We start from the raw sequence: 57,223 nt of genomic DNA, 5'->3' as shown, positions 1-57,223 counted from the left end.
GTAGGATGGGTGGAACGCGACCGGACCCGAACTGCGAATGCCGGCATCGATGGCGAACCGGCCATCGGCGTTGACACCGGACTTGCCGCTCAGCACCAGCTTGCCGCCCTTTGCCGTGTAGGCGTTGAGCTGGGCCGCCAGAGCGGAGTCGACCGGGATGTCGTCGGGCAGGATGAGCAGCCGGTAGTTCTCGAACGGGGTCGATGGATCGATCACGTCAAAGGGGAGCTTCAGCTCCTGCAGCATCTGGGCCGCACCGTCGTCGGCCGAACTGTTGCGAGCGCCGCCGGGGTGAAAATACTCGGACGTGAGGATGGCGACATCCGACACCTGGCGCGCGCCTTCAAGGTAAGGCTCAAGCCTTTCGATACGGGCATAGGCCGGGGCGATGGAGGCGTACGTGTCGGGATTGATCGAACCATCCGGGTGCAACTGGTCGCCGACGAGGCACTTGGCGCCGAGCGCCACCATCTGGGCGGCTTCGAACTCCAGCGCATCTGAATGCTTGAAGCCACCAAATTCGCCCCAGCTGGTGTGGAACTTGCCGGTTTGGGCGACGAAATCGAGCCCCAGCGTCGCGGCATAGCGGGCGCTCGAGGGAAAGTGGTCGTAGCCCCAGCCGCCGGTGGGCAGGCTTTCGAGCTCGAGATGGCTATAGGTCGAGAAGCGCTTCGGGCCCTGCTTATGGATGTGGCCGCAGTTATAGAAGATGCGCAGCCCAGGAAATTCGGCGCGAAGCGCGGCGCTGGTTTCAGCCCGGAAGCGCTCGTTCACCCATTCGTCGTTCTCTAAGCGATCGGCCGGGTTGGTCGGGTCGAGCCCGCGCTCGGCCATCGTGGCAAGGCACTCGGCGCAGACGCAATCCGGCGTCAGGATGATGTCGAAGAAGATGCCCTGCGTCTCGTAGTTGCGGGCGACCTCGCGGGCGTGCTCGAGCAGTTCGTCCCGATACGCCTTGTGGTTGAGGCAGAGCGTGTGCCAGCCGGCGGTCAGTTGGTCGGGATCGAAGCGGTTCTCGGTGGCGCTGCGCACCCGCCATTCGGGGTGGATGCGAGCGTTGCGTTCATCCCACTGCACCGAAATGTAGATGGGGCACTCGATGTCGGCGGCGGTCAGTGCAGTGACCATGTCGCCCATCAGGTCCGGCCGCGCTAGGTTGGGATGCGGGGCGCCGACCTTGGTGGGATAGTACGACCAGCCGTGGTGGCACTTGGCGAAGATGGTGATCGAGTTGACGTGCGCGGCCTTGAGCGTGGCAACGAAGTCATCGGGATCGAACGCCGACCCAACGCCCGGAATGTGCTCCGAAGTGTGGAAATCGAGATGAATCTGGCGATAGCGGAGCGGCTTGTTGGTCGAGGGCATGACTATTCCTTGGCGCCGGACCGGGTTTCGGCCCCGGCGGCGAATTGGCGTTGGAAGATGAGGAAGACGATCAGCGGAACGATGGTGGTGACGATAGCTGCCACCGAGCGCAGGTCCCAGTTGACTTCATAGGTGCCGGAAACGCGGGTCAGCATCACCGGCAGCGGAATGTTGGTCCTGAGGTAGAGCATCGGCAGCAGCAGCGCGTTCCAGGTCCAGAGGAACTGCAGGATGCCGACCGCGAAGACCGACGACAGCGAATTGGGCAGCACGATGTGCCAGAAGATCTGGATCGGGCCGCAGCCGTCGATCTTGGCCGCCTCGACCAGTTCTCGCGGGAAATCTTCGAGGAAGTTCTTCACGAGGAAGATCGACCACGCAAAGCTCAAGCCGACATAGGGGATGAGCACCGAGGCGATGTTGTCGATCAGCCCCAGTTCCCGCCACAGCTGGAACAGCGGGATGATCACCACCTGCTGGGGCAGGACGAACGCGTTGATGATGACGATCAGCAACAGCCGCCGGAACGGGAACTTCAGGAAGTGGAAGGCGTAGGCGGCGGCTGGAGTCAGCAGCATCGTTGCCACGGTGGCAATGGCGGCGAGCTGCATCGTGGTCCAGAAGGCCTTGGCGAGCGGATACTCGTCCCAGACCTTGAACCAGGCGTCGAGCGTGAAGCTCAACTGGTCCAGCCGCCACCATCCGAGCGCCACCTCGCTGGGCGGGCGAATGGAGGTAACGACGATGCCGATGATGGGGATCACCCAGATACAGGCGATGACGCCGACGACCCAGACTGTCCATTGGGGAACGCGGCCGATCATCTTGCACCAGCCGTACGTTGGACGATGGCAGGGATCGAGATGATGAGCACCGCGACGAGCAACACCACGGTCGCGGCGGCGCCGTAGCCCAGTTTGAACTGGGTCATCGACTCCCGGTACATGAAGTATCCAACCGTCTCGGTAGCGCGCACCGGTCCGCCGCCGGTGATGATGTAGATGATGTCGAAGGCACGCAGCGCTCCGAGCAGGTTGATGAAGATCGCGACCCGCACGCCGGGCAGCGAAAGCGGCATCATGATCGAGCGCATGATCTGGCCGGGTGTCGCACCATCGAGATAGGCGGCTTCGAGCACAGTACGCGGGATCGCCTGCACCGAGGCGAAGCAGAGCATGAGCGGCAGCCCTACCCCGCCCCACGAGGCGGCGACGATCAGCGACCAGAGCGCCGTGTTGGGATCGCCCAGCCACGGATGGGAGAAGCCGGGCGAGAAGAGGCCGATGACGGTGTTGAGTAGCCCGCCTGCATCGGGACGAAAGATGCCGATCCACATATAGCCGGCGACAGCTTCGGAAATGCCGAAGGCGGCAAAGATCATGACCCGGAAAGGCAGCGTCTGGCGCGGCGCGAAGGAGCACAGCATGGCCAGAAGCCAGCCCATCGATACCGAAACAGCGGTGGTCGCGAGCGTGAAGATAAGCGTCGTCGAAAGCGTGTTGCGGAAGGCCGGATCGGCAAACAGCTTCACATAGTTGCCCACGGCGACGTATTTGGGTTTGCCGAGCCCCTTGATGTCGAAGAAGCTCAGCCGGATCGTTTCGAACAGCGGGAAGATGACCGCGATACCGAACAGCACGATCACGGGAGCGATCAACAGCCAGGCTGCTGGCCAGTCGCCGATCCGCCACCCGCGGGTGGCAAGCAGCTTGCGCCGCTCACCACTCGCCGGGGAGGAGACCTGCGTGGCCGTTGCGCCCGAGGCGCTATCGGCGACGGTCTGCTGCATCAGTAGGATTCCGCCGCCTTGGCTTCGATCGCCGCGGTGACCGCGTCGATATTGGCGTCAGACGGATCCTGCAGGAACTTCTGCAGCTGTACGCGATATTCGTCGACCAGATCGCCCGGCAGCAGATCGCCGAGGACGAACTGCACCTTGGATGCCGCGACTGCCGCCGTCGCCGTCTTCTGGACCGGGCCGAGCAACGAGGTGTCGGCGGCGGTGGAGGGCGAGGCATAGCCGTAGTCGGCGAGGATCTTGGCGGCGTCGGCACTGACGATGTAGTCCATGAACGCATCGGCCGCGGCGGGGTTAGTGCCGTTGGCGGTGACATTCAATTCCTTGGTGTCGACGCTCGAGGTGTCGTCATGCCCAGCGCCGAGGGACGGGAACTGGAACAGGCCGTAGTCGACGCCTTCCTCAAGCGCGTAGTCGTTCTTGGCACGTGCGTTGTTCCACATGCCGATCATCGTGTAGGCCGAGGTCTTGGCCTTGAAGACAGAGTCCGAAGCGGCATCCCACTCGTTGGCGAGCATCGTCGCCGGATCGCCGCAGCAACCGGCAGCCAGCAGTTCGGCATACTTCTTGAGCGCGCCCTTTACCGCCGGATCGGTCCAGGGGATCTCGTGCTTGGCGAGCTTGGCAGCGGTTTCGACGCCGGCCGTGCGGAGCAGCAGCGTCTCGAACCACTCAGCATGTGCCCAATACTTGGCACCGACGGCGATCGGCGTGGCGAAACCGGCAGCCTTCAGCTTGTCGAAGCTGGCGGTGAACTCGTCCCAGGTCTTGGGCGGTTCGATGCCGGCCTTCTTCAGCGCGTCGGCAGCGTACCAGATGCCTGAGCGATCGCCGTAGGTGTACGTGACGGCGTAGGGGACGCCGTCGATCGAACCGAGGTCCTTCCAGGACTGGTTGAGCTTGCTGTCCCAGTCATATTTGCCCCACTGCTCGTCGATGGGGCGCAGGATGCCGGCGTCGGCCAGTTCCTTACGGAAGGCGGGCCAGGTGTTGATGATCACGTCCACCACTTCCCCGCCGAGCAAAGCGGTGCGGATGCCGCCGCGGGCGTCCCCCTGCGCGGTGATGCTGAGCTCGCGGATGGTGACGCCGGGGTTCTTGGCAACGAAGGCGTCCTCGAGCTTCTTCCACATCTCGGCGTCTGTGCCGCCCTGCCACTGCAAGATGGCGAGCTCGCCGCTCAAATCCTGAGCGAGGGCGGGCGCGGCTGCGAGCAGCGCGACGATGCCGACGCCAGCCAGGACGGCGCGCCGGCGGAATCCGGGCGTGAGTGCACTCATGGTCATTGGTCTCCTCCTCCTTGATCGCCGGCCGTTCGGGCCGTTCCTCCGTATCAAGTAAGTTGAAACGTTATCATCTAAGATGGTTGCGGCAAGCCGCATCTGTGGATCGACGCGGAAAATCATTCTAACATGCTAGCATGAATGACGGTAACCAGCTGACAGCGAGGGATTATTTTAGTTCATACGCCAAGTGGTGACAGGACGCAGTCGTCGAGCTAGCCTTCGCAAATGGTCAGCGGTTCGGGGATGACATCAGGCAGGGTTTGGCAACGCCAGGTGCCTGCGCCACCTGTGCGATGCCGAAGGCACCGCTTTGCTTGATCACCGCCTGACCCTCGCTCGTGACGGCACCGCCGCCCGGTCACTGGAGGGTATCGTTCCGGCCGAGCGCTACATCGATACGACAGTGCGCCAGGCAGTCGTCCCCTCGGCCGCCTTGCGCCGCGCGCCCTCACCCGGCGCCGAGCAGCTCGACCAGTTGCTGTTCGGCGAGCCGTTCGAGGTGCTGGACGAGGCGGATGGATGGGCGTTCGGGCAGGCGAAGCGAGATGGCTACGTCGGCTATGTCGCAGCTGCCGCCCTCGGCGCGCCGGCTGCGGCGCCGACGCATACGGTGCGGGCGCTGAGGACATACGGTTTCAGTGCCCCCAGCATCAAGGCGGCGCCGGTCGGGCTCTATTCGATGAACGCGCTGCTGACGGCCGAGCATCGTGAGGGACGGTTCGTGAAAACGGCGGGCGGCTGGTTTGTCGAGGAACATCTTGTTCCGGTCGGCCAGGATGCGCCTGACTACGTAGCGGTGGCCGAGCGGTTCGTGGGCGCGCCCTACCAGTGGGGTGGGCGAGAGAGCCTGGGGCTCGACTGCTCCGGGCTGGTGCAACAGTCGCTCTACGCCGGCGGTCGGATCTGCCCGCGCGACAGCGACCAGCAGGCGGCAATGGGCGAGCCGGTCGAGGCGCTGCAGCGCGGCGACCTGGTATTCTGGCGCGGCCACGTGGCCATGATGACCAGCGCAACCGACATCATCCATGCCAATGCCTTCCACATGGCGGTGGTGATCGAACCGCTGGCCGAGGCGGTGGCGCGGATCAGCAGCCGCGGTGGCGGCGAGCCGACGGGTTATCGGCGGATCTGATCGCGGCTCACGCCGGCATCGGGCGGATGAAGTGGTTGGCCGCGATCTCGCGCACTTCGGGCTGGGCGATGGCCGACTGGCGGCGGATCACGTCGATGCGGCCGAGTTCGTCGCCGAAGCGGGTGTCGCCGAAGCGGCGGTCGGGGTCCGGAACGGCCGACAGCAACAGCCGGGTATAGGGGTGCTGTGGGTTGCCGAGTACGCTCTCGGTATCGCCCCACTCGACGATCTGGCCGGCGTACATGACCATGATGTCCTCGGCGACGTAGCGGGCGGTGGCGATGTCGTGGGTGATGTAGAGCACCGCGAGACCGAGCTGACGCTTCATGTCGTTGAGCAGGTTCAGGATGCCCAGCCGCACCGAGACGTCGAGCATCGAAGTGGGCTCGTCGGCGATGATCACCTCGGGGTTCACGGCGAGGGCGCGGGCGATACTGATGCGCTGGCGCTGGCCCCCGGACAGCTCATGCGGGTATTTCGGCAGGATCAGCGCCGGGTCGAGTTTTACCCGGGTGAGAACCTCGGCGACAGCGGCATCGCGGGCGGCGCCCTTGAGGTTGGGCTGGTGCAGGCGCATCGGCCGCTCGAGGTGATAGCGGATGGTGTGCACCGGGTTCAGTGACGAGAACGGGTCCTGGAACACCATCTGCACGGCGCTGCGATAGGCCTTCATGTCACGGACGGCGCTGCCCTCGATGGGCTCGCCCCGGAACAGCAGGCGCCCGTCGTCGGGCCGGTACTCGCGCATGATCAGACGGGCGGCGGTGGTCTTGCCGGAGCCGGATTCGCCGACAAGCGCGAGGGTGCGGCCCGGATGCAGCGCGAACGACACGGCGCGCGCGGCGTGGACGGTGCTGCCGCCGCGGTGGAAGACCTTCGACACATTGTCGAGAGCGAGAATGGGGGCGCTGTCGGTCATGGCGTGGTGGCCTCGGCGATGCGGGCACCAGTGAGGCGCGGGATCGAAGCCCAGAGTTTTCGCGTATAGTCGTGCTGTGGCGACCGATAGATCGCCTGCGCGTCGTTGACCTCGACCAGTTCGCCTTCGAGCATGATGCCAATGCGGTCGGAAACCTGCACCATCAGGGCGAGGTCGTGGGTGATGAACAGCACCGAGAAGCCGAGCTCCTGGCGCAGCTTGTGGATGCGCTCGAGGATTTCGCGCTGCACCACCACGTCGAGCGCCGTGGTCGGCTCATCCATGATCAAGAGCTTGGGGTTGAGCGCGAGGCAGATGGCGATGACGACGCGCTGGCGCATGCCGCCTGAGAGCTGGTGGGGATAGGCGGAAAGCCGGTCGGCCGGGATATCGACCAGCGCCAGCAGCTCGGCGGCGCGGGCGCGGGCAGCGGGGCGCGACATGCCGGTATGGGTCTTCAGCACGTCGTAGAACTGGTGCTCGATTGATAGCACCGGGTTCAGCGAGTTCATGGCACTCTGGAACACCATCGCCACCTCGCGCCAGCGCATCTCCTTGAGCGCCGCATCGTCGAGGGCGAGGACATCGCGCCCGTTGAGGAGGATCTGGCTGCCGGAGCGGATCAGCGCCGGCGGGCGGTGCAGCCGGCTGATGGCGAAGGCGATAGTGCTCTTGCCGCAGCCGGACTCGCCGGCGAGGCCGAAGAACTCGCCCTTGGCGATGTCGAAGCTGACGTTCTTGACCGCGTGGAAATCGGTGGTCGCGCCGATGTAGTCGATGGTGAGGTTGCGGATCGAGAGGACGGGATCGCTCACAGCTTGCCCTCCCCGCGGCGGATCAGGCCGGTCCAGCGGGCCAGCATGCCGCCGGTCCTGAGCCGCGGGTTGGCGATTTCGTCGATGGCGAAGTTGATCAGCGCGAGGCCGAGGCCGAGCACGGCGAGCGCGACGCAGGGGGTGAGAATGTCCCACCAGGCGCCGACCGAGAGGGCCGAGGCGTTCTGGGCGTTGTAGAGCATGATGCCCCAGGAGACGGTGTTGGGATCCCCCAGCCCGAGGAACTCGAGCGTCGCTTCGGTGATGACGGCGAACAGCACGCTGCCGATGAAGTTGATGCCGACGATCGAGATCAGGTTGGGGAAGATCTCGAACGCCATGATGCGCCAGCCGGGTTCACCCAGCATCTCGGCGGATTTGACGAAGTCGCGCTGGCGGATCGACAGCGTCTCCGAGCGGGTGACGCGGACGCCCCAGGCCCATGAGGTGAAGCCGAGGATAATGGCGATCACCAGCGGGCTCGCCTGGCCGATGAACGCCGCCAGCACCAGCAGCAGCGGCAGGTTGGGGATGACCAGCACCATGTTGGTCAGGAAGGTGATGACCTCGTCGACCACGCCACCCTTGTAGCCGGCGATGATGCCGAGGACGGTGCCGATGATGGTGATCAGCAGCCCGGCGCCGAAGCCGACAGCGAGCGAGATGCGGGCGCCGTGGAGCAGCCGGGTGAAGACGTCGTAGCCGAGGCGGGTGGTGCCGAGCAGGTGGTCGGCGGACGGCGGCTGGTGCGGCCGGCCGACGCGCTGGGTCGGGCTATACTCGGTGAGCAGCGGGGCGAAGATGGCGACGAGGATGACGATCGCGAGGATGGTCACGCCGACGAGGGCTTTGCGGTTGCGCAGCAGCTGGGTGAGGACGCTCATCGGTCAGGCCCGCTTCAGGCGTGGGTCGAGCAGCACGTAGCTCAAATCGACGACGAAATTGGCGACCAGCATGGCGGCCGTCATGATCAGCAGCGCGCCCTGGATCACCGGATAGTCGCGCGCGAGGATGGCCTGGTAGAGCGTGTTGCCCATGCCGGGGTAGTTGAACACCACCTCGGTCACCAGCGAGCCGCCGAGTACGGCGCCCAGTGAAATGGCGAGGGCGGAGACGGTGGGGAGCAGGGCGTTGCGGGCGGCGTACCAGAGCATGACGCCCTGGTCGGAAAGCCCCTTGGCGCGACCCATGACGATGTAGTCCTCGCCCAGCAGGTTGATCATGTTGTTGCGCATGGTGACGGCGAAGCCGCCGGTGAGTACGATGACCATGGTCAGCATCGGCAGGGTGCCGTGGTAGAGGACGCTGAGGATGTAGTCCCAGCCCCAGGACGGATCGAGCATCGGGTCGGCGGCATAGCCGTTGGGGAACCAGCCGAGCGTGTATCCGAAGGCGAAGAGGGTGATCAGCGAGACCACCACGGCCGGCACCGAGCTCGAAAAGATCGCGGTCAGCGAGATGATGGTGTCGAAGCGGGTGCCGCGGCGCCAGGCGGCCATGACGCCGAGCAGCGTGCCGATGGTGAAGCTGATGATGGTGGCAGTGCCGACGAGGCCGACGGTCCAGATCAGGGCGCGACCGAGCAGGTCAGTGACCGGTAGCGGGTAGAAGCGGATCGAGCGGCCGAGGTCGCCGGTGAAGACGCTCTTCAAGTACGCGAGATACTGCTCGCCGATCGGCGCGTCGATGAAGCCGAAGGTGAGCTTCAGCGCGTTGAGGTTCTCGAGCGACAGGTCGGAGCCGGCGCCGGCGAACATCTTCTGGATCGGGTCGCCCGGCATCAGGCGCGGCAGGAAGAAGTTGATGGTTGCCGCAGCGATGAAGGCCGCCAGATAGAACACCACTCGGCGGAGCAGGAAGGCCATTGGTTCTCGTGCTTATCGGTGGCGGGAGCGAGGGCGCGGCKGGCGCGCCCTCGCTGGTCAGGGGTTACTGCGCGACCGGACGCAGCGCCAGGAGCTGGAGCAAGCGGCCCGGGTTGGCGTTGGAGACCACCGGCGAGGTGATCGGGTTTTCCGCGTTGGCCCAGCCGCTGAAGCGCTTGGTGCTGTACTGGTAGAACGACGGGCTGTTGTAGACCGGGATCACCGGCATGGCCTCGGCCACCTTGAGCTGGATGGCGTCCATGATCGACTTTTGCTCGGCCGGGTCCTTCACCTGGGTGTACTTGTTCAGCATCTCGACGACAGTCGGGTCGGTCCAGCGCTGCGCCGAGGTGCGGCTCTTGCCGAAATCGGCCGGGTTGAACGAGCGGATGTAGGGGAAGTAGGGGTTGGCTGCCGAGGCGATGGCGTTGAGCGACATCGAGTATTTGGCGTCGATCAGGTCGGAGGCCCAGACCGATTCCTCGGGGGTCGACATCTTCACGTTGAGGCCGGCCGCCTTCAGCGACTCGAGGGCGATCTGCACGGCGTCGATCCAGTCGGTCCAGCCGTTGGGAATCTCGATGTCGATGGCGATCGGGGTGCCGTCGGCGTTGTCACGGAAGCCGTCGCCGTCCTTGTCGACATAGCCCGACTTGTCGAGCAGCGCCTTGCCCGCCTCGAGGTCGAACTTGCCGTACTGGCCGAACTGGGTGACCACCTCGGGGTTGCCGAAGGCCTTGTAGAACGAGCCCAGCATCGCCGGGTCTTCGTTGATCACAGGATAGCCGTAGCCGGCGATGTCGATGATCGACTGGCGGTCGATCAGCATGGAAACGGCGCGGCGGAAGTTGACGTCGGTGAACGCCTTCTTGTTGTTGGCGTCAGGCGTTTCGAGGTTCAGCGTGAAGGCCACGAGGCTCGAGGGCAGGAACCAGTAGTGGTTGTTCACCGGGTCCTTGGCGACGAAGGTGTTGTCGATGTCGGGCACGAAGCTGGTTGCCCAGTCGAGCGTGCCGTCCACCAGCGCCGCCAGCACCTGCGGGTTGTCGGCGAGCTGCGGCATGCGGATGCAATCGACGTGCAGGCTCGCGGCATCCCAGTAGTTGGGATTGCGGCACTGCTCGTAGACCTGCGGGGTGAAGCGGCTGATCTCGGTCATCGGACCGGAGCCGACCGGGTTCTCGTTGGCGAAGGTCGCCGGATCGGCGACATCCTTCCAAATGTGCTCTGGCACGATCGGCATGGCGACGATGGTGGTGGCGACCAGCGAATTGGGCTGGAGCAGGTTGAAGCGCACGGTGCGCTCGTCGACCTTTTCCACCGACTCCATCAGCTTGGAGACCGAGTTGAAATCGAGCGCCGGGAACTTCTTCAGGTAGTCGTAGGTGAACACCACGTCGTTGGCGGTGAGCGGCTGGCCGTCGGACCACTTCAGCCCGTCGCGCAGCACGAAGGTGATCGACTTGAGGTCGTCGGCCAGCTCGAAGCTCTCGGCCAGGCGGTACTCCCACTTGGCGCCCGCGAGGCGGTTGAAGATCGCCAGCGGCTCGTAGATGAAATCCTTGGTGGTGGCGCGCGCCGACGTCTGGTTGAACGGGTTGAAGTTGCGCACGTAGGTCGTGGTCTGCTCGGAGCTGATGGTCAGCACCGTCTGGGCGCTTGCCGGCGCCGTCAAAGCCAGCGCCAGGGCGGTGGCCGCAATCAGCTTGCTCTTTAACACTTCCAGTCTCCTCTTTGTCGGCGCCGCCTCAGGCGAGGCCGTTCTCCCGAAAAATCCCTTCGACTTCAGCATGGAGCGCAGTGGCATCCACGCGAAGGTTACCGCGTTTGCGCGTCGCGCGAGTGATTCGTTCGATCGTTTGCCCAGTTAGCGGGCGCGCGCCGCTGGCTGCCGAAATGCTGGCCTCGAGGCCACCCTGGGTGAGCAGCGCGATGTCGCAACCGGCGTCGAGGGCGGCGGCGACGCGCTGGGCCGGGGTGCCCTTCAGCGCTTCCATGCTGAGGCAATCGGTGATCAGCACGCCGTCATAGCCGATGTCGTTGCGGATCAGAGCGTAGACGTCGGGCGAAACCGAGGCCGCGCGCTCCGCGTCGATTCGGGTGAAGATCAGGTGGGCGACCATGGCCCACGGGGTGTCCTTCAGCGCGATGAAGGGCTGGAAGTCGGTGGCGCGCAGGTCGTCGAGCGTGGCGTCGATGACCGGGCAATCGAAATGCGGGTCGACCGTCACCCGGCCATAGCCCGGGATGTGCTTCATGATCGGCAGCGCGCCGACCTCGAGCATGCCGTCGATGACCTCGCGGGCGAGAGTCACCACCAGCTCAGGATCATCGCCGAAGGCACGCTGGCCGATCACGTCATGCGTGCCCTTGCGGGCGAGATCGACCACCGGCGTGGTGCCGCTGTCGATGGTGAGATCGGTCATGATGGCGCCCATCGCCTGGGTCGAGAGGCGCAGGGCGCGCTTCGCCAGCGCGAGGTCCTTCTTGGCCAGCGCGCCGAACGCGCCGAGGCTGCGGAAGCTCGGCCAGTGGCCGTTATCGAGGCGCTGAACGCGGCCGCCTTCCTGGTCGATGAAGATCGGCGCATCGGGGCGGCCGACGACGTCACGGAAATGGGCGCAGAGCCGGCGGGTCTGGTCGCTGTTGTCGAGGTTGCGGCGGAACAGGAACAGCCCATAGGGGTTCGCGTCGCGGAGGAAGGCGACCTCGTCGGCAGCGAGTTCGTAGCCGGCAACGCCGACGAACAGGGCGAGGGGTGTGGAGGTCATACGGCCTGCTCGGGATGGGTGACGTCGCGGGTGCGCTTCAGCGCATCGATGGTCTGCTCGTAGCGCAGCCGGGCAACACCCATGAACAGGCAGTCGACGAGTGCGAGCTGGGCGATGCGGCTGACCATGGCGCCGGCGCGCAGCGTGCTTTCGCGGGCATGGGTGACGAGGCGTTCCTCGGCGGCCCGCGCCAGCGGCGATTCGCGCGAGCCGGTGATGGCGACAGTCAGTGCGCCGTTGTCCTTGGCGAGCTTGAGGAACTGCACGGTGTCGGCGGTGGTGCCGGAGTGCGAGAAGCCGATGGCGACGGTGTGGGCCGGCGACATCAGCGCCGCGGTCCACGCCTCGTGCGCGTCGGCCATGAGGAAGACGTTGCGGCCGACGCGGAACAGCTTGTGGTGCAGGTCCTGCGCGACGAAGTGGCTGGCGCCGATGCCGAAAAGCAGGATGCGTTCGGCCTGGTCGAGCGCCATGACCACCCGCTCCAGTGTCTTGAAATCGAGGCTCGACACCGTCTCCTCGATGGCCAGCATTTCGAGCGAGGCGACCTTGGCGGCCATCTCCTCGAGCGTGTCGGTGCGGGCGATCTCGGCGCCGAGCGTCAGGCCGGAGCCGAACTGCGCCGCCTCCTTGCCGAGCTCGGTGGCGAGCGACATGCGAAGCTCGGCATAGCCGCTGACCCCAACGGCGCGGCAGAAGCGCACCACCGAGGCCACCGAGGTGCCGCAGGCTTCAGCGATCTGCGAGATGGTCTTTTCGAGCACGATCGCGGGGTTGTCGCGAATGGCCTTGGCGACCCGCCGCATCGTCGGCGTGAAGGTCGCGGCGGACGCCTCGATGTTCGACTGAATCCCCATCCGGACATTCATACCCACGCGAAACAAAAGTGCAACGCCTTCGGCCACACTGAAAACCATTGACAGCGAAAGCGCGGAGTTCCTACCTTCCAGCGACGCTCAGGAGCCCAGATGCCGCGCACCGAATCCCCTTGGGACACCCGTCGATGACCGCCGTTGTCAGGGACCGTAGGGTGCTGCTGAGCGAGCTCGATCGGCTCGTTTCCGAGGAGCGCAACCCGCGCACCATGGGCATCGATCTGATGTCGACGCCCGAGATCGTCGCGACCATCAATGGCGAGGACCGGCTGGTGCCCGAGGCGGTGGGCAAGACCCTGCCGCAGGTGGCGCAGGCGGTCGACCGGATCGTCGAGGCGTTCGGCAAGGGCGGGCGGCTCGTCTACATCGGCGCCGGCACCAGCGGACGGCTGGGTGTGCTCGACGCGTCGGAATGCCCACCGACCTTCGGCGTGCCACCGACGATGGTGGTGGGCGTGATCGCGGGTGGCCTCGGAGCGCTGGTCAGCGCTGTAGAGGGCGCCGAGGACAGCGCCGAGGGTGGCGCCGCCGACCTCCGTGCCATCGACCTCACCAATCGCGACGTCGTGGTGGGGATCGCGGTGAGCGGCCGCACGCCGTACGTCATCGGCGCGCTGAACTACGCCAAGTCGCTCGGCGTGGTGACGGTGAGCCTCACCTGCAACCCGGACTCCGCCATTGCCGGCCTCGCCGATATCTCGATTGCGCCGCTGGTCGGTCCCGAAGTGGTCACCGGCTCGACGCGGTTGAAATCGGGCACGGCGCAGAAGCTGGTGCTCAACATGCTCTCCACTGCGAGCATGATCCGCATCGGCAAGACTTACCAGAACCTGATGGTCGACGTGCGCACCAGCAACGAGAAGCTGCTGGCGCGGGCGGTGCGCATCGTCATGCAGGCGACCGACTGCCCCGAGCAGGTCGCCGAAGATGCGCTGGAGCGCACCGGCAATGACGTGAAGCTGGCGATCCTGACTATCCTCACCGGCCAGAATGTCGAGGAGGCGCGTGCCGCCATGGCCGGCGCCGGCGGGTTTCTCAGACGCGCGCTCGAACCGGGCGCGTGACCACTAGACGACGTCCTGACGACTGGCTCGGAGCGGCTCCGCCGCCACCGGCCGAGACTGAAACAGAGAGGGAAAATACCATGCACTTGACCAACACCAAACGATTGCTCGCCGGCCTCGCCGTCGCCGCAACGCTGACCACCGCCTTCGCCCTGCCCGTGCAAGCCGCCAGCCTCCGCATGGCCTGGTCGCAGGATGCGACCGGGCTCGACCCGCATAAGCAGACAGCGTTCTCCTCGCTGCGCCTGCTCGAGCTGATCTACGAGCCGCTGGTGCGCCTCGACGCCAAGTACAATGTGTCGCCCGCCATCGCGACAAGCTGGGAATTCTCGGCCGACGGGCTGACGCTGACCTTCAAGCTCGACCCGAACGCGAAATTCTCGACGGGCGATGCGGTGACCTCCGCCGATGTGAAGGCCTCCTACGAGCGCCTGCTCGATGAGGCGACAGCCGCCGCGGCGCGTGCCAACTTCCTCTCAATCGCATCGATCGACACGCCCGACCCGCAGACCGTGGTGTTTCACCTGAGCCAGCCCGACGCGCCGATCCTCGTCGCCATGTCGGGCACCAACGCCTCGATCGTTCCGGCGAGCGCGGTGGCCGACGGCAGCATCGGCACCAAGGCCATCGGATCGGGCCCGTTCGTGCTCGACGAGTGGGATCCGAACGTGAAGGACGTGCTGAGCGCCAACCCGAACTGGGCCGGCGGCAAGGTCGGCGTCGACGGCATCACCATCTCGGTGCTGCCATCCGAGAGCGCCATCATCGACTCGATGCGCGCCAACCAGACGGACTTCGCGCTGTTCAACGATCCGACGGTCGCGACGCTCATTCCGGGTGAGCAGGGTATGACGCTCAACCGCATCCCGGGCCTCGCCTACAATGTGTTGCAGATGAACCCATCGCGGCCGCCGATGGACAACCTCAAGGTCCGGCAAGCTATCTCCTGCGCCGTCAACCGGCAGGAAATCATCGACACCGCGCTGATCGGCGAGGGCAAGGTTACGGGCCCCCTGACCATGGAAGCCTATGCTTCCGACCCCTCGACCCTGTTCTGCTATACGCAGGACGTCGAGAAGGCCAAAGCGCTGATGAAGGAAGCGGGGCTCGAAGCCGGCTTCTCGGTCGATGTGATCGCCGCGACCGGCGAGCCGCCCTATGCCGCCAACGAAGCGCAGGTGCTGCAGAGCCAGCTCGCCGCAATCGGCGTCAAGCTCAACATCAAGACCATGGACCTCAAGGTCTATGTCGACACCTGGCTGAAGGGTGATTTCGACATGGCGGTGGCCCAGAACGGTGGCCGCCCCGATCCGTATCCGATGTACAACCGCTACTTCACCAAGGACGGTAACCTGGTGAAGGTGTCGAACTTCGCCGATCCCGAACTCGACAAGCTGCTGCAGGAAGGCCGGGTCGAAACCGACGTCGCCAAGCGCAAGCCGATCTTCCAGCAGTTCGAGGCGCGCCTTGCCGAGCTGGCCCCGTGGGTATGGATTTCGAGCACCGTGACCTACACGGCAAACCTCGACAGCGTGAAGGGCTACGAGGTCAATCCGAGCGGGTTGCTGTTCTCGCTCAGCAAGGTGACCGTGGGTCAGTGATTGTTTGAGGCGGGCCCCGGGCCCGCCTCACCATGAAGCAGGTGCGGCCGACATGAACTATCTCACGCAACGGCTGCTGACGTTCCCGCTGGTCCTGCTGGGCGTATCGCTGCTGGTGTTCTTTGCCATCCGGCTGGTGCCCGGCGACGCGATCATCGCGATGCTGGGCACCGAGGCGGGATTGCTGACGGAGGCGCAGCGGGCTTCGCTGGCCGCCTATTTCGGCCTCGACCAGCCCATCTTCGTGCAGTACGGGCGCTGGCTTGCCGGGCTGTTCGAGGGCAACCTCGGTATCTCGGTGACCTACGGCAAGCCGGTGCTCGAGGTGATCGTCGCGCGCTTCCCGCTCACCCTCGAGCTGGCGCTCCTGTCGATGATCATTTCACTCGCCGTCGGCATTCCCGCGGGAGTCTTCGCCGCGACGCGCGCCGACCGCCCCTCCGACCTGGTGGTGCGGCTCTTCGCCATGCTCGGGCAATCGACACCGAGCTTCGTCGTCGGGCTGGTGCTGATCTACTTCCTCTCGGTGACCTTCCGCATGCTGCCGGCGATGGGCTCGTTCACCCCGCTGTTCGTCGATCCGATCGGCAACCTGAGCCAGATGATCCTGCCGTCGATCACGCTGGGCCTCAGCTTCGCGGCGGCGGTGACGCGCATCTCGCGCTCCGCCATGCTCGACGTGCTGAGCGACGACTATGTGCGCACGGCGCGCAGCAAGGGCGCCTCACAGCGCGATGTGGTCTGGGGCCACGCGCTGCCCAATGCCCTGATTCCGGTGGTGACGCTGAGCGGCGTAGAGTTCGGCTACCTGCTCGGTGGCGCCGTGATCGTCGAGCAGATCTTCGCCCTGCCGGGGCTCGGCCGGCTGACGCTCGACGCCATCAGCCAGCGCGACTATCCGCTGGTGCAGGGCGCGGTGCTTTTCATCGCCCTCAACTTTCTCGTCGTGAACCTCCTTGTCGATCTCGCCTATGCGGCGCTCGATCCGCGTATCCGGCTCGGGGGCAAGTGATGGAGTTGCTCAAGGCGGTGCAGCGGCACCCCAGTGGCCGGATCGGCGCGGCGATCATCCTGGTCTTCCTCATCCTCGCCGGGCTTGGTGCCATCGGCCTCACGCCGCACGATCCGTTGAAGCAGTTCATCGTCGACCGCCTGAAACCGCCCAGCGCCACCTACTGGTTCGGTACGGACCTCCTCGGCCGCGATACCTTCAGCCGCCTGATGCTGGGGATCAGCGAGTCCTTCATCGTCGCTTTCGCGTCGGTCGCTGTTGCGTCGACCGCCGGGGCGGTGATCGGGCTGTTCGCTGCCTGGTGGGGCCACCTGTGGGATGGCGTCTTGATGCGGACGATGGACGTGCTGCTGGCCTTCCCGGCGATTCTGCTGGCGCTACTGATCGTCGCGATCGAGGGGGCCGGGATGGTGACCAGCATCATTGCGATCGGCATCGTCTACACGCCGATCTTTGCCCGCGTGGTGCGGGCGCCGGCGCTGGCGCTCAAGGCGCGCGAGTTCGTCGAAGCGGCACGCACCTTCGGCAGCTCACAGGGCTACATCCTCACGCGGCACCTCCTGCTCAACCTCGTCGCGCCGCTGACGGTGCAGATCACGTTGGCGCTGGCCTGGGCGCTGCTGACCGAATCCGGCCTGAGCTTCCTCGGCCTCGGCACACAGCCACCGGCGCCGTCGCTGGGGGTGATGCTCGCCGAGAGCAAGTCGATGATGACGCGCGCACCCTGGCTGATGGTATTCCCCGGCCTCACTATCATGCTCGCCATCCTCGGCTTCAACCTGCTTGGCGATGCACTGCGCGACATCCTCGATCCACGCACCCAGGGGAGAGCCGCATGAACGCCCTCCTCTCGGTCCGCGACCTCCGGGTCGGCTTCGGCCGCGATCCCAAGGCCAACGAAGTGGTCAAGGGCGTCAGCTTCGAGCTGCCCGCCGGCAAGACGCTCGCCATCGTTGGCGAGAGCGGCTCGGGCAAGTCGGTGACGGCACTGTCGATCAACCGGCTGGTCGATTTCGGTGGCGGCAGGATCACCGGGGGCAGCATCGAGCTGCAGCGAAGAGACGGCTCGATGCTCGACGTGACCACGGCAGACGAGCCGACGCTGACGCATGTGCGCGGTCGCGATATCGGCATGATCTTCCAGGAGCCGATGACCTCGCTCAACCCGGTGCACACCGTTGGCGCGCAGGTCGAGGAAGCCTTCCGGCTCAACCGGGGCCTCACCGGCGCCGATGCCACACGCGCTGCCCGCGAGGCGCTCGACCGGGTGCGCATTCCGGATGCGGCGCAGCGGCTGAAGTACTATCCGCACCAGCTGTCGGGCGGCATGCGGCAGCGCGTGATGATCGCCATGGTGCTGGCCAGCAACCCGCGCCTCCTGATCGCGGATGAGCCGACCACGGCACTCGACGTGACCGTGCAGGCGCAGATCATGGCGCTGCTGGCCGAACTCCGCGAAGAGCTCGGCATGGCGATGATCTTCATCACCCACGACATCGGCCTCGTCGCCGGCATTGCCGACGAGATCATGGTGATGCAGAACGGCGTCGCAGTGGAGCAAGGCGCGCTCGATGCCGTGCTCGACAACCCGCAGCATGACTACACGAAGCACCTGCTGAAGGCCGTCCCGCATTTCACCTTTGGCAACACGGTGCGCCATGACGGCGCTCGCACTGGCGCTGCGCCAATCGTCACGGTCGACAACCTCGCAGTGCGCTTCCCGGTGGTGAAGGGGCTGTTCCGTACCAAAGCCGGCGCAGTGCATGCTGTTGATGGCGTCGATTTCGACCTCGTGCCCAGCGAGACGCTCGCCATCGTCGGCGAGAGTGGCTCGGGCAAATCGACCACCGCCCGCGCCATCCTCGGGCTCGTCAAGGCGACGCGCGGGCGGATCGAGGCGAAGTCCGGCCGCAGCGGCCGGCCCGTGCAAATGGTGTTCCAGGACCCCTACGCCTCGCTCAACCCGCGCCTCAATGTCGAGGGTCTGCTCGCCGAGCCTGCCATCGCCGCGGGCCAGCGCGTCGACGCCAAGCTGCGCGAGCGGATGGCGTTCCTGCTAGAGCGCGTCGGCCTCACCAAGGATGCCCTCACCCGCTACCCGCACCAGTTCTCCGGCGGTCAGCGCCAGCGGCTCTGCATCGCCCGGGCCCTGATGCTGAACCCCGACGTGGTGGTGCTCGACGAGGCGGTGTCGGCGCTCGATGTCAGCGTCCAGGCGCGCGTCCTCGACCTCTTGATCGACCTGCAGCGCGAGTTCGGTCTCGCCTATCTGTTCATCTCGCACGACATGGCGGTGGTCGAGCGCATCGCCCACCGCGTCGCCGTGATGTATGCCGGCCAGATCGTCGAGATCGGCAATGCCGGCGCGGTGCTCGGCTCGCCGCAGCACAGCTACACCAAGCGCCTGATCGCGGCGGTGCCGGCGATCGAGCGCCGGCGCCAACACTTCACCGTGGACGCAACGCAAGTGCCGTCGCTGGTACGACCGGTCGGGTTCGAACCTGCACCGGCCAAGTGGCGCGAAGCCGGCGAGGATCATCGCGTGCGCGTGGAGGAAGTTGCATGAGCCTGGACGCCACGCTCGATCGCGCCTTCGCGCCACTGCACGCAGCCGTGGAAGCAAAACGCATTCCCGGCGGGGTGCTCGGCGTCGTCGACCGTGACGGCAACCGGGCCGTGCGTTCGATCGGCTCGGCGCAATTGATCCCGAAGCAGCGGCCGATGACCGACGATACCTGGTTCGACCTCGCGTCGCTGACCAAGGTGATCTTCACCACGCCGCGCATCCTGGCGCTGGCCGAGGCCGGCACCATCGACCTCGACGCGCCGCTGATCTCGGTGATCCCCGATTTCCGCCAGTACAACCCCGACAACGCCTGGGAGCGGAAGCTCACCTTCCGCCAGTGCCTGGGGCACCAGACGCCGTTCCCCGGCGTGGTGCCGATCTACACCTATGGTAGCGACCCGAACCTCTTGCGCGCGTGGGTGCTGCAGAACGAGTGGCAGGCCGGGCCGCCGGTCTATTCCGACATCAACTTCATCCTCCTCGGCATCGCCCTCGAGCGGTTGAGCGGAAAGCTCACCCGGCAACAGGACCCCGGTCCGGGTTTCGCCTGGTCCGCCGATCCGCAGCAGGCGGCGGCCACCGAGCAGGATGCCTGGCGCGGCCGCGTCGTCGTAGGCGAGGTGCATGACGAGAATTGCTATGCGCTGCAGGGTTCCGGCCATGCGGGGCTGTTCGGTACCGCCGCGTCGGTGCTCGGCTATGCGGAGGGGCTGCTGAGCGGCAAGGGCGCGGCGGCAAGCAGCATCGCATTGATGCGCACGCCGTTATCGCCCCGCCGCACGCACGGCTGGGAACAACCCTACGAAGGCTGGTCGGGCGGCGATCGCTGCTCGGCCGAAACCATCGGCCATACCGGCTTCACCGGCGTGGGCCTGTGGATCGACTTCGCCGGCGGGCGCGCCTGGACGCTGCTCACCAATCGCGTGCACCCCACACGGCACTTCGACAGCGGCATCATCGCGCTGCGCCGCGCGGTGGGTGACCTCGTGAACTCGGACTAGGAGACTGTCATGCAACCGATCTGGGCCGTGGGACTGATGACCGGCACCGTGCTCGACGGCAATATCGACGTGGCGCTGCTGAGAACCGACGGCGAGAGCATCGAACGCTTCGGCGCCTACACGCTGGCCCCCTACCCCCAATCGATCCGCGACACGCTCGAAGAGACGCTGACGCAAGCGCGCACGTGGAATTTCGAGGGGCCCGATCCGGCGATTTTCGCCAAGGCAGAGGAGATGCTGACCCGCGCGCAGGCGGCGGCGGTGAAGGAACTGGTGGAGAGCGCCGGCCTCAGCATGGCCGATATCGGCGTCGTCGGCTTTCATGGCCAGTCGGTGCTACACCGCGCCCCACAGCCGGGCCGCATTGGCGCCACCCGCCAGCTCGGCGATGGCGAGCTGATGCATGAGCTGCTCGGTGTGAAGGTCGCCTACGATTTCCGCTCCGCCGACGTGCGGGCCGGCGGCCAGGGCGCGCCGCTCGCCGCAATCTATCACCAGGCGCTGCTGCGCAGCCTCGGCGCCCATGGCGAGACGGCCGTGCTGAACCTCGGCGGCGTCGCCAACGTTACCTACTGGGATGGTGCCGATCGGCTTGTCGCCTTCGACACGGGCCCTGCCAACGCCCCGCTCAACGACTTCATGAAAGCGCATGGCCTCGGCGACATGGATCGGGACGGTGCCTTCGCCCGCACCGGCACGGTGGACGAGGCACGACTCATGAAGCTCCTGCAACACCCCTATCTCGCGGCGCTGCCGCCCAAGTCGCTCGATCGCTTCGACTTCACCTCGGCGATGGCCGACGGCCTTGATCCCGCGACCGGTGCAGCAACGCTCACGGCGTTCACCGCCGCCGCAGTCGGCAAGGGCCTGGACCTGCTGCCGAGCCGGCCAAAGAGGATCGTGGTCTGCGGTGGCGGCAGGCACAACCCGCTGATCATGGAAATGCTGAAAACCCGCGCCAACGTCGAAGCCGTCCCCGCCGAGGCGGTCGGCTGGCGCGGCGACGCCATCGAGGCAGAGTGCTTTGCCTTCCTCGCCGTGCGCGTGCTGCGCGGCTTGCCGATCAGCTTCCCGACGACCACCGGCGCCCCGCATCCACTGCTGGGTGGTCGCCTGGTGGCCTAGAGCCGCTTCTGCAGAAACGTCCGCGTCCGGCCTTTGGGAAAATCCTCCAGCGCGCCGAAAGGCACATAGCCGGCACGCTGATAGACCTTGAGCGCGATGCGGTTGAAGGTGTCGATGTAGGCGCCATGGCAGCCCCGCGTCCGCGCCTCGCCTTCAGCCGTCGCCAACATTCGGCCAGCCAGTCCTTCGCCGCGCCCCGCCTCGCCGACCCAGAGCCACTGCACGTAGAGCCAACCCCAAGCCGTGTAGCCCGAAATCCCACCGGCTATCCCGCCCGCGTCATCACGCGCGACGACGACTAGCGGCTTACGATCAGCCGGCCCGACATCGGCGTCATTGAACGCCGCGAGGCGCCCCCCGATAACCTGGAGGTCCTCGGCCGATGGCGTGTCGGTGACGCTGATCACAAGGTCGCTCATCCGCCGGTTCCTACTTGATGATTAAGCGCGGGAGGCGAGCAGGATAGCCAGAGTCCATCGCCACGACGATGAGGATGGTTGGAGTATTCCCACTCCGGCCAGCCCGATCAAGGCTATCGATCGCTCGGCGCCTCAGGGTAGTGGCAGGCCGTCATCAGCCCGCCAGGCTGGGCGGTCAACTCTGGTTCCACCTCGGCGCATTTCGACGTGGCTTTCCAGCAGCGAGTACGGAAGCGGCAACCGCTTGGCGGATTGGCCGGGCTCGGCAGGTCGCCGGCGAGCACGATGCGCTTCCGCTTGCCGCGCAGCGTCGGATCGGGCGTCGGGACTGCCGAAAGCAGCGCTTGCGTGTACGGGTGGCGCGGCGCGGTGAAGATCGAGTGGGTCGGACCGCTCTCGATGATGCGGCCAAGATACATCACCATCACCCGGTCCGACACGTGGCGGACAACAGCGAGGTCATGCGCCACGAACAGCATGGCGAGATTGCGGTCGCGCCGAAGCTTCGCCAGCAGGTTGATCACCTGCGCCTGCACCGACACATCGAGCGCCGAAACCGGCTCGTCGCAAACCAGCAGCGACGGCTTGAGCGCGAGCGCCCGCGCGATGCCGAGCCGCTGGCGCTGGCCACCGGAGAATTCGTTCGGATAGCGCTCGGCATGCTCGGCCCTCAAACCAACGTCCGCCAGCAAGCGTGCAATCTCGACACTCCACTGAGCGCGCGGCACCACATCGCGATGCAGCGCCCATGGCTCGGAAATGATCCGATCAACCCTCATGCGAGGGTTCAGCGACTGGTATGGATCCTGGAACACCACCTGCATCTTGCGTCGGATGGCGCGCAACTCCCGGCCTTTCGCTGCGGCGATATCGACACCGTCGAGCACCGCCGTGCCGCTGGTAGGCGCGTTGAGCCGCAGCAGCGTACGAACGAGGCTGGTCTTGCCGCAGCCGCTCTCGCCGACCAGCCCCAGCGTCTCGCCCCGAGCGATGGCGAAGCTCACACCATCTACCGCCCGCACTGGCGCCGCCGGTATGCCGAAATGCTTGGCCAGTGAGGAAACATCGAGCAACGGCGCCGTCATCGGGCATCCCCTGGGAAGTGACAGGCAACCTCGCGGCCAGGGCCCGCCGCTTCGAGCACCGGAACCACGGCAGCGCAAACCGCTTGCGCCCTCGGGCAACGCGTCCGGAAGGCACAGCCCGACGGAAGCGCGGCAGGATTGGGCGCCGAACCCGGAATAGGCACCAGCTCGTCACCGGACACATCAATGCGCGGCTGCGAGGCAAGCAAGCCCTGGCTGTAGGGATGTTGCGCCGTCGCGAAGAGCTCGAACACGCTCGCCGTCTCGACGATGCGCCCCGCATACATCACGGCCACGCGGTCGGCGATCTCGGCAACGACCCCGAGATCGTGGGTGATGAAGATCATCCCCGCCCCGCTGCGCTTCCGCACCGTATCGAGCAGATCGACGATCTGCGCCTGGATGGTGACATCGAGCGCCGTGGTCGGCTCGTCGGCGATGATGATGTCCGGCTCGAGCGCCACCGCCATGGCGATCATGATGCGCTGGCGCATGCCACCCGAGAACTGATGCGGGTATTGCTTCGCGCGCTGCGCGGGATCGGGGATGCCGACGGCCGCGAGGAGATCGATCACCGCCGCGTCGATGTCAGCGCCGCGCTTCTTGCCGTGGATGCGGAACATCTCCGCGATCTGCCAGCCGACCGTATAGACCGGGTTCAGCGCTGCCAGCGCATCCTGGAAGATCAGTGCGACCCGATCGCCACAGATACTGCGGCGCTCCGCATGCGGCAGCTGAAGCAGGTTCGTCCCATCGAATTTGATGGTGCCGCCGGCGATCGCGCCCGGCGGTGTCGGGACCAGGTCCATGATGGCCGACGCCGTGACGCTCTTGCCCGAACCGCTCTCTCCAAGCAGCGCCAGCACCTCGCCGCGCTCGAGCGAAAACGACACCCCATTAAGCGCGAGGATACGGCCGGCTGCGGTATCGAAGGTAACGGCCAGATCGCGCACTTCGAGCAGGCTCATTTGCCGCGCCTCTGCGTTGTCAGGCGCCAGCGTTGCGACGGGTCGTTGACGATCCGGAACCAGTTGGCGAGCAGGTTGAACGACATGGTGGTCAGCATGACGGCGAGGCCGGGGAAGCAGGCCAGCCACCAAGCCGTGCCGAGATAGCCCTGCCCCTGCGCCACCATCAGCCCCCAGCTGACGCCGGGCGGCTGGATGCCGAGACCAAGATAGCTGAGGCCGGACTCGAACAGCATCACCATCGCGATGTTCACCGACGCGAGCGTCAGCATGGTGGGTGCGACCACAGGCAGGATGTGCTGCGAGATGATCCAAACCGGCCCTGCCCCGAAGGTGCGCGACGCATCGACGAAGAGCCGCTCACGCACTTCCAGCACGTCGGCGCGGGCGACGCGGATATAGGCGGGCAGCCGCGTTACCGCGAGGACGATGACGAGGTTGGTGACGCTAGGCCCGAACAGGTAGAGCGCGACCAGCGCCACAAGCAGTGTCGGAAAGCCCATGATGATGTCGGAAACGCGCATGATCAGCGTGCTGACGAGTCCGCCGAAATATCCCGCTACCAGCCCCAGCGCGGTGCCGACGACGAGGCTGCTGAGCACAGCGGACAAGGCAATGCCGATCGAGGCGGCGGCTGCATCGGCGAGCCGCGCCAGCAGCGAGCGGCCGAGTGCATCGCCGCCCAGCCACAGCGTCCAGTCGCGGCTGAAGTCAAAAGGCGGCAGGTTCCGCGCCTTGAGATTGACCTTCCCCGCGGCAGTAAACATCCCGCTTGCGTCGGCGATGACGAGGAAAAGTACGATGGCCAGCCAGGCCACGGCCGCCAGCGCCATCGGGTCGCCAGTGAGGGCACGACCCATCCATTTGACACGGCTCGCGGTTGAGGTCTTCGGCGCCAGGCCTTCGGCAGTGGCAAGCTCGGTCATTGATCGAGCCTCACGCGCGGGTCGATGGCTGCATAGAGCAGGTCGACGAGGATGTTGATGAGGAAGATGACGATCGCGACGCAGAAGATGCTCGCCTGCACCAGCGCGAAGTCGCGCTTCAGGATGCCGTCGATCAGGAGCTTGCCGATGCCGGGAAACCCGAACACCACCTCGACCACGCCACCGCCCCCAGCGAACTGCGCAGCAAGATCGCCGGTGACGGTGATGGCCGGGAGGAGCGCGGTGCGGAGCGCATGGACGAATGTGACGCGTCCCTCACGGGCGCCCTTGGCGCGCGCGGTCCGCACGAAGCTTGCATTCAGCGCCTCGATCATCGAACCGCGCACGATCTGCACCAGCGTGCCGAAGGGCCGCGCGAAGAGACAGGCAACCGGAAGCACCCAATAGATCGGCCCGCCAAAGCCCGACGTGGGAAGCAGCCTGAGCGTCACGGCGAACACCAGGATGCCCATCAAGCCCAGCCAGAAGTCCGGCACGCTGGCCGCGGCCTGCGAGACAAGATTGACTACTCGGTCGAGCGCCGCGCCGGGACGGAGCGCGGCGAGGGAACCTGCGATCACCGCGAGGACAAAAGCGATGGCGAGCGCAATAGCACCGAGCGCCAGCGTATTCGGCAACGCTTCCAGCACGACTTCGAGCGCCGGCCGGTTGCGCCAGAGCGAGGTGCCAAAATCGAAGCGCAGCATCTGCGCGCCCCAATCGAGGAACTGGGACCAGACCGGCTGGTCGAGCCCCAGGCGCACGCGCATCGCATCGCGTGCCGCGGCGGAGGCGTCGACCGGCAGGTAAAGGTTCACCGGATCGCCGGTCAGCCGGACGAGGAAGAACACCGCCACCATGAGACCGGCAAGGGCCAGCACGGCATAGCCGGCGCGTCTCAGGAAATAGGCTGGCGACATTGTGGGATCCTGTTGCGGCTCACCCGGCCGCAACCGGGTGAGCCATATGCGACCGCGTTAGCGATAGCGGATGGTCTTGAGCTTGATCTCGTTACCGGCCTGCACGTCTGGGACGTAGTCGACGTTCGGCGCGATGCGGGCACTGGTGACCATGTGGAACAGCGGCACGATGTTGATGTCGTCTACCGCGATATAGGCGAACGCCTGCTGGAACAGCTTCTGGCGCTCCTCCCCGGTCGCCTGCGACGCATCGGCGATCAGCTTGTCGAGCTCGGGTGAGGCGATGGTCGAGGTGTTGCCGTCCGACGTGAAGCGGTTGGGCAGCGTGAACACGGCGTCGCCCTGCGTATTGTCGATCTGCGTCTGGATCATGCTCGGCACCCGGCCGTCCTCGAACGGCTTGATCAGCTTCTCGATCCAGGGATTGGTCTCCATCATCTCGAGCCGGATGTTGAAGCCGGCGTCGATCAGCATGGCCTGGATCGCCTCGAGACTTTCGGACGAATTCGGATAGATTCCGATGCGACCATAGAGCACGATCTCGGTATCGACCGACACGCCGGCGGCGCGGGCCTCATCGAGCAGGGCCTTGGCCTTTGCCGGATCGTAGGGCCAGACCGGGATATCCGGGTTGTAACCGATCACGCTCGGCAGCACGACCTGCATGGCCTTCTGCGCATCCGGATGAAACACCGTGCCGATCAGCCCGTCGCGATCAATGGCAAGGTTGAGTGCCTCGCGCACCCGCTTGTCGTCGAGCGGCGGAATGGCCTGGTCGATGCGCAGCAGCGACGTTTCGGCGTTGGGATAGGCCACGTCGTTCTCGGTCGTCGCATCCTGCGGCGCAATCTCGAAGGCGATCTGCGCCTCCCCCGTATCGACCATTGCAGCGCGCACCGCCGATTCCGACCGCCAGAGGATCGTCACGTTCGGGATGGCCGGCTTGTCGCCCCAGTATCCCTCGTAGGCCAAAAGCACCACCGACTGCCCCTCGTTCCAGGCTGTGAGCTGATACGGGCCGGTGCCGACCGGAGCGCGGGTCTTGGCATCGTTCGGGGTTGCGGCTGGCGAGCCGATATCGAGCGCCGCCAGCTTGTTGGGCAGGATCGGCTCGACGACGTCTGTCGTGACGCGCAGCGTCAGCGGGTCCACCACTTCGGGCGTGAACACGACATCCTTGAGATCGGCATTGGCCACCTCGCAGCCGAGATCGGCATTCTGCGCCCGGGTCAGGGCCGCAGCGACCGCACTGGCATCGAATGGGGTGCCATCGTGGAAACTCACGCCCGAGCGCAGCTTGAACTCCCATGTCTTGTCGTCGATCCGCGACCAGCTCTCGGCGAGGCTCGGCAGCACGTTGCCATTGGCCGGGTCGAGATTGACCAGCGCCTCGGTGATATTGTTCCGCAACACGCGGGAATTGTTCGAAAGGTCCGTGTCGCACGGATCGAGCGACTTGGGCTCGTCGGTGACGACCACCGTCAGCGCGTCTGATTGCGCGAAGCTGGGACCGGCGAAAACCGAGCCCATCAAGAGCGCGGCGAGCAGCGTGGCGCTCAGGTTGAGCGTCGACTTGTGAAGCATGTCATTCCTCCCTGTACCGACGCGCTCCGATGGACTAGGTTCCAAATGAGACATCGATGTGGCTATGTGACACCACATCTGAAGCTGTGTGTCAACTTTGGTTCCAAATAGGGCATTTCTGTTTCATGGATGAACTCAAGCATGGCTCTCCCGTCGTTGAGAAGACGGCGCACCTGCTGGGCGCGGTCGCCGAGGCCGGCGACGGCATCTCGTTGAATGAGCTGGTGGAAAAGCTGGGAGCAGCCCGCTCGACGGTCTACCGGATCCTTAACTCGCTGGCCGCGCATGGGCTGGTGGCGCGGGTGAACGGCGGAGCCAACTATCAGCTTGGCCCGCGCTTCATCGAACTCGCCCGCCGGATTTCGCCGAATGCGGACCGGGTCACGCTGGTCGAGGCGGCACGCCCGATCATGCAGTCGGCGGCGGACCGCATCCACGAATCGCTGAAGCTCTCCGCCCCCGAGGGCGATGAGATGCTGACCATCCTGGCGGCGGCAAGCCCTGCGGAATATGCCCTTTCCGTGCGGGTCGGCAGCCGTTCGCCCAAGCATGTCGGCGCCGCTGGCAAACTCGCGCTCGCCTATGCGAGCAGCGCCGACGTCACCGCCTATTGCGGTCGCGGCCTGGTGGCCCGCACGCCCTACACCATCACCGACCCGGAGGCGCTGGAAGAGGAACTGCGGCGCATCCGCGAAGATGGATTCGCCGAAGACAATCTCGAATCGGGGCTCGGCATCCGCGCCCTCGCGGCCCCGATCTTCGATGCCTCGAGCCGACTTATCGCCGCCGTCAGCGTGCCGTTCATCGGCGATGCGACCCCCGAGCGAAAGCGTGCCATCCGCAAGGAAGTCATCGAGGTCGCCGATGCCTTGACCCGCCTTCTCGGCGGCACGTCGCCCGAAGCCAAATAAGAAACTTCTGGTTCTCTATTGAACTTTCGAACCGCTGTCTGCTAAGTGCCATGTAGCCAAGGAGGATTGCATGACACTATTGAGCGCCGAAACCCAGGCCAAGCTGAAGCGGACGAACTCGGCGACGCTCAGCTCGCTGCTGCTGAAACGCGGCCTGAGGAACACCGCCATCCGCGGCGTGCGGCCGCTTGGCAGTGCGTCCGATCCCATGGTCGGCCCGGCGCTTACGGTGCGCTACATTCCGGCGCGCGAGGACATCGACGGCTCGGAGTACAGCTCGAGCCCGGACAACTTCCAGCGCAAGGCCATCGACACCATCGCCGAAGGCCACGTGCTGGTGCTCGATTGCCGCAACATGCCCGAGATTGCCGGCATCGGCGCCGTTCTCGCGCGTCGCCTGATCTATCGGCAGTGTGCCGGCATCGTGTTGGATGGCGGGGTGCGGGACACTGCCGACATCGCCGCCCTGGGCCTCCCGACCTTCTGCCTGGGCCCTGCGGCGCCGGCAAACCTCGTTGCCCATCACGCCTCCGACATGAACCAGCCGATCGCCTGCGGCGGCGTCGCCGTCTATCCCGACGACATCATGTTCGGAGACAGCGAGGCCGTCATCGTCATCCCGCGCAAATGGGCAGATGAAATCGCCGACGAGGCCCTGGCGATGGACCTGCAGGAAGAGTTCCTGAAATCCGAAATCGAGTCCGGCAAGTCCACCTTCGGCGTCTATCCGCCCAATGCCGAGACTGTCGAACGCTACAAGGTCTGGCTAGCCGCCAACGCTCCGGCTCTCGACAACGCCTAGGATCCAGTCGCCGGGTAGGCCGCGCAGACGAGCGCGGCCTCATTTTGCGACTGCTGCGACGTCCTTACTCGGCCCAGTTGCCGTACATGATCGGCATCAGCCCGACGAGCGCGCTGAAGCGGTTCCAGGACTTGCGCTCCGGCATCGTCCAGCCGGACTCGGCAACTGCCGAGAGGCGCGGGAACACCAGGCGATCGAAGATGGCCCGGTCTGTCATCGACTCCGACCAGATGCAGGACTGGATGCCGAGCAGGTGTTTCAGCCCCTGTTCGGAAAAGCCGGCGCGGGCGTCGAACTCGTAGGTTTCCTGCGGCCCGGACCAGCCGGCCCAGCCGGCACCGGGCTCGGCCCAGGACACGCCATTGGCCATGTCCAGATAGTAGCGCTGGCCGGGCGAAACGACGATGTCATAGCCCCGCTCGGCGAGTGCCGCGTTGATCTCGACGTTGCGCCAGCCAATGACGTAGGCCTTGTCCCGGTCGACCGCATCGCCATGCGCCGCCTCTTCCCAGCCGCCGGTAATCGCGCCCTTCCGCTTGATGATCTCATGCACCCGGCGGATGAAATGGGCCTGGAGGATCGCTGTCGGAGAGCCTTCGATCTCGTCGGCGCCATGATGGTTGCCGAGTTGGTTGAACTGGCTCTCATGCTTCTTGCGCATCTCGGGCCCTGCCAGCTTTTCGAGCAGGTCGAGCGCCAGCGGCGAACCCGACCATGCGGCCAGCGGCACTTCATCGGCCCCAATATGAAAGATGCCGGCGGGGAAGAGGTCGAGTACTTCCTCGACCACGGTTTCGACGAAGCGGTAGACGGGCTCATGCGCCGGGTTGAGGCTGTTGTTGGGGAAGCCCTGCACCGACTGGTACTCGCCCTGCTCCGCCGGATCGCGCAGTTCAGGCACCGACTGCAGCGCGGCATAGAAATGGCCCGGCATGTCGATTTCAGGGATGACCGTGATGGCAAGGCTGTCGGCCAGCGCCACGATCTGCCGGATCGTCGCCTTGGTGTAGTAGCCACCCGTCGGCTGCGGACCTGAGCCAAGCAGCGGCGGCAGGGCCTTGCCGTGGCCGCGCCAGGCGCCGACCTCGGTGAGGGCCGGATAGGCATCGATCTGGACGCGCCATGCTTCGTCCTCCGACAGGTGCCAGTGGAACCTGTTCATCTTGTTCCAGGCCATGAGTTTCAGCAGCCGGCTGACCTCGGCGCCGGTATAGAACTGACGCGCCACGTCGAGGTGGCAGCCGCGATAGACGAAGCCCGGAGCGTCGGTAATGGCACCGCCGGTCGGGAAGACGAACGTCGTCGGATGCTGGCGGGCGCCGCGGAGAATATGGCCGAGAGTCACGAGGCCATAGAACATGCCCTGCCGCGTGGTTGCCGAAACCGTAGCGCCGTTTTCGGCAAAGCGCACCTCATAGGCCTCGGGGCCCATGCCGGCCGTCTCGATCACGTGCACCGGCATGCCGGCTTCCGAAGCGGGACGGACGATCGCTTCGACCGGGAAGAGATCGTCCACAAGGTCGGCGAACGCCGCGGCGGCGCGATTGGCGGCTTGGCCCTCGGGCTTGAGATCGAAGCCGACCGGAGCGATGCGCGCGCCGGTCGTGGCGACCGACTGCGGCCATGGGATGATGGAGACGTCGACCGCCGCCTTGGCCGGCACCGGGAAGCGCGCCGCGCCCTTCAGCAGCGGAGCGTTGTTGCCCTTGCCCTTGGTGGGCAGCGTCGGCAACGCCACCAGCGTGCCGTCGGCAAGCACGACATAGCCGGTATTGGCGCCATCGCTCCAGTGGCGAAGGCCGTATGAAAGGCCGCGAGCGGTGGCGACCCAGGTGGCACCGGGCGCGAGCACATAGCCATCGGGCGGCTCAATCAGCGTGTGGTTGGAGAGGCGCTTAAGAAGCTTGCCGTTCTCCAGCGTCGCCTGCGGGTCGATACGGGCGGGACCGGAGAAACCGAGCTGGAAATTGCTGACGGGCGTGTCACCTGTATTGGTGAGCTCGATGCCATAGCCGAGCGGCTCGCCGTCCTTGGCCGGCGTCCAGGTGGTGACGAGCGAAAAACTGATGTGCATGGCAAAGATCCAATCTTGGAAAGCGACGCACCGGCCGGTGCGGTGAGGCAATGGAAGGAAAGGCGGCCGCTAGTCTCCAAGCGGCTGGGCGTCGTCCCCGTCGCGGTTGACGACGAGTTGGTGTTTGATCCGACGCATGCTGTCGATGGCCGAAACACCGAGGCGGGTGGCGACCGTCTGTGCCAGAATGTCGACGGTGGCGAGAAAGGCATAACGGCCGGGAGTGGGCCGCAGGATATCGGTGTTCTCCTCCCGGTCGATCGGCAGCAGGATGTCGGCCTGCCCCGCTACAGGCGAGCCCGAGCGGGTGACGACGATGCGCGTCAGCTGGTTGTCGCCCGCCGCCGAGAGCGCCTTCACCAGCGGCAGGTTGTTGCCGCTCAGCGAGAACGCAATGACCACCGTGCCGGCAGGCGCGCCCGCGGCGCGCATCATCTGCGCCTGATGGTCGAGCGACGATGAGACCGCCAGCCCAAGCCGGAACAGGCGGGTTTCCGTTTCGGCTGCAACCATCGACGAAGCGCCGCCCGAACCGAAGGCGAGCACATAGTTCGCCTTCGCGATCGCCACCGACGCCCGCTCGATGGCGTCGAAATCAAGCCGGTCGAAGGTCTGATAGATGGTCGACTGGATGCCGTTGACCACCCCCTGCGCGATCTCCCGGACGTGCTTGGGTCCTGCGTCGGTGGTAAAGTAGCGCTGCCCGACGAACCGGCTCTGGGCGAGGCGGACCCGGAACTCGCCGTAGCTGGCGCAACCAAGGCGCCGGCAGAAGCGCGTCACCGTGGGCGGCGAGACCTTGGCCTGCGCCGCCAGGTCGACGATGGATAGGGTCAGCGCCGCATCGACGTCGGCCAGCACGATTTCCGTGAGCGCGCGCTCCGACGGCGTGAAGGTGTGCTTCTCTGTCTGCAACAGGCCAACAAGATCGACCATTGCCCCTCCCCGGCGCCCAGCTCGGGGGCGCGTCGTGGTGCTAATAGACGGCATTGCCCGCGGCGTCGAACAGATGCGCGGCATCGAGCGAGAAGCTGGCCTCCACCGCTACGCCCTCGGCAACCTGCGGGTCACCTTCGAACAGCGCAATGAAACTCTCGCCGGCAGGTAGCGTGGCATAGAGCACGGTATGGATGCCCAGGTGCTCGATGATCCGCGGCACGAGGTTGAGGGTGAAATCCTTCTTGCCCAGCGAGAAGTGCTCGGGGCGCACGCCGATCGTCACCGCCTCGCCGACCAGGTGCGTCGCCTGGCGCGGCAGCACCAGCGTACCCAGAGCGCCCAGATCCACGGTGACCTGGCTGCCGTCGGCGGCGGTACAGCGGCCGGCGATGAAGTTCATCTTCGGGCTGCCGATGAAGCCGGCGACGAACATGTTGTCGGGCTTGTGATAGAGCTCCAGCGGCGAGCCCACCTGCTCGATCTCCCCGGCGCTCAGCACCACGATCTTGTCGGCCATGGTCATGGCCTCGACCTGGTCGTGGGTCACATAGATCATGGTCGAGCCGAGCCGCTTGTGCAGTTCCATCAACTCGATGCGCATCTCGGAGCGGAGCGCAGCATCGAGGTTGCTGAGCGGTTCGTCGAACAGGAAAATCTTGGGTTCGCGCACGATGGCGCGGCCGATGGCGACGCGCTGGCGCTGGCCGCCGGACAGCGTTCCGGGCCGCTGCTGTAGCCGACTTTCGAGCTGCAGCACCTTGGCGGCCTTCTCGACGCGGGTCGTAACCTCGCTGTTGGGCAGTTTCTCGACGCGCAGCGGAAAAGCGATGTTCTCGAACACCGACATGTGCGGGTAGAGAGCGTAGGACTGGAACACCATGGCGATGCCGCGCTTGACCGGCGGCAGATCCTTCACCGGCTTGCCACCGATGACGATCTCACCCTCGGTGACGTCCTCGAGCCCGGCGATCATCCGCAGCAGGGTGGACTTGCCGCAGCCGGACGGGCCGACAAAGACGACGAACTCGCCTTCGGTCACCTCGAGGTCGATGCCCTTGATGATCTCGATTTCGGCGAAGGATTTCTTGAGGCGCGAGAGCGTCAGCTGGCTCATGCAGGTCTCCAACGGGCCCGCTCGGCGGGACGGATGGGCCGGCCGCCGCGCAAGGCGGCGACCGGCGGAGGCAACGTTACTTGTATTGCTCGAGGTCGGCGGCGGCCTTGGTCAGCGCCGCCTGCGGCTCGGCTGCACCGGTCACGACGGACTGCACCATCTCGATCATAGTGTTCTGCAGGCCGATATAGTCGGTGAACAGCGGCTCGGGACCACCGAACGCGATGCCGTCGAGGAACGGCTTCCAGTACGGCGTCTTGGCCACGAGTTCGCTGGTCTGCGGCTCGAGCGGACGGAGCGGGGTCAGGCCCTGCGCCATCTCGGCGGCCCACTGGCGCTCACCGGTGGTGATGTACTTGGCGAGGCTGATCGCCTGATCCTCGACGCCGGTGCCCTTGAACACCGCCAGCGAGTCCGTGATCAGCAGCGTGCCCGGGCCCTTGGCATCGGGGCCAACCGGCAGCGGAGCAACGCCCCAGTTCATCTTGGCTTCGTCAGCGCGCAGCGCCGCGCCGACGCCGCCCTGGATCATGCCCAGCTTGCCGTCGAGCCAGATCGAGCGAACTTCGTTCTGCTCATAGGCGGTCGGGCCCTCTTCCGCGTAAGGAACGATGTCCTTGAGCGCGGTCAGTGCGGCGAGGTTCTGCGGGCTGTCGAGGGTGATGTTGCCGTCGGCGTCGATCACCGAACCGTTGTTGGTGTAAACCCAGTGCAGGAACTGGTGCATGGTGTTGTCGAAGGTCTTGGCGACGACACCGAAGCCTGCCGCGTCGGTCTTGTCGGCGATCTGCTTGGCGAAGGCGATCTCTTCGGCCCAGGTCTTGGGCGGAACCTCGGGGTCGAGCCCCGCGGCCTTGAACAGGTCCTTGTTCCAGAACAGCGCCTTGGTCGAGAAAGCGACCGGAACGCCCCACTGGGTGCCTTCGAAGGTCACGGTCTCGGGCACGAAGTTGTAGTAGGAGGCCTTCTCCTCGTCCGTCATCGGGATGGGGACGATCAGGTCGTTCTGCGCGAACTGCTTGAGCGTACGCGAGCCGACATAGGCAAGCCCGACCGGGGTGCCGGCGGCGGCGAGCGTCGTCACTTTGTCCTGGCACTGGCCCCAGCCCACGACCTCGGGGACGACCTTGAAGCCCGGATTGTCGGCTTCCCACGCGGCGAAGTAATCCGCGTAGCCGGCCGTCAGTTCGTCGCCGCAGTTGATGAAGGTGATTTCCTTGACGTCCTGCGCGATGGCAGGAGCGGCACCGGCGAGCGCCAGAAGTGACACGGCCAGCAGTGATGTCGTTCTACTCACGTTAGTCTCCCTTGTTGCTAGCGCGTCCCCCAGGAACGCGTGCTTACCCCCGGCCGGGATCGACACCCCGGCCTTACTGCTTGATCGCCCCGGCGGTGAGGCCGGCGACGAGGTAGCGCTGCAGGAACACGATGATGATCATGACCGGCAGGATTCCGACGAAACTGGCTGCCATCAGCTCGTTCCAAACCACTTCCTGCTTGCCGAAAAAGGCGAAGAGGCCGATCGGCAGGGGCATGTATTCGGTCTTGGAGTTGAAGGTCAGCGCGAAGATGAACTGCTGCGCGTAGGCACCGATGAACGTCATGATGGCGACGACCACGACGCCCGGCATGGCAAGCGGCAGGATGACGCGGCGCATGGTGTAGAGCCGCGAGGCCCCGTCCACCCAGGCCGCCTCGTCCAGCTCACGCGGGATGCGCATCAGGTAGGTGCGAAGCAGCCAGATGGACGATGGGATGAGGAAGGCCGCGCCGGGGATGATCTGGGCCCAGTAGGTGTTGAGCAGGCCCACCGTGCGCATCAAGCGGAACAGCGGGATCAGCAGCACCGCGCCCGAGAACATGTTGACCGCCAGGAACGCCGCGAGCAGCACGCCGCTGGCCGGGAAGTTGAAGCGGGCGAAGGCGTAGGCCGCCGGCACCGCGACCGTCACCACGATCGCCGTCTCGATGGTCGAGATCAGCAGTGAATTGAAGATGTAGCGGCCCAGGCTCGGCACGCTCGTCCACATGTTGATGTAGGCGTCGAACGAACCGTTCTTGGGGATGAAGCTGTAGGGCGTCGAGAACAGCTGGGCGAGCGGCTTCAGCGAGACGAGGAAGCCCTCGACGAACGGCGCCAGGACGAACGCGAGGAACACCGCGATGCCGGCATAGAGCGCCACCATTTCGTACCAGCGATAGCGGTCGATCATCGGCTTGCCGGTCACCGCGCGGGCGCGGCGGGTCCTGGTGGCGGGCGCGGCAGGAGCTGCGATGACTCCGGTCGACGCGGCAGTGCGGGCGAGATGGCTCATTTCAGCGCTCCCTGGGACAGGCGCCGCACAGCGCGGAAATAGACGAGGCAGAAGATCGACACGAAGATGCAGATCATCACCGCCCGCGCCGCGCCCTCGCCGTACTTGGATGAGCGGATACCGGTCTGGAACGTGTCGATGATCATGGTGGTGGTCGACCCCGACGGGCCGCCCTGGGTCAAAATCCAGATGATGTCGAACGAGTTGAAGGTCGCGATCAGCGACAGCAGCGACATGGTGAGCATCGCCGGCAGGATCAGCGGCAGCGTAATGCGGCGGAACCGGTAGAAGCGCCCTGCCCCATCGGCCCACGCGGCCTCGTAGAGGTCCTTGGGCACCGACTGGATGGCGGCGAGCAGGTAGATCGTGACGATCGGCACCCCGATCCAGACGTCGGTGACGATGGTCGACCAGAAGGCGGGCGTCGGATAGCCGAGGAAGGCGAAGGGGCCGTCGAGGATGCCGAAGTTCTGCAACAGGCCCGAGATCATCCCGAACTGGCCATTGTACATCCAGCCCCACATGTAGATGCCGATGGCCATCGGCACGACCCATGGCGGCATGGTCAGGATGCGGAAGATAGTTTGGCCGGGGATCGCGGCGTTGAGCAACACCGCGCCGCAGGTGCCGATGATCATCTTCAGCCCCACCGAGCAGAGCGTCCAGAAGATCGTCCGGATGATGATCTCGGTGAACTTCGAGTTGGCGAAGATCTTCTGGTAGTTCGCCCACCCGACCCAATCCAGCTTCGGCCGCAGCGCCGCATTGGTGAACGACAGGATGATCGTGTCGACCAGCGGATAGGCGACGATAAAGAGGATATAGGCGACTGCGGGTGCCAGAAGGGCGAGGGCGAAGAGGACGGCAGTTCGGTTTGCGGTCATCGCCCTTGCCTCCTAGCTCACTCGGCCCGCGAGCGCGGCATCGAAACGCTGCCAGATCGGGTTCATGTCGATCACCGATCGGGTTCGGCGTGCCTCATCCATCGTGAGCGCCAGCAGCCCCGCCTCCAGCGCGTCGACCACCGAGACCGGCAGCGGGGTGCCCTCGAGTGTGTGCGTCGTGATGTCGGTCGCCATCTGCTCGTCGGCGCCGTAATGCACCGACAGGTCAGTCCCGGTGTACGTCTTGTCGACCAGCTTGCTGGACGTCCGCGAGTCGTGGACCTTGAAGAAGTTGCGCACGAAATCGCCCTCGGCCATGCCCTTGGCGCCCATCACCGCAAAGCGGCGGAAGTCGTCGGGAACGCTGAGATTTGTGTGGAAGGCGAGCGACGAGCCGTTCTCGTATTCTACGATGGCGGTCTGGAAATCGATGATGTCGCCGTCGCTGTCGAACACCTTGTCGGTGCCCATCCAGCCGCTCGGCTTGCGATAGTAGACCTCGAGGTCGTTGATCCCCGTCGCCTGCGGTGCGTTCTTCGGGATGAACGTCTTGCGCCCGCCGAAGCTCGAAACGTAGCGCGGGCGGCAGCCCATCACGCCGTTGTAAAGATCGAGGTCGTGGCAGCATTTCTCGAGCATGAAGCTGCCCGAATAGTGCTCGTAGCGGCGCCAGTCGCGCATGAAGAAGGCGCCGTGATAGGGCGGAATGTGCTCCGACGCCTCGATCGAGACGATATCGCCCAGGAGCCCATCGGCCTGCGCCTTGCGCAGATCGACATAGAGTGGCGCATAGCGCAGCACCAGCCCGACCATCACCTGGTCCTTGTCATGGGCGGCAATCAGGCGCGCCAGCGCCAGGGTATCGTCGACAGTCGCCACGACCGGCTTCTCGGTGAAGATCTTCAGCCCGCGCTCGAGCCCGATGCGGATATGGTCGAGATGCATGTGGTTGGGCGATCCGACCATCAGCAGGTCGAGCGTCTCGCCATCCAGCATGTCTTCGAGCGAGGCGTACGACTTGCCGACCGGAACGCCGTGCTCCTCGGTGTAGGGCAGCCCTGCTGGCTGGGGGTCGACATAGCCGACCACGGAAAAATCGAGATGCTGCGCGGAGAACACCCGCGCCAGGTATGCCAGCCGATAGCCCAGGCCAACAATTCCAACCCTCATTACCGCCCCTGCCCCCAGGTTGGCCGCTCAACGTTGAACGGCTGTAAACTATTTACATCGTGACCAGATCAGCGGCCACATGTCAACACGGTGACGCAGCGATTTCAATACCAATCTAGACCGCGCACATATTCCATGATTCGCTGCAATTTGCTCGATTTCGGCCTATTTTGCCTTGGAATTGGGCAGAACGTTTATTCCATGCTACCTGCGGTACGTACCCGGTCCTGGGGAATTGGTATCCAGTTGGACTTGCCTATTGACAGACGTCAAGCAAGTCGCCGATGAAAATCAATGACATCCGGCAGATCACCCGGATGACCTCCGGGAGCGTCTGAGCCCAATGGCACGCCTAACCCCACAGCGCCTGACCATGCTCGTGTTCTTCCTGCAGCCGATTGCCTTCGGCAGTTGGCTGCCGCGCATACCCGATGTGCAGCAGGCGCTGGGCCTCGGCCCCGCCGGCCTTGCAATGGTGCTGCTTGGGCTGCCGGCCGGCACTCTGCTGACCCTGCCGTTTGCCGGCCCGCTGGTCGGCCGCATCGGGGCCAGGGCTGCGATCATGTTCGGCTTTGCGCTCTACGCCATTGCCGTGAGCCTGCCCGGATTTGCGTCGAACCCCGTGCTGCTGTTTGTCACGCTGATGCTCTGCGGCTCGACGATCTCGTTCGTCGAACTCGGGCTCAATGTCGAAGCCGATAAGGTCGAGAAGGCGACGGGCCGCCTGATCATGAGCAAGGCGCACGGCTTCTGGTCGCTCGGCATCATGACCGGCAGCATCATCGGCTCCGCGCTTGCCGCCGCCGGCATCGAGGCGCGCTGGGCCATCCTGTCGGTCGCCGTCGCAACGTTCGTGGTCGGTCCGGTGGCCGGCCGGCTGGTGCCGGATTTCGGACCCGATGCGACCGCCACCCCATCAGCCCCCGGCACGCGGCGGCTCACCGGGTCCCGACTGCCGGGCTGGGCCCTGCTCGGCGTGTGTTTCTTCGTCTTCGGCGTGACCATGACCGAGGGCGCCATGGCCGACTGGTCCGCCGTGTTCTTGCGCGAAGTGCTGGGTGTCGGCGGCGAGGCCGGTATCGGCTACTCGGTCTTCGCCCTCTTCGTCGCGACCGGCCGGTTCGGTGGCGACTGGGCGAAGTCGAGGCTTGGCGCCGCAACCCTGGCCCGCGGCAGCGTGGTTCTCGCCTTGGTCGGGATCGTCATCCTCACCCTCGCGCCCGGCCTGCCGGTCGCCCTTCTCGGCTTCGCCGTCGTCGGCCTCGGCGCCTCCGTCGCGTTCCCCTTGGCGGTGACCGCCGCCGCGGACCTCGACCCCGCCCGCTCGTCCACCAATGTGGCGACACTCTCTTTCATTGCGCTGCTCGGCTTCCTCGTCGGTCCGCCGCTGATCGGCTTTATCGGCCAGCATGTCGACCTGCGCGTCGGCGTCGCGGCGCTGTTGCCTATCCTCGCAGTAAGCCTCGTGCTCTCGGGCCGCCTCAGCCGCACCACCACCGCGCCCACTGCCATCGCGCAGGGAGAGGTCTGATGCGCATCGTCGTTGGAGGGATCCACACCGAATGCAGCACCTACAATCCGGTGCTCGTCCATGAGGCGGAGTTCCGCATCCTCCGGGGACAGGCCCTCACCGACGATGCCTACTTCGCCTTCCTCAAGGACTATGGCGCCGACTTTGTCCCAACGCTCCACGCCCGGGCCATCGCCGGCGGCCCGGTCGAGCGACAGACCTACGAAGCGTTCAAGGCGGAAATCCTCGCCGGCATCGCCGCGGCCGGCGCCCTCGACGGCGTCTACCTCGCCATGCATGGCGCGATGTTCGTCGAGGGCATGGAGGACGCCGAGGGCGACTTCATCACCGCCGTTCGCGCGCTGGTTGGCTCCGATGTCCCGATCGCCGCGAGCTACGATCTCCACGGCAACGTCAGCCAGCGCATCATCGACGCACTCGACATCTTCTCCACCTACCGCACGGCGCCGCACATCGACGTCGAGGAGACAATGCGCCGTGCAGTTGCCATGCTGGTGCGCAGCCTCACCACCGGCGAAAGACCCTTCATCGTCTGGGCCCCCGTTCCCGTCGTCCTCCCGGGCGAGCGGACCAGCACCGAGGACGAGCCGGCGAGAAGCCTCTACGCCGGGCTCTCCGCCATCGAAGCCGAGGCCGTCATCTGGGACGCTTCGCTGATGGTCGGCTACGTCTGGGCCGACGAACCGCGCGCCACCGCAGCTGCGATCATGACCGGCACCGACCTGCCGGCACTTCGCCGGGCCGCCGAGGCGCTAGCCGGCGACTACTGGAACGCGCGCGAAAAGTTCGTCTTCGGCACCCGTACCGGCAGCATCGACGAATGCGTCACCCTCGCCATCGCGTCGGAGACCAGTCCGGCGATCATCGCAGAATCGGGTGACAACCCGACAGGCGGCGGCGTCGGCGATCGGGCCGACGTCCTCGCCGAATTGCTGCACCAGGGCGCCCAAGGCGCCATCTTCGCCGGCATCGCCGACCGGATGGCTACCGAACTCGCCTATGCGGCGGGCGTCGGCTCCCACCTGTCGCTCAGCATTGGCGGCAGCCTCGACCCCGCCAGCCACCCGGTACAGCTGCAAGCCGACGTGATCTTCCTGCTCGACGCGCCCGAGCCGCGCTTGCGCGAGGCCGTACTCCGCATCGACGGCGTCGATCTGGTAGTCACCGCTCGGCGCCGTCCGTTCCACAACATGGCCGACTTCACCCGTATCGGGCTCGATCCCCGCGCGGCGAAGATCGTCGTGGTCAAGTCGGGCTATCTCTCGCCGGAACTGGCGCCCATCGCCAATCCAAGCCTGATGGCCCTGTCGCCAGGTGTCGTCGACCAGTTCGTCGAGCGCCTGCCGCGGCTGCGCAAGACCCGCAAGACCTACCCGTTCGATACCAATTTCGACTGGTCGCCGCTGGCGGTTCCATCGGCAAGAAAAGGAAGCGTTTGATGGCTGTGCTGGTCGAGATCGCGGTCGAAGGGGCCGATGGGCTGGTTGCGGCGCAGAACGGCGGCGCCGACCGGGTTGAACTCTGTGCCAGCCTCATCGAAGGCGGGCTAACGCCCAGCATGGGCATGGTTCGGGCCGCCCAGCAGGTGGCGACGATCCCGTTTTTCGTGATGGTCCGGCCGCGCGGCGGGGACTTTCTCTATTCGGAGATCGAGTTCGAGGCGATCCTCGCCGACATAGCCGAGCTGAAGCAAATGGGCGTCGCCGGCGTCGTCATCGGCTTCCTCACCGCCGAGGGCACCATCGACGAGGTCCGCACCCGCAAGGCGGTCGAACTGGCGCGACCGATGCAGGTCACCCACCACCGTGCTTTCGACATGACGCGCGATTGCGAGGAAGCGATCGAAGCCCTGGTGCGTTGCGGGGTCGACAGGGTTCTCACCAGCGGCCAGCACAAGTCCGCGCTCGACGGCATCGAAACCCTGGCCCGCACGGTGAAGGCAGCGCGCGGCCGCATCCTCGTGATGGCCTGCGGCGGGCTGAACCGCACCAACATCGCCGAGGTTCACCAGCGGACCCGCGCCGATGAGTTGCACTTCGCGGCTCCACGGGTGGTCGACAGCTCCATGCGCTTCCGCAATCCGGGCGTCAGCATGGGACGCTCGGCCACCGATCGCGAGTTCACGCTCACGGTGACCGACGAAACATCGGTGTCGGCGACGATCACCTCGTTGCGCCAGCACCACGCCTTGTCCGATCCGGCCGCACCCTAACGCTCAATTGCTGCAGTGTTGACGCAGGTCCCGGGCTCGCGACCAGTCTCACCGGCCGGTGAGAGACGGCGAAGCCATCCGCATCGGGCAAATCGAGAGAAAGCACAGCGCCGTGTCGTGACACGACCGGATCGGGCCTGCTATGCTATTCGGACAAGCGCGGCTGTTATCGTCGACCGAGGTCTTAGCCAGGATCTGACAAGCCGTGCTGAATTCATTGGATCGTCAGGACTTTTTTGCCGGGCGCGTTCGCCGCGCAGCGGCCGGCCTTGGGCTCGCGCTTGCCTTGTCGTTGCTGGCCAGCCCCACCTTCGCAGCGGCCGCCTGGATCACTGCCACGGTCACCGGCACGGTGATCCTGTTCCAGCAGGGGCAATGGGCAGAGCTGCCGGTTGGCTCCGATGTCCTGGCCGATACGCCGGTACGCACCTTGCAGAGCGGACGGGTCGAACTGACCAGCGAGGAGGTCACGCTCAGCCTCGGGCCAGACACCGCCGTACAGATCGAGCAGTCCACAGGCCACCTGACGAGGGTCACTCAGTTCGCCGGCACGGTTGCTGTCGATGCCCGGCTCGGGCCTGGTGAGAAGATGCTGCTGCAAACCGCCAGCATGACGATAGAAATGGGACCGGGACAGTCGCGCCTGACGGTCTTCGGAGATGAGGGAGAAGTTGTGGTCACCATCGGCGTTGCGATCGTCTCGGACAACGCGACCGGCGCCAGGCAGACCGTGGCGGCGGGCGATGAGGTAACGCTCACCGAGGTCGTCGGTAAGCCGGCGGGCAACAGCGCAAACAGCCACGCCGGCGGCAACGGAGGTGGAAATGCCGGTGGCAACGCGAACGGAGGCGGAAATGCCGGTGGCGGAAACAGCAATGGCGGCGGCAATGGTGGTGGTAACGGCGGTGGCAACGGCGGCAGCGGCGACGGGGGAGACAATGGCGGTGGCAACGAAAACGAAAACGGAAACGGCAAGAACAAATGACGGTTGACGCCCCTCAGGCACCGACCTCGTCTCCGATGCGGATCGCCTTCGTTGACGATCACCCCACTCTGCTCACGGGCATCGCGGCCCTGTTTTCGGCAGATGGCGGCTTCTCCGTTGTGGGTACGGAGTCGTCTGCCGACGGTGCCGTCGAGGTCGCGCGGCTGATGCAGCCTGATCTCATGACCCTCGATCTGAGCATGCCGGGCGACGTCTATGCTGCGATCCGCACGATCGGCGAACTGTCACCAGCGACCAAGATGATCATCTTCACCGCCTACGCGGACGTCGATCTGGCGCTTCAGGCGCTCGACGCCGGGGCTCATGCATTTGTGCTCAAGGGCCGTCCGTCGGAGGATCTGTTCGCGGCTATTGAAACAGTGACCAAGGGGGGATTGTTCGTATCGCCCGACTTCTCGCCCAAGCTGATTGCCGGATTTCGCAATCGCACACGACGCGAGGACGAGCGCTCCGCCGCCAAGCTCAGCCCGCGGGAGCAGCAACTGGTGCAGTGCCTGCTGGAGGCCAAGAGCAACAAGGAAATCGCCCGGACGCTCAACCTGACCGAGAAGACGGTCAAGCACTACATGACCAACCTGATGTACAAGCTGAAGGTGAAGAGCCGCCTCGAAGTCGTCCTGGCCGTGCAGCGGTTGCGGGCGCCCTATGAACTGGAAATGCCGCTCCAGAACGACGACGCCTGAGGCTTGCCCGCGTCGATCGGTATCCTGGCGTCGATCCGGGCGTGCTCCCCTTCGAAATCCGCCGCGAGACTCCCGCCCTGGGACTCGACGCGAAATCGCATCGCCCGAAGCCCCAGTTGGTCGACCGAAGAGGCAGCAGGATCCTTCCCCGAGGATCGATTGGTCACCTCGATGCGCAACCAGCCATTGGACGAACTGACGCGAACCTGCTGGTCCACACCGCCACCATGGCGGTACGCGTTGTTGAGCGCCTGCTGTATGACGCGGTAGGCGCATACCTTGGCTGTGATCGACGCCGTGATATCCGGAACATCGACGCTAGTGACAACCGCAGTGCCGGTCAGGTCTTCGTGACGCTTCGCGGCGAGGGCAATGGTTTCCGCCACGCCCAGCTTCGCCAGCTCGGGCAACACCAGCCCCGCCGATATACCGCGGAGTTCCTCCAGCGCCTCCCGCGCCAACTCGGCAGCGGCCCCCGTAAGAGCACTCGGATCAGCTCGTGTCAGCCGCAGGATCAGCAGCGTCAGAAGCTGCACCGGTCCGTCGTGGATATCGGACCCAACCTGCGCAAGCACATGTTCGTTGGCGAGGCTCGCCTCCACGCGAAGCCTCTCGGAGGCGGCCTGCAGGACCATGTTCTCGTCCAGCAGGCTCCGTGTCTGCCTGAGGTTGGCCGCCAGCCGCTGGCGTTGCTGGGTGATGATGTCGCCGGTGACCTGCACGAGGAGCGCTAGTGTTCCCACCGCAACGAAACCAATCGACGCGACAATGATCCAGACGTCCGACCGCGCCTGCGCCTGCAGTTCTCGAACGGCTCGCGCGCTGAAGTAGAGCTCGGCGACGCCGAACACCTCAGCCGTCTCGTCCCGCCGCAACGGGGTATAGATCTTCAGCACCGGCAGGGTCGAACGGGGGAGCGCACCCAGCGACTGCAGCGGCACGTCAATCACCCGCACAGTCAGCACCCCAAGCGCGGCCGCTGCCAAATCCTGTGTCGAGGGGACGTCATCAAGGTCGCCCAATGACTCGAAAAGGATCTCCCCTGCCGGGTTGCGCACCCGGATCTGTATCAGCCGCGTAGCATCGGCGCTGTTGCCCACGGCAAACGCGGCCTCGAGCGCAGTACGGCGGTCTGGCGCCTGGGTAACTCCGTCAAGACTGCGAGAAATCAGCGCTTCGATGCTCGCGGCAGCCGTGCCGCCGATTCCCTTGGTGATGCTCTCGCTGACATAGTTGCTGGTCCAATTCCCCAGGATCAGCATCGCGGCCACCACGACGCACAGCGCGATGAGAAAGAAACGCTGGGACAGCGAGATGCGACGGCCCAGGCGTGAAACGCGAGCGCGAATGCTCTGGGGCATCGATGCCGCTAAGGGTGCCTCGCCATTGGCCGGGTCGCCCGTCATCGCGGTCAGCGCTTGATGATCATCATGGTCGCAGGCACACCCGGATAGCGCTGGATCGCAGGGCCGGCGATGGGCTCCTCGGGATCAACCGAAACGTGCGCAACATAGCGGGGCACCTGCCTGCGATCGTGTCGCGTATGATCGACGTGATCGGCTGCTTGCACAAGGCGAAATGCGCTCAGTTCGCGTCCCTAGTGTCGGCGATGTCGCGGCCCGTGGATGGTCAGGAGACGACCCACGTGAACCTGACACCATCCCCTCCGTCCGATCGCGGACCGGGACTGTCGGCCCTGACCTCTCCACTCTCGGTGAGGCGCAGGAAGCGATTGGTCACCACCGACATCAGGATGAGTTCGCCTGTCGGCGTCTCCATCCATTGGAAAGTCTCGGCAAGTCCCGCCCGACCGTCAGCGAGACGGACGCTGCCCTCGGCATCGACGCTCAGGTGGCCGCCGCCGTGGCCCAGCGCGGCACGACCGAAGCCCAGGTCGACCACGACCAGCGGGCTTGGAGCGCCCATACGAACCGCACCGGCCTCGATTGCGATCCCCCGGTCGGAGCCGTGGCCCGTAACGATGATCGTCTCGCCGAACGGGATTGGCCGCATCAATCCTCTCGGGTGCGGTTCGTCGATTTCGATGCTGTCGAAATCGGCATAACCGCCGGGCCGCTCGGCGTTGTAGGCAAAGAGCGCGTAGCGGATGCCCTGGAAGGTCTTGAGCTGGAACACCATCACTACCGGCTCGCCCAGCGCCTCGAACCGCACCCCATCCCGCGACCAGCTGAGCCGCGCCGTCTCAGTCAGGAAATCGCACTCGGCGCGTAGCCAGACTATCGGCCCATCGGTCGCCGCTACGATCGTCCCGCCCGTCTGCTGATCGAACGTCTCGATCCGCCAGCCTTTGTCACTGCGCCTGAGCCCGACCCAGCGATACGGCAGGCCGAGCAGCGCCAACCCCGCCACGTCGGCCTGCTCCAGACCGCTGCCATCGAGCTTGGTTGTCGCTACCGAAATGGGTCCGACAGCCCGCTGCGTCAGCGAATTGCGCGCGTCCCAGAGCGAACTGGCCGCCAGCGTGTGGAGCCGCAGGTGACCGGGCCTCTCGGCCAGCGACCATTTCTCCGCCACCGGAACATGGTTCCACTGCCAGATCGGCTGCAACGCCGGACCATCGAAATCGTCGCTGCGCTCGAACAGCGCTTTCGGTTGCTGCGGGCGGCGGGTGTTCGGCTTTACCCAGGTGCGCGGCGTCCGGCCGAGATTGCCGGGCAGCCCGAAATACGGCCAGCCGTCGCGCCAGGTCACCGGCGACAGGCAGGTCAGGCGGCCCAGCGAGTTGTAGTCCATCATCGACCAACCCCACCACTCGCCCGCGGCGGTGTCGACAATGCCGCCCTGATGCAGCGACATACGCCCTTCCGACGCGGGGTTGGGCGGGATCAGCTCGAATGGCGGTGTGGCGGTGAACGGCAGGCCGCCACCGCGCAGCCGATAGCCTTCGACAAGCCCGAAATCCTCGTACTCGCTGAGCGATGGGTTGATCTCCCACGGCCCGAAGACATGGTCGGCGCGGGCTCCAGGCATCCGCATGCTGCCGCTGAACCAGGCGCTGGTGAGGAAGTACCGGCCGTCGATTTTGTAGAAATGCACCCCCTCGCCCATGTCGGAGTCGGCGCCGGTGATCTCGGTCTCGGTGCCGGGGACCAGGTCGGTCAGGTCCGGCGTCAGTTGCGCCAGCCGCAGGTTGCGGTAGCCCCAGACGACATAGGCCCGTCCATCGTCGTCGAACAGCACCGAGAGATCGTGCAGCGACTGCTGCATCTCCTGCCGCGTCCACGGGCCAGCCGGATCGGTGGCGGTGAAGATCTGGGTGCGGCGCTTGTTGACGTTCGAGAAGATGTAGAACGTGCCGTCGTGATAGCGAAAGCACGGGGCCCAGATGCCCTGACCGTAGATCTCCCCACCCTCGAGCCGGAATTCAGGCCCAAGCTCGAGCGTGTCGAAGACGTAAGTCACCAGCTCCCAGTTGACGAGGTCCGCCGACTTGAGGATCGGCAGTCCCGGCATGGCGTGCATGGTGGTGCCGGTCATGTAGAAATCCTCGCCGACCCGGATGATGTCCGGATCCGAGAACTCCTCGTAGAACAGCGGGTTGGTGAACGTGCCGTCGCCGTTGTCGGCCGTCCAGGTCCTGCCTGACACAGTCAAATCCCTGCTGGTAGTGGCGGCGCGCTACGCCCCCTCGTAGACCCGCACCAGCCGCCCGTCAGGCCGGCTCTGGAGGTGCCCAGGCTTGCTCACCAGCGTGTTGGCGAGCTTCACCATGCCCGGATCGGTCGCGAGCTTGCCGGCGCCGGCATCCTCGGTCGAGAGCACAGATGCCTTGAGCAGCCGCGAATACGGATGCTCCGGATTGTCCAGCACAGTCCGCGCATCGCCCATTTCCACGATCCGTCCCCGCTGCATGATGATCAGCCGGTTGGAGATGTAGTAGGCGGTTGCGAGGTCGTGGGTGATGTAGATGACCGAGACACCGAAATCGTCGCGCAGCGCCTTGAGCAGGTTGACGATGCTCATGCGAAGGCTGGCGTCCACCATCGACACCGGCTCGTCCGCCACCAGCAGCGGCGGATTTGGGATCAGCGCCCGGGCGATAGCGGCGCGCTGCAACTGGCCCCCGCTCATCTCGTGCGGGAAGCGGCCTTTCACCTCGGCAAGGCTGAGCCCCACCTTCTGCAAGGCCTCGTCCATGGCCCGGTCGAGCCCAGCGCGGTCGCTGAGTTTCAGGAACCGGCGCGCGGTCGACTCGAGGTAGCGGTCGATCCGCTTCAGCGGATTGAACGCCTCGAACGGGTTCTGGAACACCGGCTGCACATTGGCCATGAATTCCAGCCGCTCACGCCTGCCAACCCGGTGGCTCACCGTCTTGCCCCGAAAGCTGATCTCGCCGGTTGACGGCAGTTCCAGCCCGAGGATCATGCGCGCGAGCGTCGTCTTGCCCGAGCCGCTCTCGCCGATGATGGTGAAGATTTCCGGCTTTTCGGCGCTCAGCGACAGGCTCGCATCCTCGACGGCGCGGACGACCTTGCGCGACAGTAGCCCACCCATGGTGAACTGCTTGCTGACATTGCTGACTTCGAGCAGCGTGCTCATGCCATCACCTCGTGCGCGACGTGCGGTTTGACCAGCGGCTCCACGTCGGCCGAGCGCCAGCAGGCCGTCCGGTGATCGGGCCCCACCGTCTCGAGCGGCGGCACCTCGGTTTTGCAGATGTCGATGGCCAGCGGGCAGCGCGGGTGGAAACGGCAGCCCTTCGGCGGGTCGGCGAGGTTGGGCGGCCGCCCCTCCAGCGCCGGGCGCTGCGTGGTGTCGCCGATGCGCGGCAGGCTCGCCACCAGGTGCGCCGTATAGGGGTGCTTGGGGGCAAAGAACATCTGCCGCGTCGGGCCTTCCTCGACGAGGCGGCCGGCATAGATGATGCCGACGCGGTCGGCCATGTTGGCGTGGACGCTCATGTCGTGGGTGACGAACACCACCGAGGAGCCCATCTCCTTCTGGATGTCGCGGATGAGGCTCAGCACCTCCTTTTGGACCACCACGTCGAGCGCCGTGGTCGGCTCGTCGGCGATGATGAACTCGGGATGGCATACCGTCGCAAGCCCGATGGTGACGCGCTGCCGCATGCCGCCCGATAGCTCGTGCGGATAGGCATTGAGCACGTCGGCCGGCAGCTTCAGCCGTTCGAGATGGCCGATGACGCGCTGGCGGAACGGCTCGCCGGTCAGCCCCAGCGGCCGGCTGGCGAAATCGTGGAAGGTCTTGCCGATGCGGCGCACCGGGTTCAGCACGCTCATCGAGCCCTGCATGATGTAGCTCAGGTGGCTCCACCGTATCGCCTCGATGTCGGCATCGGTGGCGGTCGCGATGTCCACCGGCTTGCCCTTGAAGTCGTATTTGACCGAGCCGGAGACGATCCGCATCGGCGGCCGGATCGCCGCCGCGAGCACCTTGATGAAGCTGGTCTTGCCCGACGAGCTCTCGCCGGCGATGCCGTAGACCTCGTTCTTCTTGACCGTCATGGTGATGTCGTCGACGGCCCGCACTTCGCGCTGCACGCCGAAATAGTTCATTTGGTAGTAGGCCTTGAGGCCGTCGACCTTGAGAATATCCTCTGCCATGGCCTTAGGCTCCCATGCGGCGCAGGCGGCTGCGCGGGTCTATGTATTCGTTCATCGAGACGGCCAGCAGGAACAGGCCGAGGAAGGTCATGACGATCAGGACGACCGGGATGACGATCCACCACCAGACACCCACCACCATCGCCGAGTGGCTGTTGGCCCAGTAGAGCACCGTGCCGATGGTGGGGTTGTTGATGTTGGTAAAGCCGAGCACGGCGAGCGTCACCTCGAGGCCGATCGACCACAGCATGTTGTTCATGAAGGTCGAAAAGACGATCGGCATCACATAGGGCAGATGCTCTTCGAGCAGGATCTTCGGCGTGCTCATCCCCGCGAATACCGCGTGGCGGGTGAACTCGCGATGCTTCAGCCCCAGCGCCACCGAGCGGATCAGGCGGGCGTCGAACGGCCAGCCGAAGCAGGCCATGATCAGCGCCAGCGTGAAGCTGTCGAGGTTGTTGCGCAGCACGAAATAGAACAGCACGAGGACCGGAAAGATCGGCACGGCGACGAAGATGTCGTTGACGAACATCAGCACCCGATCGACCCAACCCCCGACATAGCCCGCGAGCAGCCCGACCGCGATCGAGATGAAGCGGCTCAGCACCGCCACGGTGATGCCGAAGATGAGGCTGTTCCTCAGCGCCGCGCTCAGTTGCCAGAACATGTCCTGGCCACGCGAATTCGTGCCGAACCAGAACTGAGCCGAGGGCGGCTGGTCCGGGATGGTCATGTAGATCAGCGAAGGATCGACAGGCGAGAAGAAGCTCAACGCCGCATAGATCACCACCACCCCCACGAGGATGATGCCGATAGTGAACTCGATATTGTAGCGGATGAGATCGCGGAGAACGGCAAACATGGCTGATTACTCCGCCCGTACGCGTGGGTCGAGCAGCGGATAAAGCAGATCGACAACGAAGATCGCGAGCGCCACGGCAGTGACCGACACCGTCGAAACCGCCAGCACCAGCGAGTAGTCACCGGCATTCACCGCATCGATCAGCAGTGAGCCGAGCCCCGGGTAGTTGAACACCTGCTCGGTGATCACCGTACCCGAGAACACGCCACCAAGCGTCATCGCCAGGGCGGTCAACTGCGGCACCAGCGCGTTGCGGATGACATAGCCGCCAACGATGGTCCGACGATCGACGCCAGCCAGTTCGGCATAGGTCACGTAGTCCTCCGTGACAACATTGGAGACGAGCGCCCGCATCCCGAGGAACCAACCGCCGAAGCCGACCAGCACGAGCGACAGGGCCGGCAGGATCGCATGCTGGAAGACCGAGCCGACGAAGCGCCAGTTCCAGCCCGGCGTCACGTCCATGGCGAAGCCGCCGGAGATCGGCAGCACCGGCCAGATGAAGCCGAAGATGATGAGGAGGATGAAGGCGACGATGTAGTACGGGATCGGCTGGAAGCCCATGGCGATGATGCCGAAGGCCTTGAAGAACTTGTTGTTCTGCATGTAGCCGGCGAGCCCGCCCAACAGGTTGCCGACCGCGAAGGTGATCAATATCGCGACCACTAGCAGACCGACGGTCCACGGCATTGCCCGCATTACCAGCTCCATCGCCGGCGTCGGAAAGGCGAGCAGCGACGGCCCGAGGTCGCCCCGGAACAGCCGCAGCCAGAAATTGACGTACTGGGTGATGATCGGCTCGTTGACGCCGTAGAGCTCGGTCAGCGCGGCGCGCATGGCTTCGATGGCGTCAGGAGCGAAATTGGATCTGGCCGTCATGCGGCCGAGGGCGGCTTCTACCGGACTGATCGGTGACAGGTGCGTCACCAGGAACGTGGCGGAAACGCCGAAGAATACTACTGCCAGCAGTTGCAACGCGCGTTTGCCGACAAACCAGAGATACCCTTGCATACGGCCTCCTCAACCGGTCTGCCGAACTACGATGTGCGCCGAAATCATGCGCGGCGTCTCCCACCGGCCGGTGGCCGGCGGGAGAAGCGTGAGACTGGTACGCCCCTCGGAGCGACCCGGCTTGCGCCGGGCCACCCGGGAGGAGATCAGCCGGCCACCGGCGAGATCTGCGTGAAGATGTACTTGCCGTTCGACCAGTTGGTCACCGGGTTCGCGTACGGCTTCTCGGCGTTCGGCCAACCGGTCCAGAAGCGGTTCGATTGGATCGAGAACACGTTGTAGGACATAATCGGAATGTTCGGCATCTCGTCGAGATGCAGCTTCACGAACTCATGGCCGTACTCGATGCCCTTGGCGTCGTTGAAGTCGATGCCGCGGATCTTCTCGATGATCGCATCGAGCCGCTCATCCTTCCAACGCATCCAGTTGCGGGCCGGCTGCAGTTTGCCCGGCTCGGCAACGAACGACGAGTGGTAGCTGTCGAGGAAGAAGCTGAGGTCGGGGTGACCGCCCCAGGTTTCCACCGCCCAGGCGATATTGCACTCGTAGTTGCCCGCAGCCTGGCGATCCCAGCTGTCGGTCGCGATTTCGGCCGAAGCCTGAACCCCGTTCTGCGCCCAGGTCTGCGCGACGATGACGCCGAGACGCCCGATCACGCCTTCCTGCGGCACCATCACGGAGAAGGCGAACGGCTGGCCGTCCGGCTGAATCCACTGGTTGCCGTTCTTGGTGAAGCCGGCCGCGGTGAGCAGTTCGCCCGCCGCCGCAATATCCTGCTTCCACCAGCCATAACCGAACGACTTCTTGATCGCTTCCTCGTCGGTCGGCACCTGCTCGCCGAACTGCGGCCGGACCATGTCGGCGATCTGCTTGCCGATGGTGGGGTCGTACGGCTTGATCTTCCGCGTGCCGGTGTCGAGCTCGTAGTTGATCAGGTAGTCCTGCAGCGGCCCGTGATAGTCGCGCGGGTGCGTGCCGGTCGGTGGGATCGAGATCGCCGAGAGTGTCGCCGCGCCACGATAGGACGCCATCGACATCGCCCGTGCATCGAGCATCAATGCCAGGGCCCAGCGCACGCGCTTGTCCTGGAACTTCGGATTCTGCAGGTTGAAGATCATCATCGGCAGGGTCGGATCGGGATGGGCATACGGGAAGCCCGGGAACCAGCCCTGAGTCTGCGTGTCTTCCTTGATGATCGAGAACGTGCCTTCCGGCGACAGGTCGTGGATCATGTCGAGATTGCCGTTACGCATCTCGATCAGGCGATTGTCCGTCGAAATGTTGTTCCGGTAGATGATGAACTTCGGCTTGGGCTCGCCGACCAGTGCGATAGTGGTCTTGTCCCAGTCCGCCCGCTTTTCCCAGATGTACCAGGTGCCGTTCGGATCGAACGAGTGCAGCGTATAGGGCCCGAGGCTCACCGGCGGATTGTTGTCGAAGGTGAGGATGTCATCGACCTTCTCGAACACATGCTTGGGCATGATCCAGGCGGCGTTCCAGCGGACCGAGAACACGGCGTGGAAGCGCGAGTTCGGCGCCTTGAGCTTGAAATGCACGGTGTACTTGTCGGGGGCGGTGACCTCGGCGACCTGCGTCGAGAATGCGCCGCTCCAGGTGAGGCCCGGCGTGCTGGCCTGCTTCTCAACGGTGAACACCACGTCGTCAGCGGTGAACTCGACGCCGTCGCTCCACATCATGCCCTGGCGGAGCTTGACGGTCATTTCCGAGAAGTCGGCGTTGTACTGCCACGGACCATCGGCGAGCGAATAGTAGATGGCGTTTTCGCTCTTTTCCGGGATGCCCGCATCGGGGTCGATGAACCACAGCGTATCCATCGTCAGCTGATGCAGACCGTTGGACCAGCCGCCGCCGCCATTCACCCAGATATTGAACCAGCTCGGATTGCGGATCACGCCTTCCGGGTTGTGCACGATCACCGTCTCGTTGCGCGGAAACTGCGCCAGGTCGGGTGCGGTGCCTTCGGCGGCTTCCTGCCCAAGGGCAAGGCCGTTAGCGGCCACCATCAGCGTACCCGCTGCAGTGCCCAGCATGAAACTACGTCTATCCATGAATACCTCCCTTGTCGGAAACGCCTCCCGCGCTCCGTTCGAAAATGCCCTCCAGCACTTTCGCGGGGCATCGTATTCGGGAGACCTACGTTGTCAACGCATTTTTCTGATGTAGATCAGAACTTGCGATATGCTCGGCACGAGCTTCCAGAAAGGTGCGGTACGCACCTCCTTTCGCGGCCCGCCTGCCGGCTCCATCCTGTGGAAATGCAGTCGCAGGCACACAACGCCGAGGAAAAACGCCGAATGGGCGCCCTCACCCCTTCGTTCTGCAGAGGCTCCCTCTCTAATACCGCGTTTCATCACGCATGACGATATCCTGATCGTCCGTGCCGCGCGCAGTCCGCGTGTCCGGTTGTATATCGGTGATACAGATACAGTAAGGATGTGGATCAGCCCTGACCCTACGACGCGCCAGCGGCCGCTGGCGCCATAGGCGCCGGCAGCCGCACACCGGCGGCGTTGGGGTAACCGTACGGACGTCAGCCGCTCAGCGGGTCAGAGGCGCCGACCGCTCGCCGTATCGAACAGGTGGATGTTCTCGGGCGAAATCTCGAGCATGAGGGTGTCGCCGGGCTTTTCCGTCACCCGGCTGGTCTGGACGAGCGTCAGTTCGTCATTGGGCGACGAAATGAACGTCATGGACCCCGTAGACTCGATGGTGCCGACGGTCATCTTGATGCCGGCGGGGTTCGCGGAGGCGTGCAGGTGCTCGGGGCGCATCCCGGCAGTGACCTGGCGCCCGGGTTCCATCGCCGAGGCGATGGCGACACGCTGTCCCCCCAGGCTGACGAGCTCGATGGAGCGGCCATCCGCCCCGACCACGGCATCAACGAAGTTCATCGCCGGCGAGCCGATGAAGCCGGCGACGAACCGGTTGGCCGGGCGATCGTAGAGCTCGAGCGGCGCGCCCTGCTGCTCGATCACCCCGTCGCGCATCACCACGACATGGTCGGCCATGGTCATGGCCTCGATCTGGTCGTGCGTGACGTAGACCGAGGTGGCGCCGAGCCGGTCGTGGAGCGCCCGGATTTCCTTGCGCATCTGGACGCGCAGCGCCGCGTCGAGATTGCTCAGCGGCTCGTCGAACAGGAAGGCCTTGGGGTGCCGGATGATGGCGCGGCCCATCGCGACGCGCTGACGCTGCCCCCCCGACAGCTGCCGCGGGAAACGTCCCAGCAGAGCCGAAAGCCCCGTGGTGGTGGCCACCTCGGCCGCCTTCGCCTGCCCCTCCGCCTTGCTGGCGCCGCGCAGGCGCAGCGAATAGGTGAGGTTTTCCTCGACGTTCATGTGCGGGTAGAGCGCGTAGGACTGGAACACCATCGCCACGTCGCGCTTGCGCGGCGGGACGCCGTTCATGGTCTCGCCGGCGATCTTCAGCGTGCCGCCGCTGATGCTTTCCAGCCCCGCGATCGAGCGCAACAGGGTCGACTTGCCGCAGCCGGAGGGGCCGACCAGAGCGACGAACGCGCCCTTGTCGATGGTCAGGTCGATACCCCTAAGGGCGTGGAAGGCACCGTAGTGCTTGTCGATGCCCTGCATCTCGATCTGGGCGGTCATTTGAGGGCTCCCGAGGTAAGGCCGGCGACGATGCGCCGCTGGAGGAGAACGAACACGGCGAGGATCGGCGTCACGTAGATCGCGGCAAAGGCCATGATCGAATTCCAGTCGCGGGCGTTCGGTCCGACGAAGCCGGAGAGGCCGACGCTGGCTGGCTGCAGAGCCGTGTCCTGGATGATCGACTTCGAATAGATGTACTCGCCGAACGCCGACATGAAGGTGAGGATGGCGCAGACCAGGATGCCGTTGCGCGCCAGCGGCAGGACGATGGTGAAGAATGCCCCGAAGCGCGAGTTGCCATCGACCAGCGCCGCCTCCTCGAGCTCACGCGGCACCGACATGAAGGTGGCACGCACGAGGACGACGAAGAACGGCATCGCCTTGGCCGCGGAGGCGAGCACCACCGCGGTGCGGGGCAGCGACAGCAGCCCCAGCTGGTTGAAGCCGACGAACAGCGGCGTGATCATCACCGAGGCGGGCAGCACCTGCAGCATCAGGATGGAGAACAGCCCGATGTCGATCCAGATATTGCGATAGCGCGCCAGCACATAGGCGCACCCGGTACCAAGGAGCACCGTGATGGCCGTGACGCCGGCCGCGATCACCGTCGAGTTCCACAGGAACGTCGCCATGGTGCGACGCTGCCACACCGCCGGGTAGACGCTGAAATCGGCGGCCGTCGGCCAGAACGTCGGCGGGTTGGCGAAGATCTCGGAGCCAGTCTTGAGGCTCGTCACATACATCCAGTAGAGGGGGAACAGGTAGATCGCCGCCATCGCCAGCGCGAGGACGAGCAGCAGCCATTTGGTCCAACCGTTGGTCATCCGCGCACCTCATGACGGGTGGAGCGCACGTAGACGATGGATGCGACCAGCACGAGCAGGAACATCATCACCGAGATCGTTGCGCCACGCGCGAAATCGTAAAGCTTGAAGCTCATCTGCCAGGCCCAGTATTGCGCCACCGTGGAAGAATTGGACGGCCCCCCCTCGGTGATGGCCGGGAACAGGTCGAACTGCTGCAGGGTGCCGATGAGGCCGAGCGACAGCACGGCGCCGATGGTCGGGCGCATCATCGGCAGCGTGATGGTCCAGAAGCGCTGAAAGGCGTTGGCGCCATCAAGTTCGGCGGCTTCGTAGAGGTCGCGCGGAATGCCGGCGAGACCCACTGAGAGCAGCAGCATGTTGAAGGCGAGGCCAAGCCAGATATTGGCGATGATCACCGCCCAGAGCGACCAGTCGGGCGACGACTTCCAGAAGATGTTCGTATCGATGATGCCGATGGACTTCAGGATGGCGTTAAGCACGCCGAAATCGCCGGCGAGAATCCAGCTCCAGATGGCACCGACGACGAGGCCAGGCATCACCCAGGACACAAGGAACAGCCCGCGGATGGTCGCGGCGCCAGGGAATTTCTGCGCGAAGAAGATGGCGAGGGCGAAGCCGAACAGGAACTGTCCGGTGATCGAGCCGACGACGAATACCAGTGTGTTGCGGGTCACCAGCCAGAACTCGGGCTGCGAGACCACGGCGATGTAGTTGTCGAAGCCGGCGAAGGGCCGGATCAGCGCCCCCAGGGTGAACATATCCACCTGCTGGAAGCTCATCAGCACGTTGTAGACGAGCGGCAAGCCGGCGAGCACAAGCAGAAACAGCATTGCCGCGCCGACGAGCAGAATATCGAACCCCACGCCGTCGCGAAGTCCGCTCAGGATGCCCCACCCTTGCCGGCGCCGCGCGCCTCCCGCATCAGCGATCGTCTCGCTACTCATCGCCCAATCCTCATCTTGCTCGACTCCCGGGAAAATGACTGCCCAGCGCGAAAGCCGGGCAGTCCAGTTGGGAGGAGGGATTTAGCCGCCGACGATGCCGGTGATCGTCGCCTGGGCCTGATCGAGCGCGTCCTTGGCCGACATCTGGCCAGTCATTGCTGCCTGGAACGCGTCATAGATGGCCTTGGAGATCTTCTGCCACTCGGGGTGCGGACCGCGCGGCTGCGCGTATTTCAGCTGGTCGAGGAACACGGCCAGTGCCTCGTCCTTCTTGGCGTCGCCGGTCGGCGGCAGCGGGATGTCGCTGCGGGCCGGGATGTTGGCGAACTCGGGGAAGAGCCGCGCTTCCTGAGTGGTGAAATACTCGATGGCGCGGAACGCCTCATCCGGATGCTTGGTGGTCGAGAAGATCGCCCAGTTGAAATCGCCCATGGCTGACGAGCGGGCGCCGCCATCGGTCTCGGTCGGCAGTAGGGCCACACCCCAGTCGAACTTGGCGTCGGTCGACATGCGGTTGATTTCCCACGGACCGGAGATGGCCATGGCCGCGTTGCCCGAGTTGAAGGTACCCGTGGAGTCCCACTGGCCCTGGCTCAGCACGTCCTGCGACGCGAGCTTCTCGTCGAGCAGTGTCTTCCAGATTTCGAGTGCCTTCACGGCGCCGGGGACGTTGACCTGCGTGAAGCTGCCGCCGGCCATCTGGATCCACGGCAGGAACTGGAACGTGCCCTCTTCGCCCGCACGAGCAGACCAGCTGATGCCGTAGACATTGTTGGCCGGATCGTTGAGCTTGCGCGCATCTTCGAGCAGTTCGTCCCAGGTCTTGGGGGCCTCGGCAATGCCGGCCTTCTTGAACAGGTCGCGGTTGTAGAACAGCGCAATCGTGTTGGTGGCCTTGGGCACGCCGTACTGTTTGCCGTCCCACATGGTCGAAGCGAGCGGGCCGGCGAAATAGTTCTCGTCCTTGATTACCGTCGATGCCTTGACGCGATCGGTGATGTCGAGGAACGCCCCACGCGAGGAGAACAGCGCGAAGTCGGGATTGTCGACCGCGATGATGTCGGGGGCCTGGCCGGTGGCAAAGGCACGCAGCGACTCGTTCACCAGATCGTCGAACGGCACCGTGCGGTATTCGACGGTGATGTCGTCGTTGGCCTCGTCGAATTCCTTGCTGAAGGTATCAGCGATGCCGGGGCCGTTGGCACCATCGATGCCCCAGATCTTCAGCGTCACGGTCTCGGCCAGGGCCGGCAAGGCGAAGGTGGAGACACCGGCCATGGCCAGCGCGCCGATAAGGGCTAGTCTGCGAGTCGTCATAGTTTCCTCCCATGATGCGGATCGTTTCCGCGGTCCAAGATCCCGCCGCCGGCCCCTCCCGGGCGACGGCGGGCAGTCGTCACCCAGCCCGCCGCAGCGAGGGATCTCCGCCCTCGTATTGGGCGGTGACGTCGATGAAATCGCCGCCGCGGCTATGCTTGAGATAGTTGAGCGCCCTGACCTGTCCGGTCATTTCAAGCGCGTCGCGATAGACCGGGTCATGCCAGCCTTCGATGTCGATCGAGCCGGTCCAGCCGGCGAGCCGCAGCTCGGAGATGATGTCGGTCCAGTTGCTGTCGCCGAAGCCGAA

Annotated in this window: 50 protein-coding genes and 1 pseudogene (1 of these 51 cut by a window edge); 15 read left to right on the top strand and 36 right to left on the bottom strand. The window is 65.2% G+C overall.

The window, feature by feature from the left end; translation table 11 throughout:
- The 4 genes in view from AC1DV8_RS21735 to AC1DV8_RS21720 are tightly spaced (at most 2 nt apart) and all read right to left on the bottom strand, a layout consistent with a single transcriptional unit that may run on beyond the window.
- On the bottom strand, positions 1-1,365 hold the 5' portion of the coding sequence (locus tag AC1DV8_RS21735) for a beta-galactosidase trimerization domain-containing protein (protein WP_477158887.1). It extends 657 nt beyond the left edge of the window; the window shows 1,365 of its 2,022 coding nt (coding positions 1-1,365); its start codon is at positions 1,363-1,365; its stop codon lies beyond the left edge, outside the window.
- 2 nt (positions 1,366-1,367) lie between these two features.
- Entirely contained in the window at positions 1,368-2,189 is an 822-nt protein-coding gene (locus AC1DV8_RS21730; RefSeq protein WP_477158886.1) for a carbohydrate ABC transporter permease, read from the bottom strand.
- Entirely contained in the window at positions 2,186-3,154 is a 969-nt protein-coding gene (locus AC1DV8_RS21725; RefSeq protein ID WP_477152142.1) for a carbohydrate ABC transporter permease, read from the bottom strand. The genes AC1DV8_RS21730 and AC1DV8_RS21725 overlap by 4 nt, the downstream gene beginning before the upstream one ends.
- Entirely contained in the window at positions 3,154-4,449 is a 1,296-nt protein-coding gene (locus tag AC1DV8_RS21720; RefSeq protein ID WP_477158885.1) for an ABC transporter substrate-binding protein, read from the bottom strand. Before AC1DV8_RS21720 ends, AC1DV8_RS21725 begins: the two co-directional genes overlap by 1 nt.
- A gap of 310 nt (positions 4,450-4,759) precedes the next feature.
- Here AC1DV8_RS21720 and AC1DV8_RS21715 point away from each other — a divergent pair, with 310 nt between their 5' ends.
- A complete protein-coding gene (locus AC1DV8_RS21715) occupies positions 4,760-5,581 on the top strand; it encodes a C40 family peptidase (RefSeq protein ID WP_477158884.1) in 822 nt (273 codons plus the stop codon).
- Positions 5,582-5,588: 7 nt separating this feature from the next.
- On the opposite strand, the gene AC1DV8_RS21710 is transcribed toward AC1DV8_RS21715, so the two are convergent.
- From AC1DV8_RS21710 to AC1DV8_RS21680, 7 genes are all read right to left on the bottom strand, one after another.
- Positions 5,589-6,500, bottom strand: a complete 912-nt coding sequence (locus AC1DV8_RS21710; RefSeq protein ID WP_477158883.1) for an ABC transporter ATP-binding protein — start codon at positions 6,498-6,500, stop codon at positions 5,589-5,591.
- Positions 6,497-7,315 (bottom strand): ABC transporter ATP-binding protein, encoded by an 819-nt coding sequence (locus AC1DV8_RS21705; RefSeq protein WP_477152138.1) that lies wholly within the window; start codon positions 7,313-7,315, stop codon positions 6,497-6,499. The genes AC1DV8_RS21710 and AC1DV8_RS21705 overlap by 4 nt, the downstream gene beginning before the upstream one ends.
- Positions 7,312-8,199 carry an ABC transporter permease gene (locus AC1DV8_RS21700; RefSeq protein ID WP_477152137.1) on the bottom strand — a complete coding sequence of 296 codons (888 nt, stop codon included), beginning with the start codon at positions 8,197-8,199 and terminating at the stop codon, positions 7,312-7,314. The genes AC1DV8_RS21705 and AC1DV8_RS21700 overlap by 4 nt, the downstream gene beginning before the upstream one ends.
- Positions 8,200-8,202: 3 nt before the next feature.
- On the bottom strand, positions 8,203-9,180 hold the full coding sequence (locus tag AC1DV8_RS21695; protein WP_477158882.1) for an ABC transporter permease: 978 nt from the start codon (positions 9,178-9,180) through the stop codon (positions 8,203-8,205).
- A gap of 64 nt (positions 9,181-9,244) precedes the next feature.
- The gene (locus AC1DV8_RS21690) at positions 9,245-10,900 is read right to left on the bottom strand and encodes an ABC transporter substrate-binding protein (protein ID WP_477158881.1); all 1,656 of its coding nucleotides are present in this window, start codon (positions 10,898-10,900) and stop codon (positions 9,245-9,247) included.
- A gap of 28 nt (positions 10,901-10,928) precedes the next feature.
- On the bottom strand, positions 10,929-11,951 hold the full coding sequence (gene nagZ / locus AC1DV8_RS21685) for a beta-N-acetylhexosaminidase (RefSeq protein WP_477158880.1): 1,023 nt from the start codon (positions 11,949-11,951) through the stop codon (positions 10,929-10,931).
- Positions 11,948-12,808 carry a MurR/RpiR family transcriptional regulator gene (locus AC1DV8_RS21680; RefSeq protein ID WP_477158879.1) on the bottom strand — a complete coding sequence of 287 codons (861 nt, stop codon included), beginning with the start codon at positions 12,806-12,808 and terminating at the stop codon, positions 11,948-11,950. Before AC1DV8_RS21680 ends, nagZ begins: the two co-directional genes overlap by 4 nt.
- A 146-nt stretch (positions 12,809-12,954) precedes the next feature.
- Between AC1DV8_RS21680 and murQ the strand changes: the two genes are divergently transcribed.
- From murQ to AC1DV8_RS21645, 7 genes are all read left to right on the top strand, one after another.
- Positions 12,955-13,890 (top strand): N-acetylmuramic acid 6-phosphate etherase, encoded by a 936-nt coding sequence (gene murQ / locus AC1DV8_RS21675; protein WP_477158878.1) that lies wholly within the window; start codon positions 12,955-12,957, stop codon positions 13,888-13,890.
- 80 nt (positions 13,891-13,970) lie between these two features.
- Entirely contained in the window at positions 13,971-15,491 is a 1,521-nt protein-coding gene (locus tag AC1DV8_RS21670; protein ID WP_477158877.1) for an ABC transporter substrate-binding protein, read from the top strand.
- Between the two features lie 52 nt (positions 15,492-15,543).
- A complete protein-coding gene (locus tag AC1DV8_RS21665; RefSeq protein ID WP_477158876.1) occupies positions 15,544-16,503 on the top strand; it encodes an ABC transporter permease in 960 nt (319 codons plus the stop codon).
- A complete protein-coding gene (locus AC1DV8_RS21660; protein WP_477158875.1) occupies positions 16,503-17,342 on the top strand; it encodes an ABC transporter permease in 840 nt (279 codons plus the stop codon). Before AC1DV8_RS21665 ends, AC1DV8_RS21660 begins: the two co-directional genes overlap by 1 nt.
- Complete coding sequence (locus AC1DV8_RS21655; protein ID WP_477158874.1) at positions 17,339-19,069, top strand: ABC transporter ATP-binding protein; 1,731 nt, start codon at positions 17,339-17,341, stop codon at positions 19,067-19,069. Before AC1DV8_RS21660 ends, AC1DV8_RS21655 begins: the two co-directional genes overlap by 4 nt.
- On the top strand, positions 19,066-20,070 hold the full coding sequence (locus AC1DV8_RS21650) for a serine hydrolase domain-containing protein (protein WP_477158873.1): 1,005 nt from the start codon (positions 19,066-19,068) through the stop codon (positions 20,068-20,070). The genes AC1DV8_RS21655 and AC1DV8_RS21650 overlap by 4 nt, the downstream gene beginning before the upstream one ends.
- 9 nt (positions 20,071-20,079) lie before the next feature.
- Positions 20,080-21,195: an anhydro-N-acetylmuramic acid kinase gene (locus tag AC1DV8_RS21645; RefSeq protein WP_477158872.1), complete on the top strand. Its 1,116-nt coding sequence runs from the start codon at positions 20,080-20,082 to the stop codon at positions 21,193-21,195.
- Here AC1DV8_RS21645 and AC1DV8_RS21640 read toward each other — a convergent pair.
- From AC1DV8_RS21640 to AC1DV8_RS21615, 6 genes are all read right to left on the bottom strand, one after another.
- Entirely contained in the window at positions 21,192-21,614 is a 423-nt protein-coding gene (locus AC1DV8_RS21640; RefSeq protein WP_477158871.1) for a GNAT family N-acetyltransferase, read from the bottom strand. The two genes, AC1DV8_RS21645 and AC1DV8_RS21640, sit on opposite strands and share 4 nt — an antisense overlap.
- A 113-nt stretch (positions 21,615-21,727) precedes the next feature.
- Positions 21,728-22,699: an ABC transporter ATP-binding protein gene (locus AC1DV8_RS21635; protein WP_477158870.1), complete on the bottom strand. Its 972-nt coding sequence runs from the start codon at positions 22,697-22,699 to the stop codon at positions 21,728-21,730.
- A complete protein-coding gene (locus tag AC1DV8_RS21630) occupies positions 22,696-23,667 on the bottom strand; it encodes an ABC transporter ATP-binding protein (protein WP_477158869.1) in 972 nt (323 codons plus the stop codon). The genes AC1DV8_RS21635 and AC1DV8_RS21630 overlap by 4 nt, the downstream gene beginning before the upstream one ends.
- Entirely contained in the window at positions 23,664-24,593 is a 930-nt protein-coding gene (locus AC1DV8_RS21625) for an ABC transporter permease (RefSeq protein WP_477152122.1), read from the bottom strand. The genes AC1DV8_RS21630 and AC1DV8_RS21625 overlap by 4 nt, the downstream gene beginning before the upstream one ends.
- Positions 24,590-25,513, bottom strand: a complete 924-nt coding sequence (locus AC1DV8_RS21620; RefSeq protein WP_477152121.1) for an ABC transporter permease — start codon at positions 25,511-25,513, stop codon at positions 24,590-24,592. Before AC1DV8_RS21620 ends, AC1DV8_RS21625 begins: the two co-directional genes overlap by 4 nt.
- A 57-nt stretch (positions 25,514-25,570) precedes the next feature.
- A complete protein-coding gene (locus AC1DV8_RS21615; RefSeq protein ID WP_477158890.1) occupies positions 25,571-27,043 on the bottom strand; it encodes an ABC transporter substrate-binding protein in 1,473 nt (490 codons plus the stop codon).
- A gap of 179 nt (positions 27,044-27,222) precedes the next feature.
- On the opposite strand from AC1DV8_RS21615, the gene AC1DV8_RS21610 reads away from it, so the two are divergent.
- Together AC1DV8_RS21610 and AC1DV8_RS21605 are read left to right on the top strand one after the other, a co-directional pair.
- On the top strand, positions 27,223-28,008 hold the full coding sequence (locus AC1DV8_RS21610) for an IclR family transcriptional regulator (protein ID WP_477158868.1): 786 nt from the start codon (positions 27,223-27,225) through the stop codon (positions 28,006-28,008).
- A 70-nt stretch (positions 28,009-28,078) separates the two neighbouring features.
- Entirely contained in the window at positions 28,079-28,810 is a 732-nt protein-coding gene (locus tag AC1DV8_RS21605) for a ribonuclease activity regulator RraA (protein ID WP_477152119.1), read from the top strand.
- Between the two features lie 64 nt (positions 28,811-28,874).
- Here AC1DV8_RS21605 and AC1DV8_RS21600 read toward each other — a convergent pair whose 3' ends face one another.
- From AC1DV8_RS21600 to AC1DV8_RS21570, 7 genes are all read right to left on the bottom strand, one after another.
- Positions 28,875-30,884, bottom strand: coding sequence for a family 20 glycosylhydrolase (locus tag AC1DV8_RS21600; RefSeq protein ID WP_477158867.1), 2,010 nt, complete (start codon positions 30,882-30,884; stop codon positions 28,875-28,877).
- Between the two features lie 69 nt (positions 30,885-30,953).
- Positions 30,954-31,820 carry a MurR/RpiR family transcriptional regulator gene (locus AC1DV8_RS21595; protein ID WP_477158866.1) on the bottom strand — a complete coding sequence of 289 codons (867 nt, stop codon included), beginning with the start codon at positions 31,818-31,820 and terminating at the stop codon, positions 30,954-30,956.
- Positions 31,821-31,860: 40 nt separating this feature from the next.
- Positions 31,861-32,937, bottom strand: a complete 1,077-nt coding sequence (locus AC1DV8_RS21590) for an ABC transporter ATP-binding protein (protein ID WP_477158865.1) — start codon at positions 32,935-32,937, stop codon at positions 31,861-31,863.
- Between the two features lie 76 nt (positions 32,938-33,013).
- A complete protein-coding gene (locus AC1DV8_RS21585) occupies positions 33,014-34,213 on the bottom strand; it encodes an extracellular solute-binding protein (RefSeq protein ID WP_477152150.1) in 1,200 nt (399 codons plus the stop codon).
- A 94-nt stretch (positions 34,214-34,307) separates the two neighbouring features.
- Positions 34,308-35,150 carry a carbohydrate ABC transporter permease gene (locus AC1DV8_RS21580; protein WP_477152149.1) on the bottom strand — a complete coding sequence of 281 codons (843 nt, stop codon included), beginning with the start codon at positions 35,148-35,150 and terminating at the stop codon, positions 34,308-34,310.
- 98 nt (positions 35,151-35,248) lie between these two features.
- Positions 35,249-36,136 (bottom strand): carbohydrate ABC transporter permease, encoded by an 888-nt coding sequence (locus tag AC1DV8_RS21575; protein WP_477152115.1) that lies wholly within the window; start codon positions 36,134-36,136, stop codon positions 35,249-35,251.
- A gap of 12 nt (positions 36,137-36,148) precedes the next feature.
- On the bottom strand, positions 36,149-37,306 hold the full coding sequence (locus AC1DV8_RS21570; RefSeq protein WP_477158864.1) for a Gfo/Idh/MocA family protein: 1,158 nt from the start codon (positions 37,304-37,306) through the stop codon (positions 36,149-36,151).
- A gap of 343 nt (positions 37,307-37,649) precedes the next feature.
- Here AC1DV8_RS21570 and AC1DV8_RS21565 point away from each other — a divergent pair, with 343 nt between their 5' ends.
- The 5 genes from AC1DV8_RS21565 to AC1DV8_RS21545 all read left to right on the top strand — a co-directional run bounded on the left by AC1DV8_RS21565 (position 37,650) and on the right by AC1DV8_RS21545 (position 42,738).
- The gene (locus AC1DV8_RS21565) at positions 37,650-38,837 is read left to right on the top strand and encodes an MFS transporter (RefSeq protein WP_477158863.1); all 1,188 of its coding nucleotides are present in this window, start codon (positions 37,650-37,652) and stop codon (positions 38,835-38,837) included.
- Positions 38,837-40,276 (top strand): M81 family metallopeptidase, encoded by a 1,440-nt coding sequence (locus AC1DV8_RS21560; RefSeq protein WP_477158862.1) that lies wholly within the window; start codon positions 38,837-38,839, stop codon positions 40,274-40,276. The genes AC1DV8_RS21565 and AC1DV8_RS21560 overlap by 1 nt, the downstream gene beginning before the upstream one ends.
- Positions 40,276-41,049, top strand: coding sequence for a copper homeostasis protein CutC (locus AC1DV8_RS21555; protein ID WP_477158861.1), 774 nt, complete (start codon positions 40,276-40,278; stop codon positions 41,047-41,049). The genes AC1DV8_RS21560 and AC1DV8_RS21555 overlap by 1 nt, the downstream gene beginning before the upstream one ends.
- A 205-nt stretch (positions 41,050-41,254) precedes the next feature.
- Positions 41,255-42,034 (top strand): FecR family protein, encoded by a 780-nt coding sequence (locus tag AC1DV8_RS21550; RefSeq protein ID WP_477158860.1) that lies wholly within the window; start codon positions 41,255-41,257, stop codon positions 42,032-42,034.
- A gap of 35 nt (positions 42,035-42,069) precedes the next feature.
- Positions 42,070-42,738 carry a response regulator gene (locus tag AC1DV8_RS21545; RefSeq protein WP_477158859.1) on the top strand — a complete coding sequence of 223 codons (669 nt, stop codon included), beginning with the start codon at positions 42,070-42,072 and terminating at the stop codon, positions 42,736-42,738.
- Here AC1DV8_RS21545 and AC1DV8_RS21540 read toward each other — a convergent pair.
- From AC1DV8_RS21540 to AC1DV8_RS21485, 12 genes and pseudogenes are all read right to left on the bottom strand, one after another.
- The gene (locus AC1DV8_RS21540; RefSeq protein ID WP_477158858.1) at positions 42,699-44,144 is read right to left on the bottom strand and encodes a sensor histidine kinase; all 1,446 of its coding nucleotides are present in this window, start codon (positions 44,142-44,144) and stop codon (positions 42,699-42,701) included. The two genes, AC1DV8_RS21545 and AC1DV8_RS21540, sit on opposite strands and share 40 nt — an antisense overlap.
- Positions 44,145-44,367: 223 nt before the next feature.
- Positions 44,368-46,347, bottom strand: a complete 1,980-nt coding sequence (locus AC1DV8_RS21535; protein WP_477158857.1) for a glycoside hydrolase family 43 protein — start codon at positions 46,345-46,347, stop codon at positions 44,368-44,370.
- A 30-nt stretch (positions 46,348-46,377) separates the two neighbouring features.
- Entirely contained in the window at positions 46,378-47,298 is a 921-nt protein-coding gene (locus tag AC1DV8_RS21530; protein ID WP_477158856.1) for an ABC transporter ATP-binding protein, read from the bottom strand.
- Entirely contained in the window at positions 47,295-48,323 is a 1,029-nt protein-coding gene (locus AC1DV8_RS21525) for an ABC transporter ATP-binding protein (RefSeq protein ID WP_477152105.1), read from the bottom strand. Before AC1DV8_RS21525 ends, AC1DV8_RS21530 begins: the two co-directional genes overlap by 4 nt.
- A 4-nt stretch (positions 48,324-48,327) precedes the next feature.
- Complete coding sequence (locus AC1DV8_RS21520; protein ID WP_477152104.1) at positions 48,328-49,185, bottom strand: ABC transporter permease; 858 nt, start codon at positions 49,183-49,185, stop codon at positions 48,328-48,330.
- Positions 49,186-49,191: 6 nt separating this feature from the next.
- Entirely contained in the window at positions 49,192-50,196 is a 1,005-nt protein-coding gene (locus tag AC1DV8_RS21515; RefSeq protein ID WP_477152103.1) for an ABC transporter permease, read from the bottom strand.
- A gap of 146 nt (positions 50,197-50,342) precedes the next feature.
- Complete coding sequence (locus AC1DV8_RS21510; RefSeq protein WP_477152148.1) at positions 50,343-52,220, bottom strand: ABC transporter substrate-binding protein; 1,878 nt, start codon at positions 52,218-52,220, stop codon at positions 50,343-50,345.
- Positions 52,221-52,763: 543 nt separating this feature from the next.
- Positions 52,764-53,825, bottom strand: coding sequence for an ABC transporter ATP-binding protein (locus AC1DV8_RS21505; RefSeq protein ID WP_477158855.1), 1,062 nt, complete (start codon positions 53,823-53,825; stop codon positions 52,764-52,766).
- Positions 53,822-54,649: a carbohydrate ABC transporter permease gene (locus tag AC1DV8_RS21500; RefSeq protein ID WP_477158854.1), complete on the bottom strand. Its 828-nt coding sequence runs from the start codon at positions 54,647-54,649 to the stop codon at positions 53,822-53,824. The genes AC1DV8_RS21505 and AC1DV8_RS21500 overlap by 4 nt, the downstream gene beginning before the upstream one ends.
- Positions 54,646-55,596, bottom strand: coding sequence for a carbohydrate ABC transporter permease (locus tag AC1DV8_RS21495; RefSeq protein ID WP_477152100.1), 951 nt, complete (start codon positions 55,594-55,596; stop codon positions 54,646-54,648). Before AC1DV8_RS21495 ends, AC1DV8_RS21500 begins: the two co-directional genes overlap by 4 nt.
- Positions 55,597-55,677: 81 nt before the next feature.
- On the bottom strand, positions 55,678-56,913 hold the full coding sequence (locus AC1DV8_RS21490; protein ID WP_477158853.1) for an ABC transporter substrate-binding protein: 1,236 nt from the start codon (positions 56,911-56,913) through the stop codon (positions 55,678-55,680).
- A gap of 79 nt (positions 56,914-56,992) precedes the next feature.
- Positions 56,993-57,223 (bottom strand): annotated as a pseudogene (locus AC1DV8_RS21485) (sugar phosphate isomerase/epimerase); the annotation flags it as partial.

The sequence above is a fragment of the Devosia sp. P3_B2 genome (genome assembly GCF_056402875.1).
Note: the sequence above shows the minus strand (reverse complement) of the source record. Positions and strands in the feature narration are given on the sequence as shown.

What these genes read in the sequence shown, in the direction of transcription:
- AC1DV8_RS21630 (WP_477158869.1), bottom strand. Translation starts at nt 23,667, where the DNA reads ATGAGCCTGCTCGAAGTGCGCGATCTGGCCGTTACCTTCGATACCGCA.
- AC1DV8_RS21710 (WP_477158883.1), bottom strand. Translation starts at nt 6,500, where the DNA reads ATGACCGACAGCGCCCCCATTCTCGCTCTCGACAATGTGTCGAAGGTC.
- AC1DV8_RS21575 (WP_477152115.1), bottom strand. Translation starts at nt 36,136, where the DNA reads ATGACCGCAAACCGAACTGCCGTCCTCTTCGCCCTCGCCCTTCTGGCA.
- nagZ (WP_477158880.1), bottom strand. Translation starts at nt 11,951, where the DNA reads ATGACCTCCACACCCCTCGCCCTGTTCGTCGGCGTTGCCGGCTACGAA.
- AC1DV8_RS21660 (WP_477158875.1), top strand. Translation starts at nt 16,503, where the DNA reads ATGGAGTTGCTCAAGGCGGTGCAGCGGCACCCCAGTGGCCGGATCGGC.
- AC1DV8_RS21635 (WP_477158870.1), bottom strand. Translation starts at nt 22,699, where the DNA reads ATGACGGCGCCGTTGCTCGATGTTTCCTCACTGGCCAAGCATTTCGGC.
- AC1DV8_RS21490 (WP_477158853.1), bottom strand. Translation starts at nt 56,913, where the DNA reads ATGACGACTCGCAGACTAGCCCTTATCGGCGCGCTGGCCATGGCCGGT.
- AC1DV8_RS21540 (WP_477158858.1), bottom strand. Translation starts at nt 44,144, where the DNA reads ATGACGGGCGACCCGGCCAATGGCGAGGCACCCTTAGCGGCATCGATG.
- AC1DV8_RS21670 (WP_477158877.1), top strand. Translation starts at nt 13,971, where the DNA reads ATGCACTTGACCAACACCAAACGATTGCTCGCCGGCCTCGCCGTCGCC.
- AC1DV8_RS21700 (WP_477152137.1), bottom strand. Translation starts at nt 8,199, where the DNA reads ATGAGCGTCCTCACCCAGCTGCTGCGCAACCGCAAAGCCCTCGTCGGC.
- AC1DV8_RS21655 (WP_477158874.1), top strand. Translation starts at nt 17,339, where the DNA reads ATGAACGCCCTCCTCTCGGTCCGCGACCTCCGGGTCGGCTTCGGCCGC.
- AC1DV8_RS21580 (WP_477152149.1), bottom strand. Translation starts at nt 35,150, where the DNA reads ATGATCGACCGCTATCGCTGGTACGAAATGGTGGCGCTCTATGCCGGC.
- AC1DV8_RS21570 (WP_477158864.1), bottom strand. Translation starts at nt 37,306, where the DNA reads ATGAGGGTTGGAATTGTTGGCCTGGGCTATCGGCTGGCATACCTGGCG.
- murQ (WP_477158878.1), top strand. Translation starts at nt 12,955, where the DNA reads ATGACCGCCGTTGTCAGGGACCGTAGGGTGCTGCTGAGCGAGCTCGAT.
- AC1DV8_RS21695 (WP_477158882.1), bottom strand. Translation starts at nt 9,180, where the DNA reads ATGGCCTTCCTGCTCCGCCGAGTGGTGTTCTATCTGGCGGCCTTCATC.
- AC1DV8_RS21725 (WP_477152142.1), bottom strand. Translation starts at nt 3,154, where the DNA reads ATGCAGCAGACCGTCGCCGATAGCGCCTCGGGCGCAACGGCCACGCAG.
- AC1DV8_RS21680 (WP_477158879.1), bottom strand. Translation starts at nt 12,808, where the DNA reads ATGGGGATTCAGTCGAACATCGAGGCGTCCGCCGCGACCTTCACGCCG.
- AC1DV8_RS21610 (WP_477158868.1), top strand. Translation starts at nt 27,223, where the DNA reads ATGGATGAACTCAAGCATGGCTCTCCCGTCGTTGAGAAGACGGCGCAC.
- AC1DV8_RS21615 (WP_477158890.1), bottom strand. Translation starts at nt 27,043, where the DNA reads ATGGGCTCGGTTTTCGCCGGTCCCAGCTTCGCGCAATCAGACGCGCTG.
- AC1DV8_RS21560 (WP_477158862.1), top strand. Translation starts at nt 38,837, where the DNA reads ATGCGCATCGTCGTTGGAGGGATCCACACCGAATGCAGCACCTACAAT.
- AC1DV8_RS21730 (WP_477158886.1), bottom strand. Translation starts at nt 2,189, where the DNA reads ATGATCGGCCGCGTTCCCCAATGGACAGTCTGGGTCGTCGGCGTCATC.
- AC1DV8_RS21510 (WP_477152148.1), bottom strand. Translation starts at nt 52,220, where the DNA reads ATGGTGGCCGCTAACGGCCTTGCCCTTGGGCAGGAAGCCGCCGAAGGC.
- AC1DV8_RS21605 (WP_477152119.1), top strand. Translation starts at nt 28,079, where the DNA reads ATGACACTATTGAGCGCCGAAACCCAGGCCAAGCTGAAGCGGACGAAC.
- AC1DV8_RS21495 (WP_477152100.1), bottom strand. Translation starts at nt 55,596, where the DNA reads ATGAGTAGCGAGACGATCGCTGATGCGGGAGGCGCGCGGCGCCGGCAA.
- AC1DV8_RS21665 (WP_477158876.1), top strand. Translation starts at nt 15,544, where the DNA reads ATGAACTATCTCACGCAACGGCTGCTGACGTTCCCGCTGGTCCTGCTG.
- AC1DV8_RS21590 (WP_477158865.1), bottom strand. Translation starts at nt 32,937, where the DNA reads ATGAGCCAGCTGACGCTCTCGCGCCTCAAGAAATCCTTCGCCGAAATC.
- AC1DV8_RS21500 (WP_477158854.1), bottom strand. Translation starts at nt 54,649, where the DNA reads ATGACCAACGGTTGGACCAAATGGCTGCTGCTCGTCCTCGCGCTGGCG.
- AC1DV8_RS21595 (WP_477158866.1), bottom strand. Translation starts at nt 31,820, where the DNA reads ATGGTCGATCTTGTTGGCCTGTTGCAGACAGAGAAGCACACCTTCACG.
- AC1DV8_RS21565 (WP_477158863.1), top strand. Translation starts at nt 37,650, where the DNA reads ATGGCACGCCTAACCCCACAGCGCCTGACCATGCTCGTGTTCTTCCTG.
- AC1DV8_RS21640 (WP_477158871.1), bottom strand. Translation starts at nt 21,614, where the DNA reads ATGAGCGACCTTGTGATCAGCGTCACCGACACGCCATCGGCCGAGGAC.
- AC1DV8_RS21720 (WP_477158885.1), bottom strand. Translation starts at nt 4,449, where the DNA reads ATGACCATGAGTGCACTCACGCCCGGATTCCGCCGGCGCGCCGTCCTG.
- AC1DV8_RS21515 (WP_477152103.1), bottom strand. Translation starts at nt 50,196, where the DNA reads ATGCAAGGGTATCTCTGGTTTGTCGGCAAACGCGCGTTGCAACTGCTG.
- AC1DV8_RS21645 (WP_477158872.1), top strand. Translation starts at nt 20,080, where the DNA reads ATGCAACCGATCTGGGCCGTGGGACTGATGACCGGCACCGTGCTCGAC.
- AC1DV8_RS21625 (WP_477152122.1), bottom strand. Translation starts at nt 24,593, where the DNA reads ATGACCGAGCTTGCCACTGCCGAAGGCCTGGCGCCGAAGACCTCAACC.
- AC1DV8_RS21600 (WP_477158867.1), bottom strand. Translation starts at nt 30,884, where the DNA reads ATGCACATCAGTTTTTCGCTCGTCACCACCTGGACGCCGGCCAAGGAC.
- AC1DV8_RS21545 (WP_477158859.1), top strand. Translation starts at nt 42,070, where the DNA reads ATGCGGATCGCCTTCGTTGACGATCACCCCACTCTGCTCACGGGCATC.
- AC1DV8_RS21650 (WP_477158873.1), top strand. Translation starts at nt 19,066, where the DNA reads ATGAGCCTGGACGCCACGCTCGATCGCGCCTTCGCGCCACTGCACGCA.
- AC1DV8_RS21555 (WP_477158861.1), top strand. Translation starts at nt 40,276, where the DNA reads ATGGCTGTGCTGGTCGAGATCGCGGTCGAAGGGGCCGATGGGCTGGTT.
- AC1DV8_RS21525 (WP_477152105.1), bottom strand. Translation starts at nt 48,323, where the DNA reads ATGGCAGAGGATATTCTCAAGGTCGACGGCCTCAAGGCCTACTACCAA.
- AC1DV8_RS21520 (WP_477152104.1), bottom strand. Translation starts at nt 49,185, where the DNA reads ATGTTTGCCGTTCTCCGCGATCTCATCCGCTACAATATCGAGTTCACT.
- AC1DV8_RS21530 (WP_477158856.1), bottom strand. Translation starts at nt 47,298, where the DNA reads ATGAGCACGCTGCTCGAAGTCAGCAATGTCAGCAAGCAGTTCACCATG.
- AC1DV8_RS21620 (WP_477152121.1), bottom strand. Translation starts at nt 25,513, where the DNA reads ATGTCGCCAGCCTATTTCCTGAGACGCGCCGGCTATGCCGTGCTGGCC.
- AC1DV8_RS21505 (WP_477158855.1), bottom strand. Translation starts at nt 53,825, where the DNA reads ATGACCGCCCAGATCGAGATGCAGGGCATCGACAAGCACTACGGTGCC.